This window comes from Pseudenhygromyxa sp. WMMC2535, assembly GCF_011083025.2.
In genome coordinates this window covers 2931126-2988112 of sequence record NZ_JABJWV010000001.1, presented here as the reverse complement: position 1 = coordinate 2988112, position 56987 = coordinate 2931126, and the positions used below count along the sequence as shown (strand labels likewise).

Genomic DNA, 56987 nt, shown 5'->3' with positions numbered 1-56987 from the left:
CACCGCGGATCCTCCATCCAGCGCGTCGCGGCGAGCGAGCGACACGGCCGAGCGCAGCAGCGACTCGTGGTGCCGACGAAATTGCTCGTCCACGGGCTCGTCGGCGACGTCCTGGTTCTCCCAGCTCTCGCGCAAGACAGCCACGCGCTGGGCCGAGCGCGCCTCCCAGCCCGCGCGCTTGGTCCGCTTCCCCCGGGTCGTACGCTCGCGCGACGCGGGCTTCTTCTCGTCCTTCTTGTCCGCGCGCGGGATCATCTCGCCCTTGGGGACGTCGAGGGCGAACTGAAAGCCCACGGCGCCCGCTCCGAGCACGATGGGGAGCAGCCACCCGAGGATGGCGCGGGCGCGACCGGCCTGGGGCGCGCCGGCTTGGGTCGCGCTCTGGGCAGCGCTCGACGACTCGGTGCGGGGCTGACTCATGGCTCGCGGCCCGCGAATGTACCAGCAGCCTCGGACACCCGCAGGGGCCCGCGGTGAAATTCCCGGCGGGCGAAGCAGGTGCGCGTCGAGCCGGCGCGGGTCAGAGCTGGGGGCTGGCGGCCTCGGGACCCGGGAGGGGCACGCGGACCTTCCAGCTGCCCTCGCGGACCTCGCCCTCCGCGGGCGCCGGGCTGGCCGCGTCGGCGGGCTCGAGCGGCTCCCAGACCAGCTCGACGCGGATGCTGCGGCCGTCGGTGGTCTCGAGCTCGACGTGGGCAAGGCGCTCGCTCTGATCGACGAGCTCGGCCGAGGCCACGGCGACGCTGCGGTCGACGGCGACGATCTGCAGCATCTCGGCGGGCTCGATGTTGCGGCGGCCGCCGACCTGATCGCTGGCTCGCTCCGCGGCCTGCTCGAGGCGCTCGACGGCGGGGCGCTCGAGCACCGCCATCATCGCCTCGACGTCGCCGCGCCGCGCCGACTCTGCGAAGGCCCGGGCCACGGCGACCGGCTCGGACTCCTTGCGCGCGCAGCCGCCGAGCGCGACCACGAAGGCGAGCGCGCAGAGCACCAAGCGAGGGTCGAAGCGCCGCATCGTCGACGAGTATAGCCCGCGGCTCGGGCCGCGCTCAGTCGTCGCTCTTCTTGCTGCTCTTGTGCATGCCAAGGCGCTTGAGCAGCTCGCGCAGGTAGTAGCGGGTGATCCCGGCCTCGGCCGACGCGCGGCTGAGGTTGTTGTCGGTCTTGGCCAGCAAGCGCGCGAAGTAGGCCCGCTCGAACTCGTCGACGACGTGCTGCTTGGCCTCCTTGAAGGGCATCGCGTAGAGCTCCTCGGACAGCCCGCCACCGCCGCCGCCCTCGCCCTCGCCGGACTCGCGCTTGGCCACCGGACGGCCCTCGCGCCGACCGAGGTGGAGATCCGCCGGCTCGATGATCGCGTTGCGCGAGAGGTGAGCGGCGCGCTCGATCGTGTTCTTGAGCTGGCGGACGTTGCCCGGCCAGGCCTCGTGGAGCAGGACCTGCTTGGCCTCCTCGTTGAGCTGCGGCGCCCGGCCGTGGATCCGCGCGAAGTCCTCGAGGAACTTGCTGGCCAGCAGCAAGATGTCCTCGCCGCGCTCGCGCAGCGGCGGGAGCTCGACGTTCATGACCGTGAGCCGGAAGTAGAGGTCCTCGCGGAACTGGCCGGCGCCGACCATCTGGCGCAGGTCTCGGTGGGTGGCCGCGACCACGCGCACGTCGACCTTGCGCACGTTGCTCTCGCCGATGCGCTGGACCTCGCGGCGGTCGAGCACGCGCAGCAGCTTGGGCTGGAGATCGATGGGCAGCTCGCCGACCTCGTCGAGGAACAAGGTGCCCCCGTCGGCCTCTTCGAAGGCGCCGGGGCGGTCGCTGATCGCCCCGGTGAACGAGCCCTTCTTGTGGCCGAGGATCGCCGCCTCGGCCAGCTCGCGGGGGAGCGAGCCGCAGTCGAGGACCACGAAGGGGCCCTCGGCGCGCTTGGACTCGTCGTGCAGGGCCCGCGCGACCAGCTCCTTGCCCGTGCCGGTCTCGCCCCCGATCATCACGCTCATGTCCGTGGGCGCGACCTTCTCGAGGATCGCGAACACCTCGCGCATGGTCGAGCTCGCGCCCCACAGCGCGCCAAAGTGATCGTGCCCCGAGAGCGGGATCTCGACCTCGTCGGCCGACAAGAACAACACGTCGGTCTTGCCGACGCTGATCGTGGTCCCCGGCTCGATATAGGCCTCGCGCACGCGCAGGCCACCGACGGTGGTGCCGTTTGTCGAGTCGAGGTCGCGCAAGAGCACGCCGCGCTTGTCACCCAAGGTGATCTGCAGGTGCGTGCCGCTGACCGAGGTGTCGGTCAGCACGAGGTCGTTGACGGCGCTGCGGCCCACGGTGATCTTGGGCCGCGAGACCTGGATCTGTGCGCCGCGATCGGGGCCGGCGGTGACCCGCAGCATCACCCGACGCAGCTGCGTGTGGCGGTGCGGCGACGAGAAGAAGGTCGTCGTCATCCCCGGATCGAGGTCGTCCTCGATCTGCGGGATCCCGGACCCGGGTGGCTCGTTTTCGGTGGGGTTGGACACGAGTCGCGCTAGTTGAGCATGTCGTCCGCCGTTCGGACGACGCGAAGGTGCGAGGCCCCGCGCACCTTGCTGCGCTCGACTTTGCCCGAACTCCCGCGCTTGCGCCAGGGCTGCACGAAGAGCACGGCGACCAGCGCAGCGAGCAGGGGGGGTATCGACACCGGCCAGGCCGCCGCGAGCGTGGCCCCGCTGACGAGGGCTGCGACCAGGGGGAAGGCCAGGACGACCAGCCCCGCGATCCCGGCGACGAGCCCAGGCGCGACCTCGCGCGAGCCCAGCTTCATGCGCTCGCGCGCAAAGACTACGGCAAAGGCGAGGATCGCCGCGGCGTCCATGGGGGTCGCCCCCGAGAAGGTCAGGCTGGCGAACGCAGGCAGCGCCAAGGCCAGGGCCGCCACGCCGCCGTAACCCACCAACCCCGCGACCAGGACCATCACCAGGTAGCGGGTCGTGCCCCAAAAGCCCTCGAGGCGGCTGCCGATCCACCACTGGACGATCAGCGTCCACAACAGGCCCAGCAGACCCAACCCCTCCGGGTAGCGAAACAGGGCGGTCAGGGGCGACCACCAGCGCTGCCCCTGGAGCAGGCTCGCCGGCTCGAGGCTCAAGGCGGCCGCGAAGCCGCGGTCGCCGAGCAACATGCTGACCACGAAGGTCGCGAGGAAGAGGGCGAAGGCGCCGCGGCGAAACCTAGGCACCGAGCAGCCCCCCTCGCCGGGTCGAGACTCCAGCCAGACTGGGCGTGCGACCAGCGAGGCGCACGAGGTGCCGCGTCGAGCTCATGTTGGGATCTTACTTCAACAGTCCGAGTCGCTAGTGGATGACAGTGGGGGCAGGCGCTGGCGCGGGCCGACCGTCGAGGTCGAGGGCGCGCAGCTCGTCGACGAGGCGATCCAGGCGGCCCTCCAGACGGTTGAGCTCGCCGTGGGCGGCCAGGACGACGCGCTCGCGCAGGCGCTTGGCGGCCTGCTCGGGCGGCAGGGGCGGCGTGTCTCCAGCACCCGAGCCGGCGGCCGCGCCCGCCTCGGCAGCCTCGCTCGCCGCCGCGCCCGCAGCAGCTTCGCGCTCGTCTACGCCCTCGCTCTCGCCCTCGCCCTCGCTCTCGCCGGATGACGAAGCGCGGACGCTGCGGTCGACCTCGGTGGCCTCGGCCTCGCTCGACTCGGTGACCTCGAGCGCCTCGGGCCCGTCGGGCTGCTCGGCCACGGCCGGGCGCGCGGCGCCTGGGATCCGCGCCTGGTGCTCGGCGAGGCGCTCCTCGGCCCGGCGCAAGCTGGCCAGGAGCTGCTCGGCGAGGGCCTGGTCGGCGAGGGTCAGGTGGTCGTCGAGGGCCTCTCCGTGACGCTCGACGGCCTGGGTGACGATGCGCCCGAGCTCGCCCACGGCCTCGTCGAGGGCGGGGGGAAGCACGACCTTGGCCTGGGCCCTGGCGTCGCGGACGGTCTTCTCGCGCAGGACGACCGTGGCCAGCGGCCCGGCGACGGTCATCACCATGCCGGTGACCGAATTGCCCAGGTACCACAGCACGGTGCCCACCACCCCCAAGGCGATCGTCCCGACCTCGACGAGGATCTTGGGCGGCTCGACGTAAAAGCCCGGGCCGCGGAAGCCCAGGGGCATGGTGGCCTCGAGCAGCCGGCGACGGGCGAGCTCGGAGCAGGTCGCAAAGAGCTCGCGGGTCTGGGCCTCGAGCTCCGTGCGCAGGCGCTCGGACTCCTGGCGCACGAACTCCATGAACGCGTCCTGGATCGCCCCGGGCACGGCCTGGGTCAGGGTCTTGATGTCGGCCTTTTGGATCTGCGCGAGGGCGGCCTCCTCGAGGTCGGCCCGAAACTTGGCCTGGCGCTCGCCGCTGGCCGCGATGATCTTGGCGCAGGCCTCGGGGATCCCCCGGCGGAGCTCGGCGAGGTCGCGCTCGTGGGCGGCCGCGGCCGCCTCGACCGCGCGGATCTCGGCCGTGAGGGCCTCGCGCTCGAGGTGCAGCGCCCGCGACTGCACGGCGGCGTTGTAGCCGAGGAGCTTGGCGTGGCGGAGCATGGCCGCGCGGGCGCGGGCCGGGAGGATCTCGCGGCCGCGGCCGGCGAGGCCGAACAGGCGCTCGCGCAGGGCGTTGACCGCCATGACCCCGGGGGCGTCGGACTCGGGCTCGCGCAGGGCGAGCTTGGCGTTGGTCAAGAAGGGCTCGAGCTCCCCGGGGAGGATCGTCGCCAGGCCCTCGCGGATGTGCTCGACGATGCGCGGGCGCTCCTCCTCGGGGACGAGGTCGATGCGGTTGATGACCAAAAACACGACCGCGCCGCTCTGCGCCGAGGCCCCGCCGACCGCCGCCAGGGCGTCGCGGATCAGCCCCAGCTCGCTGCGGCTGAGCACCTGCGTGGCGTCGAGGACGAGGACCAGGGCGTCGGCCCGGGGCAGCTCGCTGCGACTGAGCGCGGCCCGGAAGCGGGCGATGTCGTTGAACCCGGGGGTGTCGATGAGCTCCAGGGTCGCCGGCAGGCGCTCGGCGGCGACGAGCAGCTCCGGGGTCTCGCCGGCCGCGGGCTCCTGCTTGCCGCGGGCGAGGCGATCGAAGTGGTCGTCGTCGAGGGGCGCCCGCGAGCCGTCGGCGGCCAGGGAGAAGCGCCCGGTCTGGCCGTCGGGGCCGACGCGGATCGCGACGACCGCCCCGGTGGTCGGGGTCACGCCGACGGGCAGCAGGGCCTCGCCGAGCAGGGCGTTGATCAGCGAGCTCTTGCCGTGCTTGATCTCGCCGAGGATCACCGCGCGCACCCGCCCGTCGTCGAGGCGGCGGCGGGCGTCGTCGGCGATCGCCCCGGCGAGGTCGCGGTGGCCGAGGGCCTGGGCGATCTCGACGAGCGCCTCGGCGGCCTCGCGCAGGCGACCGACGCCGGCCGTGGCCCCCTGCGAGGTCGCGGTGGCCGTGTCTTGCGAGTCGGGGGTGTCGTTGGGCGTATCGTCAGGCATCGGGTTCACAGCAGGGCGAGGCGGCGGGTCAGCCGGCTGTCGACGCGCGCCAGGGTCCAGGCGTCGGCGGGGACGTGGATCGGCTCGGGCTCGCCGGGCTCGCCGGTCTCGGGCGGGCTGGCCGCGGCGGAGGTCAGCTGGCGCAGCAGCTCGGCCCGGCGCGCGCGCAGGGCGAGGACCCGGGCGAAGACGGCCGAGCGGGCGAATTCCCGCAGGGCTCGCTCGCGGGCGGCGGTGTCGGGGAAGCGCGGCAACCAGGCGGGGCTGGGGTCCGCGCTGTCCTCCCCCACGGGCACCGGGGGACTGAGGATCGTGTCGACGGCGGCCTCGAGGTCGCCGCAGCTCAGCAGCCCGGCGCGGTCCGCCGAGAAGATCATCACCTTGGTCCAGGGGGCCAGCAGCGCGCGCATGGCCCGGGCGCTGGCGCCATCGCCCGGCTCCCCCTCGCCGCCGCCGGCCAGGAGGTAGTGCGCCGTGAAGAACACGGCGTGGTCGCAGTGCAGGTGGCCCAGGCCGGCGCCCAGCAAGAACGCGCGCTTGGCCTCGGGCAGGGCCGCGAGGGCCTCGGCGTCGATGATCAGCCAGTGCGCCGTGCCCCGGGTGGCGCCCAGAGCCGTGACCAGCGGCCAGCGCCCGCGCTGGCCCGGCCGCAGCACCCGCAGCGTGGGCGTGGGCGCGCGCAGGGCCTCGACGTGCAGGCCGATCTCCCGCAGCAGGCCGACCGACGCCGCGTCACCCGGGAGCAGGGCCTCCTCGAGCAGGCGGCGCGAGAGCCCCGGCCAGGCACGGTCGACGGTGCGGACCATCGCGTTGCCGATGGTCGAGCTCGCCAACCAGTTCGAGCGTCGAAGGTCGACGCCATAGGCGTAGCCCTGCCGCGCCATGTGCTGCTCGTAGACCTCGAGCTGGCGGTGCTGGACGTAGTGGCTGAGGTCGGGGCGCTCGCTCACGGGGGAGAGGATAGGCAGTATGGCACGTGAAAGATACGGGGCTGACCACACAGACGCGCCGGGCTCAGCGCCCGCAGGCCCGCGCGACGGCCTCTTCCACGGGAGAGCGCTCCGCCGCCGGGCGGAAAGGTTTCAGGGGCTCGCGCAGATAGACCATGGGGTTGCTCATCCAGCGGATGCGCCCGCTCGCGTTGGGCGAGGACGAGTGCATCATCAGCGGGTGCATGAGCAGCAGGTCGCCGGTCTTGCCGACGACCTCGTGGAAGCGCTCGCACTTGCTGGTGATGAAGGCCCCGCGGTTGTTGCAAAAGTCGATGCCCTCGGGGTGCTCGGCCAGGGCCTGGGCGACCCGCGGCACCGAGTCCGGCGCGAGCCAGGTGTTGCCCGAGCGCGGGAGCAGGTCGTCGAACAAGGCGATACCCACGAGCCCGTTGCGGATCGTGTCCAGGCGCGTCACCGGGCTGGGGTCGTCGATGTGCCAGCTGTCCCAGTCCGGCGCCGGCCCGGCGACGTCGAGGTGGTCTTGGGCGCACAAGTTCAGGATCAGGTAGTCGTTCCAGGTCGTCGTGGCCACGCGCTCGGGGCCGCCGAGGAGATCGAGGATCGCCCCCCAGCCGACGGGGCTGAACTCGGCGATGCGCACGCTCTCCCCGCCCATCAACTCGATCCGCGGCCAGGTCCAGGTGCTGCGGTCGCCGGGGTCGAAGCCGCGCAAGCTCGCGCTCGCGTCCGCGGGGTCGTAGCCGCGAACCCAGCGCTCGGGGGCGTCGCGGATCCGCCGGATCGCGTCCTCGCGCCAGCGCCGGGCAAGGTCCGGGTCGAAGGCCCCCTCGAACACCAAAAAGCCGTCCTCGTAGAAGCGCTCGAGCTGCTCGCGGCTCAAGGTCCGCGGGGTCCACGGCTCGGATCGGGCGCCTCGCTGCCCTCGGGAGCCCGCGTCGGCGCCCTCGGGCTTGGGCGGGTTGACGCCCAAGGCACGGATCAGCGCGCCCTCGAGGGCCGCGAGGCGCTCGCGATCCTGGGCGTGAAACCGCTCGAAGAGGCTCTCGCCCGGCTCGGCGTGGACCAGGGCCGAGAAGCGCAGCGATCCCTCGGGGCTGGCGCGCCAGCAGGGCTGGCCGAGGGTGAAGTCCCCGCGCTCGAGCAGGGCCTGGGCCTGCTCGAGGATCCGCACCAGCGGGCCGCGCTCGCTGATCACCCCGCGGTCGGTCCACAGGTCCACACCAGCGACGCGCGCGGCGTCCGAGAGCAGCCCGGGCGCCCAGGCCTGCAGGCTCTCGAAGCGGCGCTCGAGGGCGTCGCCGGGGTCTTCGGGCCACAGGCGATGCCGGGCCAGGGCCAGGGCCACCGCGAGGTGGATCGAATGCGGCTGGCTCTGGCGCGCGCGCTCGAGCAGGTCCGCGGCCTCGGGCAGGACGCCGATCTCTTCGAGGGCCCAGGCGCGATGCAGGAGGCGGTCCGCGAGGCCCTCGTGGCGCGTCGTCCGGACGATCACCGCCTTGGCGTCACCGCGCGCGCGGGCCAGCAGCGCCCGCTCGCCGGCCAGGACCTCGAGCTGCGCGTCGACGTCGCTGCGCCGCTCGAGCGCGGCCAGGCGCGCGTCGGCCCGCTCGCGCGCGCCGAGGAGCAGGTCCACGTGCAGGCGCGCGGCGATCCACGCGGGACGCAGCGTCCACGCGACGTCGGCCCGCTCGAGCGCCGCGAGCAGCTCGTCGGCGACGGCCAGGCCGTGCTCGGGGATCACCGCCAGCAGCAGCTCGGCGCGCTCGGGCGGCTGCGCCAGGTGGCCCTCCGCCAGCTTCGCAACCAGCTCCGCGGTGTCCGGCCCAGGCCCCGGCCCGGCCCCCCGCTCTGCCCCCGGCTCTGCCATGGCCCGAGCGGCGTCGAACCAACCCAGGGCCGCCGCCCGCTCCCGCGCCAGCCCCCTCGCCTTGGCCGCCACCCCCGGCTTGCCCTTGGCCGCCGCCCGGGCCAGCGCCCCCAAGCCGACATCGTAGCGGCCACAGGCCAGCAGCCCGGCGCCGCAGACCAGCTCGATCAGCGCCGCGACCTTGGGCTGGGCCAGCGCCGCCTCGAAGTCCTCCGCCGCGCCGCGCCGCGCCATCCTCCGCGCCCGGGCCAGGCCGCGCAGCGCCAGCGCCGGCGCCCCCAGCTTGGCCACCGCCGCCTCGGCCTCCGGCGAGTCGAAGCGCGCGGCGTTGAGCTCACGAAAGAAGGCGTCGAAGAGCTGTGCCCGCACCTCGGCATCATGCCGCAGCGGGTCTGTGGCGACCACCAGCGGGGCCCCCGGGGTTCAAACTACATTCGTAGTTGACAGGGCGACAGGCGTAGTACTACACCTGTCGTTGTGATGGAGCAGCTCAGCGACGTTCAGCTCGCCTTCATGCGCGCGCTCTGGGCCCGACCAGGCTCGAGCGTGGGGCAGGTGCGAGAATTCTTGATCGACGAGGGTCGGGACCTCGCGCCGACCACCGTGTCCACGCAGCTCTCGCGCCTGGAGAAGAAGGGGCTGATCGCCCACGAGGTCGACGGCCGGCAATTTTTGTACCGCGCGCAGGTCTCCGAGGCGCAAGTTCAGCGCTCCGTCCTGGCGCGGGTCACCGAGGGGCTCTTTGGCGGCGACGTCACGGCCCTGGTCCATCAGCTCCTCGACGCCGACGAGGTCGGGGCCGACGAGCTCGCCGAGGTCAAGCGGCTGATCGAGGCGCGAGAGCGGGGGCAGCAGTGATGAACGCGCTCACGCAGCTCGCCCACAGCGACGCCGTGGCCACGGCCACGAGCTGGATGCTGACCTACGCCATCCACTCGACGATCCTGATCCTCGGCGTGTGGCTGCTGTGCCGGGGCATCGGCCCGATCGCCCGGCGCATGCGCCCGCAGGCCCAAAATCACGCCTGGAAGCTGGCCGTGGTCGGCGGCCTCGTCACGGCCACGGTGCAAGTTGGCGCCGGCGTGCGCCCGGCCGTTGGCGCCTTCGAACTCGGGGCCGCGCCCAGCTCGGCGACCGCCGCTGCGACGCCCGCAGCAGCGCCTGCGCCAGTCCAGCCCCAGACCCAGACCCAGACCCAGACCCAGCCGCAGCCCATCGTCCACCTGCGCCGCACCCCGGCCCGAAGTGGTGAGCGCGCGCTGATGATCTTCCACGGCAGCTCGGCCGCGCCCGTGGCCGCCCCGCTGATCTCCAGCCCGATCCTCGACCCCCTCGCCGCCCCCACGCCGACCAGGACCCTCGTCGCGGCGGCCGACGAGCCCGCGCCGATCTGGCCCGCGCTGCTCTTTGGCATGTGGGTCCTCGGCGGGAGCTGGGCGGCGCTGCGGCTGGTCCGCAGCGTCCGCGCCCTGCGGCGGCGGCTCGGCGACCGCGTCGAGGTCCTCGAAGATCCGGTGCTCGAGTCCTTCTTGACCCTGTGCCGCGACGCCGAGATCGAGCGCAAGATCCGGCTCACGCAGACCACCAAGCTCGCCGGGCCCATCGCCCTGTGGCGGCGGGAGATCGTGCTCCCGCGCCGGGCCGTGGACGAGCTCTCGCCAGCGGCGATGCGCGCGGTGCTGGCCCACGAGCTCGCCCACCTCGAGCGCCGCGACCCGCTGTGGCTGGCCGTCGCCGCCGTGATCGAGGCGCTGTGCTTCTTCCAGCCGCTCAACCGCCTGGCCCGCCGCGGCATGCAGGAGTCGGCGGAGCTGCTCAGCGACGACTGGGCCATCGCCCACACCGGCGACGGCGTGCAGTTCGCCAAGTCCCTGGCCGAGATCGCCAGCTGGAGCCGGGCCCGGCGCAACGCGGCCCTGGTCGCCGGGATGATCTCTCGGGACAAGCCGCTGCTGCGCCGGGTCGAGCGGGCGCTCGGCGGTGACCCGCGGCGCCTGGACGAGGACGGCCACCGACCTGGGCGCCTCGCCCTCGGCCTGGGCGCCCTCACGGCGCTGATCCTCCTCGCCCCGGGGGCCGTCGACGCCGGCGAGCCCGAGGCCCGCGACGCGGCCCGCGACCAAACCCCTGACCAAACCCCTGACCAGTCGAGCGAGGCCAGCGCGCCCGCGGACGCCCGCGCCGAGAGGCGTGAGCGCAAGCAGGCCGAGAAAGCCCGCAAGCAGGCCAAGAAAGCCCGCAAGAAGGCCGACAAGGCCCGCCGAAAGGCCGACGAGGCCCGCGCCAAAGCCGAGCAAGCTCGCGTCGAGGCCATGCAGGCCGAGCGCGAGGCTCGGGCCGCCATGCGCCAGGCCAGGCGCGAGGACCGGCCGGTGGGCGACACCCACATGGTCCTGCGCGACGGCGCCAACGTGCTGATCATCGACGACGAGGGCGTCCGCGCCCACGGAGAAAAGGGCGAGATGTTGATCATCGACCGCCGGGGCCTCCACGCCCAGAGCGAGGATGGTGAGCTGATGATCCTCGGCGGCGACCACCCGCGGCTGCGGCTCGAAGCCGACGGTCAGAACATCGACATCGAGCTCGATGACCTCGAAGACATCGAGGAGCTCGAAGCGCTCGGAGACCTCGGGGCGCTCACCGGTGGGCTGATCCAGGCGCTGGTCCTCGAAGAGCTGCGCAACGTGCCTGCGCCCCCCATGCCGCCCCAGGCCGTCGAGGGCGACGTCGGTCGGCCCCCGCGGGGGATCTCCGAGCGCGAGCGTGCGCGCAGCGAGCAGCGCCGCGAGCGGGACCAGCGAAAGCGCGAGGCCGACCAAGCCCGCCGCGAGGCCGACCAAGCCCGCCGCGAGGCCGACCAGGCCCGCCGCGAGCGCGACCACGAGGCAGGTCAGCGAGCCGGACGCGAGGTCGAAGCCGAGCTCGAGGCCGCCATGAAGTCTCTCGAGCGCAGCTTCGAGCGCGGAGAGATCAGCGCCGAGGTCTTCGAGCAGATCACCAGGGAGCTCGAGCGCGCGCTCGAGGGTGAGCGCTGATGCCCACGCACCTGATGCTCGCGGCGCTCTTGCTGTGCCTGCCCCTGCTGCTCGACGACTGAGTCTCTGAGCCGCAGCCCAAACGCGACACGCGCAGGCCGATCCGCTCCCCCGGATCGGCTTGCGCGTGTCGCGTTTGGGCTGATAGCTTCCCCAGGTGCGCAATAGATCGCGTTTGCTGATCAGCACGGGCGTCCTGGCCCTCGCCTGCTCCGGCGCCTCCGACGGCCCCGGCGCGCACGCTTCGGCGAGCGACCACTATCAGCGCTGCGTCGAGGATCCGGGCGCCGACAGCTCGCGCAGCCGTCCCCTCCTCGTCGAGTGGCCGTCGACCCAGCGGGCCGCCCTCGAGGCCGAGCTCAACCGCCGCGAGTCGCAGGTCGTGGTCCGCTACACCGGCTGCGAGCTCGAGGTCCTGCGTGGCTGCGAGCTCGCGGGCAGCTACGAGTGGACGCAGATCACTCCCAAGCACGACGCCCTGGAGATCCGCAACACCGGCGACGTCTGGGCCAAGATCCCCCTGGGCGCGGCCAAGCTGGTCTCGGCCGTCGAGCGCTACGGCGCGCTGCACCTCGACATGCAGATCGTCGGCCAGTACGCCGGCCCCGACCACGCCCCCGCCCGCGAGCAGCTCATCGGGCGGCGCTGCGAAGACGCGACCCACGTGATCTCCAGCTTGATGGTCGGCGCCTTCGAGATCCGCTCGGCCAAGGGCGGCTCGCTGCGCGGCGGCGTCGAGGTCTACGGCGCCGGCGCGGGGGCCAGCGGCGGCCGCCACGAGGGCTACACCAGCAGCGACGGGGATCTGCGGGCCTGTCAGCGCGGCCACGGCTACGCCCCACCCGAAGACTGCGAGTCTCTGCTCCAGATCGAGCTGCTGCCCGTGCCCCCGGCCGAGGTCGTCGCCGCCGGCACCTGCCCCGTCGACATGGCCTTCGTCGAGGTCGGCGAGGCGCGGGGCTTTTGCCTCGACACTCACGAGGTCACGGTCCGCGACTACGCCCGCTGCGCGGCGGACCACACCTGCTCCGAGGCCCCCGCGAGCGTCGACTGGCCGGGGATCAGCGAGGACGAGCACGCGCGCTACGACGAGCTTTGCAACACCGACCGCAGCAACCGGCGCAGCCACCCGGTCAACTGCGTGACCTGGGACCAGGCCGCCAGCTACTGCCGGGCCCAGGGCAAGCGCCTGCCCCAGGTCCGCGAGTGGAAGTGGGCGGCCCGCGGCGGCGAGCAAAACCGGACCTACCCCTGGGGCGAAGACCTCCCCGGGCCCAGCCACGTCAACGCCTGCGGCAAGGAATGCGCCAAGCAATTCGGCGCGCGCGAGCAGGCCTTCGAGGCGGCCGACGGCAACCGCGGCACGGCCCCGGTCGGCAGCTACCGCGACGGCGTGGGTCGCTGGGGGCTGCTCGACATGAGCGGCAACGTGCTCGAGTGGACCGACCACCCCATCCACAGCTCGGGCACGCTCCAGGTCATGGGCGGCTCGGCGCTCTCGGGCGCCCCCGAAGCCCTCGAGAGCGCGGCCAGCGAGTACGTCCAGCCCTCGACCCGGCGCTTCGACCTGGGCTTTCGCTGCGCGGCGGATCCCCGCGTCGACGAGGGCAAGGGGCGCAGGCGCAAGCGCTAGGAGTCCGCTCCAGGCCGCGAGAGGCCTCCCTGCGGCGCGGTGTGCGATGATCCCCGCGTGCGGGACACCAACGCAGCCGTGCAGCCGACGAGCCCTCGCTCGCAGCCGAGCCTCGCTCTCGCCCTTTGTGGTGTCGTCCTCTGCGCGACCGTCGAGCTGCGGCCGAGCCTCGCCCACGCGGGCTCGCCTACGCCTGACGCCGCGCTCGAGGACAGCGCCCTCGAAGCCAGCGAGGACGTCCCCGCCTCCACCGAGTCCAGCGAGGACGTCCCCACGCAGCCCGAGTCCAGCGAGGACGTCCCCGCCTCCACCGAGCCCAGCGCGTCCGAGCCCAGCGCGTCCGAACCCGCCGGCACCGAGCCCACCGCGAGCGCCCCCGCCGAGCCGCCGCCTCCCGGCATCGACGCCCCCATCGATCCCCCATCGGACGCGGCTGCTCCCCTCGGCGAGCTCTCCGAGCAGGGCAGCCGTCGCGGCGCCCTCGAGTTTGGCCTCGCCACGGTGATGACCGGCGCGGCGATCGGCCTGATCGCCTACGCCAGCGTCGAGCTCGTCCGCGCCGGGGATCGCAAAGACCAATGCAGCGAGGGCGGCGGCCTCTCGAGCCTGGACCCCTGCAACCTCGACCCGCCGGGCCTGGGTTACGCCGCCGCCGGCTTGGGCTACGCCTTCTCCGTGCCCCTCCTGGTCGGCGCCGGTCTGCTCTTCGCCCGCGGCGCCCGGGTGCTCACGGACGCCCGCCGCTGGGGCAGCCGCCTGGAAGGTCGCCAGCTCGGCGCCGCGCCCTGGTGGTCCGCCCACGGCGGCGGCCTGCGCCTGGGGCTGCGCTTTTGACATGGGCGACGACGGCCAGCCCGGGGGGGTCGCCGACCAGCTGATCGCCCAGCTCCCCGCCGAGGGCGAGGCCGTCGACGCGGGCCGCTTCAGCCTCGACCCCGCCAAGGCGCGGGACAAGCTGCGCCAGCAGGCCCAGCTCGAGCCGCGCCAGGCCTTCACGAGGCCCTACTTCGCCAACACCGAGCTCACCGCCAGCGGCGAGCGCTCGCTCGGCGCCGGCCCGATCCTCGCGCTGGTCGGCGTGGCCGCCGTGTTGTTCTTCATCTCGCCATTTTTCCTGGTCTTGCTGATCCCCCTGGGCGTGTTCCTCGTCGGCCGCAGGCACTCGGGCCAGGTCTGAGCCCACGACCTGTCTGAGCATCCCGCGCTGGGTGTACCCTCGCGACATGTCCCACGACCACCAAGGCGACGAGCAGCACTGCGGCGAGGCGCACCGCGCGAGCGAAGCGTCCGGCGGCGGCCCGAACACCGACTTCCTCGACCTCGAGATCAGCCAGGTGCTCTACGCCGAGGCCGAGGGCGTGACCCGCGAGGCCTTCCGCGAGCTGCTCAAGGAGGCCGCCAAGCGTCAGTGGCAGGCGCGCTGGGGCGAGCGCATCGAGGCCCTGGCCAAGCTCGCGGTCGACGAGCTGCTCGAGGACATGGCCGCCAACCTCGAGATCGAGGCCCGCATCGCCGCCCGCAACGCGGCCCGCGGCGCGGTCCAGGATCGCGCCTCGCAGCTGATCCAGGGGACCCCCGAGTCACCCGAGCCCGGCGAGGACACGAGCGGCGACGGGCAGGGCTGAGCGGCACTCAGGCGCTGCGCGGATCCGCTCGGGGCTCGGCGCTCACAGCTGGCGCTCACAGCCGGGCGCGGTCGATGTGCGGCGCCAGGGCCTCCCAGACCTTGTGGCGCAGCATCGCGTCCACGGCCCGGACGTTGTCGGCGACCTGCTCGGGCGACTTGGCCCCGACGATCGCCACGCTGACCCCCGGCTGGCGCAGGACCCAGGCGATGGCCAGGGCCGCCGGCGTCAGGTTCAGCTTGCCCGCGACCAGGCGCAGGGCGGCCAGCAGCGGCTGGACGCGCGAGAAGCCCGGCTCCTGAAAGCGCGCGTCCCGGTGGCGCAGGTCCGACTCGGGGAAGCGCGGCGGCGTGGCGCTGAACTTGCCTGTGAGCAGGCCGCGGCACAGGGTCTCGTAGGCGAGCACGCCCAGGCGCTGCTCCCCCGCAGGCGCGGCCACCTCGCGCAGGGCGTACTCGAACTCCCGGCGGACCATGGAGTAGGGCGTCTGGAGACAGGCCAGCTCGGGGGCATGCGCGAGGGCGCGCTCGAGCGGCTTGCTGCCATAGTTGCACAGCCCGAAGTGACGGATCTTGCCGCCCTCTTGCAGAGCCATGAGCGCCTCCAAGGTCGCCTCGAGGGGCGTGTCGCGCTCGCACGGCCAGTGGACCTGGAGCAGCGGGATGGTCTCGAGGCGAAGCCGACGCAGGCTCGCCTCGCAGTCGGCGACGATGTGGTCGGGGCTGAGATCGCTGTACGCGTGGCCCTCTCCCCCGCGAAAGCGGACCCCGACCTTGGTCGCGATCACCACCTCGTGGCGGCGCGCCCCCAGGGCCCGGACCAGGAGCTCGTCGGCGTGGCCGTGGCCGTAGAGCGGCGCGGTGTCGAACCAGTTGATGCCGTGATCGACGGCCGCCCCGATGGCCGCGATCGCGCGGCGATCGTCGACATCGTCCCCCCACCACTTGCCGCCGATGGCCCAGCAGCCCATGCCCACGGCAGACAGCTGAAGATCGGTCCCTGGGAGCGTACGGAACTTCACGCTAACCGTCCGAGGTGAAACCCAGCGCGAGCATCTCGCTGGGAGCATGAGGCGTGGTGCGAGGTTTTTGGGGCACGAAGAGCGCCCTTTTAGCACGGAGCGCGGGGAGCGATTATAGCCATTCCGCATACGCGCCTCGGCGCGGGCATGGCGCGCCAATTCACCGTGGGGTCATCGCGCTTGAATTCGATCACCGCTTCGCGGGACGATTCCGCAAACCATGATGCTTGCTTGCTCGCCCCGCCGGAACGCCCTCACCTCGCTGTCCTCCCTGGCAGCCCTCGCCCTCGCCCTCGCGGGCTGCTCCGACGACGGAACCGCGGCCAGCAGCGAGGACGGCATCTCTTCGGTCGACGCCGGCAACGACGTCGACGAGAGCCAGCCGACCGAGGACGGTGACAGCGCGACGGACGACGAGGGCGGCACCACGGTGGGGGGCACCACCACCACCAGCGGCGAAGAGGACGAAGGCGACACGCAGATCTCCGATCCCAAGTTCGACGTCGCGTCGATGCCCGACTCGCCGGACATCTGCCTGGTCCCGGATCACATCCCCTGCGACCACCTCGACTACGCCAACGAGGAGGCCGAGGCCTGGGGCGCGCTCGGCCTCAACTGCCCCGGCGAGTTCTCGGCCGACGTCGAGTACAACGGCCACTACCTCGCGCTCTACGTGCAAGAGGGGCAGATCGGCACGCACAGCCCCGCCACCTACCCGGTCCGCGAGGGCGAGAAGATGGTCGTGCTCTCGACCGGCGACGCCTTCGACGTGATCTCCCCCGGCAACGGCGACGGCGACACCACGCTGTCCGGCAACGACCCCGGCTACCTGCCCTCGCCGATGCAAGACGACGAGGTCTCGGACACCGAGACCTGCGAGGACAACCCCGACCTGGTCGGCACGGGCGACTGCTCGAACACGATCTTCGACCAGTTCTCGGGCACCAACGGCGCCTTCGACTACGCGGAGATGCGCTTCTCGATCACCGTGCCCACGGCCGTCAACGCCTTCGCCTACAACGTCGCGTTCTTGTCGTGGGAGTACCCGGACTTCTACGGCTGGGCCTACAACGACATCTACATCGCCTGGCTCGAGTCCGAGGACTGGACCGGCAACATCACCTTCGACCTCCAGGGTAACCCGCTGTCGCTCAACGCCGGCTTCCTCGACTACAAGGACGCCCCCAACGACATCGACTGCCCGCTGCCCTGCGACGCCCCCGAGCTCGAGGGCACCGGCCTCGAGGGCCACGGCGGGACCCAGTGGCTCGAGACCACCTGGCCGGTGACCTCCGGCGAAGAGATCACCGTGATCTTCGCGGTCATGGACATCCAGGACAACATCGTCGACTCGGCGGTGCTCCTCGACAACTTCCGCTGGACCTGCTTCGGCGGGACCAAGGGCACGGTCGTCGGCTAGGCTCCTAGCCACCCTCGAGATGGGCGAGGCTGCCCACCTGCGCGAGCCTCCACGTGTCTTTTTGGTGCCAAGTCGTCCACGCGATGCACTTGGCTCGAAATCGTGACGGCCAAACCCGCGCATGTACCTATCCTCGCCCCATGTGCAAATCGTTTGAGTCCATCACGGCCCGAGGGGCCCTGCTCCTGCTCGCCGCCCCGCTGACCCTCGCCCTCGGCTGCGCCCAGGATCCCGACGCGGCCAGCGCGGACATCGAGCTGCGCGGCATCGCTGCCAACGAGGGCTACGTCGTCGAGGGGCAGATCGCCGACGGCGGCTGGGAGGGCGTGTGCCTGCTCTACGTCATGCGTGAGGATCACAGCTGGGCGGCGCTGGCCGTCGAGCGCAACTTCGACGACGGCCCGCCCTACTGCGGCGCCGTCGAGCCCTACCTCGATCGCATCGACGTGATCGTCGGCTGGGACACGGCCGACATCAGCGCGGTCACCGACACGAACCTGCTCCAAAACTGGTCCGCCACCTACGACCAGCCGCGCAACCGCGAGGTCGATTACTACTGGCTAAACGGCCCGCTGAGCGCCGACTTCTGGGGCACGGTCTACGGGAACATCGAGCAGTCCTCGATCCTCGGGCTCGGCATCTGCGCCTACTACCTCGAGAACGACGACGGTGAGCCCTACGCCCTGCTCGAGTACGAGGACACCTATGGCGCCTGCCCGGTCCTCGACCAGATCCCCTCGGGGGCGACGATCCGCGTCCCCCTCGACGACATGCTCGAGGTCGATGACCCGATCATGGGCTCGATCCTGGATCAGACCTTCTTCTCGGGCGGCGCCGAGCACTACGTGTTCCTGGCCTCGGCCCCCTCGACGATCTGAGCGGGTCTGCGCCGACATGCGAGCCTGCGCGGCGTGGGCTCGCATGTCCACCGCGCCAATCCCCGCGGGCGCGGTTGACAGGCAAAGCGATGAGCTGCAATCGTCCCTCCGCTCCGGCCCAGGAGCGCCTCGGAGCCGGTTCAGCGCCCGCGTGATTGCCAAGCAACGCAAACGTCGAAAGACCCGCTCGGCCCGCAGCGGCCGTGGCTCGAGCCGCGACGCGCGCTCGCGGGCGCTCTCGGAGCAAGCGAGGGAAGACTCCCCTGGCCAGCCCGGGGTGATCGTCGCCCACCACGGCGTAGCCGTGGACGTCCGCCTCGACCCCGGGCCGACGTCAGCCCCCGAAGCCGGGCCAGCGCCCGAAACCGGCGTTGCGGCCGAGCTCGGCCCCAAAACCGACGCCGAAACCGGCACCGACTCGCCGAGCGCCGCCAGCCGCCCGGTCTCGGTCTCGGTCAAGGTCCGGCGCCGCTCCGGCCACGTCGTCGGCGACCGCGTCGAGGTGTTTGGCGAGCGCCTGCGCCGGCTCGAGCGTGACAACGAGCTGCGCCGCCGCGACGCCTTTGGCCGCGTCCATGTCGTCAGCGCCAACCTCGACGTGCTCGGGATCGTCGTCGCCCCGCGCCCGGCCTCGCCCGCCGGCTTCGTCGACCGCGCGCTGATCTCGGCGCTCAGCAGCGGCGTGCGCCCCTTCTTGGTGCTCAACAAGGCCGAGCTCCCCGAGGCCGAGGCGCTCGCGACGAGCCTGCGCGAGACCTACGTCGACGGCCCCGGCGGCATCGATCTGACGATCCTCGAGGTCTCGGCCAAGGCCGCCCTCGGCCTCGACGCCCTGCGCGAGTTCTTCGCCCGCGGCGAGCGTCGCGGCGCCTTCGTGGGCACCTCGGGCGTGGGCAAGAGCTCGCTGGTCAACGCCCTGCTCCCCGAGGTCGCGCTCGGCGTCGGCGAGATCAACGAGCACTCGGGCCTCGGGCGCCACACCACGACGACCGCGACCTTGCACCGCCTGCCTGGCGGCGGCGAGCTCATCGACACGCCGGGCTTTCGCGACTTTGGCCTGGTCGACCTCGACGTCCGCGAGCTCGCGCGCTTCTTCCCGGGCTTCTTCGAGATCCTCTCGCGGGAGACCTGCCGCTTCTCGGACTGCCGCCACCTGGTCGAGCCCGACTGCGCGATCCGGGCCGCGGTCGCCGACGGCCGCCTGGCCACGGCCCGCTGGCAGCGCTACCGCGATCTCGTCGCCGAGATCTCGAGCTAGCTCATCCGCCCAGCTTGGCGAGGACCTCGGACATCTCGATCAGGTCCTCGTCCTCCGGCGCGGCCTCGAGGGCCTCCGAGATCAGCGAGATCGCCGAGAGCACCGAGCCGTAGCCCTGGGTGGGCTGGCCGACCACGCCGCGATAGACCCGCAGCGCCTGGACATAGGCGATGGTGGCCGCGCCCTTGCGGGTGGCCGCGGACCCAAAGCCGAGCTCGCTCACCGGCAGCTCCCAGCCCAGCTCGAGGCCCTCGTCGAGGGCCGGCTCCGTCCACTCGAGCTCGACGGAGATCACGGCCTGCTCGTCGAGCTCGCCGCAGAGCTCGAGCTCGTGGTGAAAGACCAGGGCGCGGCTGGGGGTCAAGGTCGCCACGCCCGGCTCGCCCACGCCCTCGCCCCAGCCGGGGTCGCGCGAGCTGATGCCCAGGCCCGGCGGGAGGTGGAGGCGAACCTCGGCCTCCTGGCCGACGGCGATCAGGCTGGAGGTGAAGTCCTCGTCGAGGCGCTCCCACAGCTCCTCGGCGTCGCGGCTGTAGAAGCTCAGCCCGCGCCCGGCGCGACCGAGGGCGCGCAGGGCCGGCTCGGAGAAGCTCTGCGGATCCCCGAGCCCGACGCCGACGAGCAGGTGGCCGTGCTCGGCGTGATCTTCGACGAGGTCGACGAGCGCGTCGGAGTGGGAAAAATTGCCGTTGCTGACCAACACCACCCGGTGCTGGCCGTCATCCTCGTCCCAGGTCTGCTCGCCGATCTCGTAGGCCAGCTCGAGGGCCCCGGCGACGTCGGCGTAGCCCGGCGAGAGCGACTCCATCAGCCCGCCGTCGAGGTCGAGCTCGTTCGGGTTGAAGACCGCCTCGGCCTCGAGCAGGACCACCGGCGACTCGCCAGCGGCGATCAGCGAGACGCGGTCGCCCGGGCGCAGCGCGTCCTCGAGGGCCGCGAGGGCCTCGTCGGCGAGCGCGAGCGGCTCGCCGATCATGCTCGGCCCGAGGTCGACGACGATCGCCAGGTCGACGGGCGGGCGCTGCTCGGGGTGCATCTCCGGGACCTGGACCGCGAACTGGAGGCGATAGATCTGGGTCGCGGAGTTGGCCACGGAGGGCTTCCACAGCTCGCCGGAGATCGTCGGCGTGTCCTCGGGGGAGGGGCCGTAGCCAAATTCGAATTCGTTGAGGAAGGGCCGCGAGCTCAGGGGGATCTCGGGGACGTCGCCGCTGCCGGAGAGCACGGCCTCGCGGACCAGCGAGGCCACGACCTCGTCGTTGGCCGCGCCGAGGTCGAGGTCGATGGTCTGTCCCGCGCTCGAGTCACACAGCTCGAGGTTCAAGCTCGGGTCCTCGACCCCCGTGGTCTCGTCGCTGCCCTCTTCTTCGCCGCTCGACTCACCCTCGCCCGTGCTGCCCTCGTCTTCGCTCTCCTCCGGGCCGCCCTCTTCGCTGCCCCCGACGGTGTCGACCTCGCTCCCCTCGCCGAGCTCGTCTCCGTACTCGCGGTCGTCGATACCCGAGCACGCGCTCGCGCCGACGACGAGACATACGAGCCCCGCGGCAATGGCAGGGGACGAGACGAAGCGCGAGCGTCCACATTTGAAGGAAGTGGTCATGGCATCAAGGCAAGTAGATGCCAATTGCCTATCACGCGTTGCATACGCGGACAAAGGGCGAACGCGGGCTGTTTGACCACGACACCAATGTCGTGGCTCTCGAACTAGACATACGTACGGAACGCGCGCGCTTCGCTTTGACCCACGTGAGCCGTGAACGAAGCTGCCGAGCTGCGCGCGTCCGCTCGGCCTCGAAACTCCACGGTCCAGATCACGGTCCGTAGATCGCCGCGAGCGTCCGCCCCACCCAAGCCACGTGGTCGTAGCCCTGCGCGTCGCTGAGCGAGCGCGGCGCGACCACCCGCGCGACCACGTGCCCCCGAGGGTCATGTGGCTGTGCCGGGCGCTCGACCAGGTGGACCTCCGCGCTCCCCGAGCAGCCCTCGCAGGGGGGGAGCTCCAGGCTGCGAGCCGAGTAGGCGCCCTCGATGTCCGCACGATCGAGCTCGAGGATCCCCGGCACCTCGACGGCGAAGCCCGACTCGTCGACCTCGGCCTCGGCGACGAGCACCGCCGCGAGGCCGGCGAGCAGGTCGCTGGCGCGCTGGAGCTGGGCCGGGTCGGCGTCGAGGCCGTCGAGCTCGAGGTCGACCACGCCAAAGCGCCGCATCCCCCGGGTGGTCAGGCGAACCCCACCCTCGCGTTGGGGATCGGAAAAGGGCACGACCGCCAGCTGGTCGCCCACGTTGAGCTGCGCGGCCCGCAGCCGGCGCGCCGTGAAGGCCTCGGCGTCCATGGTCTCGAGGGTGTCGGGGTCGTGGATCAGCGCGCCCTCGTGCTCGGCGACGATGCGGACCAAAGTCTGATGTAGCCGCAGGCCGCGGACGGCGTGGCGGTTGCGGTAGTCGGCGCGCAGCAGCAGCGCCCAGCCCCGCCCGGGCAGCGAGGCCCGCTCTTCGTCGGTGAGCGAGCGGGTCAGCACGGGGTCCTCGTAGGCCGCGCTGGGGATCACCGCGTCCTGACCCAGGCCGAGGTGGACGACCTCGATGTGCAGGCCGAGCAGGTCGAAGCTCCGCTCGCGCTCGCGCTTGGCGATGGCCTCGTCGGGCGAGAGCGCCGCGGGAGTGTCCTGGTCCGGTCCGGGCCGGGCCTCGGCCTGCTCGCCCTGCGCCTGCTCGCCCTCGCCCTCGCCCTCGCCCTCGCCCTCGCCCTCGCCCCCCGGCACCCCCTCGAGCGCCTCGATCCCGAGCGTCGCAAAGTCGGTGGTGTGGGGCTCGGTGTCGATCAGCTGGAGCAGCAGGTCGATCTCGCCGTCGCGCCGGCGGTCGGGGAAGGACTGCTCGACGAGGCCCTTCAAGAACGCCCGGGTCGGCGCCTCGGGCCGCTCGCTGCCGGGGAGCAGCAGGAGGTAGCCCATGCTCGTGCGGTCGGAGAAGGGGATCGTGTGCGCGGCCTCGCCACTGAGCGGATCCGCGGCCTCGTCCTCGCCTTCGCCAGCGGCGGCTTGCTCGCCCCCGGCCTGCCCGTCCTCGGCTCGCCCGTCCCCCCCAGCAGCAGGCGCCTGCTTCGTCGCCTCGCCGGCCTCGGCTCGCGCGGGCCCGGACCCTGCGCCGCAGCCCGCCAGCGCCAAGCTCAGCGCCAGCGCCGCCCATCCCCAGTGACGAATCTCGACTCGGTCCTTCACGCCTGCGCGCTCCATTGCTCGATCAATTTTGCGACCAGCTTGGGGTCGACGTTGCCGCCGGTGAGGATCACCCCCACGCGCAGCGGTCGATCTTCCACGCCCACGGCCTCGCGCAGCGCCCGGGCCTGGCCCAGCGCGACCGCGACCCCGGCCGCCCCCGAGGGCTCGACCAGCACCTTGGCCCGCGCGAGCACCTGAACCAGCGCGCGGCCGAGGGCCTCGTCGTCGACGCGGAAGCTCCCGGCGAGGTCGCGCCGGGCGATCTCGAAATTCAAGGCGCCGACGCGCACCGGCTTGAGCCCGTCGGCGAGGGTCGGCCCCGGGGGGACGTCGACCCGCGCGCCCGCTTCGAGGCTGGCCGCGAGGGCGTCGCAGCCCGCGGGCTCGACCGAGAAGATCCGCGGCCGGCGATCCTCGGCGACGCCGCGCGCGGCCAGGCAAGCCCCCGCGATCACCCCACCGCCACCGACCGGGACCACGATCGCGTCGAGCGATCCCCCGGCCGCCGCGATCAGCTCGGCCGTGGCCGTGCCCTGACCGCAGACGATGTCGGGGTGGTCGAAGGGCTCGATGATCGTCCCGCCCGTCTGCGCCTGGAGCTCGAGGGCCGCGGCCTTGCGGTGGTCCGAGCTCGTCCCGGCGAGCACGACCTGCGCCCCGAGCTCGCGGACGACGGCGAGCTTGACCGCCGGCGCGTCGACGGGCATGGCGATCCGCGCCTGGACCCCGAACTCCCGCGCGGCGAGGGCCACGGCCTGGGCGTGGTTGCCGGAGCTGAAGGTGATGATCCCCCGAGCGCGCTGCTCGGGCTCGAGGCGGCCGACGGCGTGCATCGCTCCGCGGGCCTTGAACGCCCCGATCCGCTGCATGTTCTCGGCCTTGAGGAAGAGCTCGACCGGGGCCTCGGCGAGGGCGTCGAGGCGAGGGCAGCGAAGCGTGGGCGTGTGGACCACGCTCCTCGCGATGCGCTCGGCGGCAGCGGCGACATCCGCCGCGCCCAGGCGCGCGGCCCAGGCGGCGGCGTCCTCGGGGTCGTAGTCCTCGCGCATGTCGGCGCCAGTGTAGACTCGCGCGCGCTCATGACCCAGAGACTTCAGCGCCTCGGCGAAGCCCTCGCCCGCGTCGGCCCCTGGACCTGGGGGGTGCTCATCGCGCTCACGCTGCTCGTGATCTACTCGGCCTCGATCGGCGCCTGCGGGCCCTGGGACCCATGGGAGACCCACTACGGCGAGGTCGCCCGCAACATCGTCGCCCGTCACGACCCCATGGATCTGTGGTGGCGCCCGGGCTACGGCCCCCACGGCAAGCGCGAGGGCGTGTTCGCCTCGAAGCACGCCCTGCCCTTTTGGTGCATGGCGCTGAGCTTCGAGGTGTTCGGCGTGGGCACCGGGCCCGCGGACGAGATGGTCCGCAGCCCGCTCCCCGAGATCGCCCTGCGCCTGCCCAGCATGATCGCCGGCCTGGGCGCGGCCGCGCTGGTCGGCTGGTGCGTGGGTCGTCTGGTCCACTGGCGCGCCGGCATGCTCAGCGCCCTGGTCCTCGCGACCATGCCCCAGTACGCGATCCTCACCCGCCAGGCCGTCACGGACATGTTCTTCGTGGCCCCGGTCTGCCTGGCCATGGTCGCCTGGGCGATGGCCTGGCTCGAGCCCGAGCGCGCCCTGAAGACCCGCGGCCGCGGCTGGTACGAGATCCCCTGGGACCGCGCCTGGCTCGGCTTCTTCGCGCTCTTCGTGATCGCGGCCGTGGTCCCCCTGGCGGTCCTCCACCACCACGTCCTCGACCCCGAGACCATCGCCCGCGTGGCCCGCTGGCGGCGCAAGACCACGGCCACCGTCGACGACCTCTCGACCATCGCCCGCCACCTGATCGTCTACTGGGTGCTGATCGCCGCCGCCCTCGCGCGCAGCTTGCGATGGCGCCAGCGCAGCCAGGCCTGGATGGGCGTGGTCTACCTCGCCGGCGGGCTCTCGCTCATGGGCAAGGGGATGATCGGGCCGGGGATCATCGGGCTTTTGATCCTCGCGCACATGGTGATCAGCGGCCGCCTGCACCTGCTGTGGCGGCGGCGCTGCGAGCTCGCCGTGGGCATCGTGCTCTTCGTGGTCAGCTGCTTCCCCTGGCACCACGCCATGGCGATCTTCCGCGGCGAGCGCTGGGTCAACGAGCTGATCGTGATCAACAACCTGGCCCGCTTCGCCTCGGGCGAGCAGGACCAGGCCGTGGGCGGCTTCGCCTTCTACCTGCGCACCCTCGGCCTCGCCGCCCTGCCCTGGTCGGCCGTGGTCCCGCCGGCGCTGTGGGCCGCCCTCCAGGCCTACCGCCGCCACGCCAAGGGCGCCCTCGACCCGGAGCAGGCCGAGCTCGACGCCAGCGCCCGCCCCCTCGAGCCCGGCCCCGAGCTCACCCGCCTGGCCCTGCTGTGGTTCCTGGTCAGCTTCGCGCTGATCACCTACAGCGTGACCAAGTACTACCACTACCTGGTCCCCTGCCTCCCGCCCCTGGCCGTGGTCATCGGCCTGTGGCTCCACGGCCTGCTGCCCGAAGACTCGACGACCGAGCCCGAGCAGCCCGAGCCGCTCGCCCTCCCGGCCCCGCGCCTGCCCGCCGCCGCCGTGCTGGCCTGCGCCCTGGCTGGCTGCGCGATCCTCTATCTCGTCGTCCGCGCCAGCCTCGACGAGCCCGCGTGGATCGCCCACCTGACCACCTACCTCTACACGGGCATGTGGCGCCAGGGCGCCGCCCCGGTCGACCGCATGCTCTGGTGCGTGGCCCCCTTCGCCCTCGGCCTGCTGCTGTGGGTCGCTCGCCGCGGCCGCGGGGCCGTGGCGGCCATGGTGCTCTCGGCCCTGCTGACGACCACCTGGGTCCTCGACGACTACCTGCCCGCGACGAGCGAGAACTGGTCGCAGCGCTCGGCCCTGCGCTACTACTACGACCACGCCCAAGACGGCGACAAGCTGCTCAGCTGGTGGTTTTACTACCGGGGCGAGACCTACTTCTCCAAGCGGCGCATCTGGGTGTCCATGGAGCCCAAGCGCGAGGAGCTCCGCGACTTCATCGACGAGCACCGCGGCCAGGGCGTGACCTTTTGGATCGTGACCACGGTCCGTCACGCCGACCGGGCGAAGGGCCACTTCCCCGCCGATGTCCGCGAGAACATCTCGGTCGTCTACAAAAATTTCCACTACGCCCTGCTCGAGGTCCCGATCCCCTGACGCCAGCTGCCCAGCGGCCCGAGACCTTGCTACCCTCCTGCCCGTGCGCGGCGAGGACGAGCGCGGCGAAGACGAGCCCAGCCAGGGCCAGCGCAGCGGGGGCGAGCTCGACGAGCGCTGGTCGCTCGAGACCCTGGCCGACGAGCTCGAGGCCGAGGGTCTCGAGGTCAGCGAGCTGCGCGAGCTCACCGAGGAGCTCGCGCTCATCGAGCGCCCGCCTGGGCTGCTGCGCCGGGTGACCTCGCGCGCCCGGGAGATCGCCTCGCGCCAGTGGGATCACTTCGTCGGCGAGCTCCGCGAGAGCCGCGAGGCCGCCGCGCTGATCGCCACCCGCGTCCGGGGCGAGCGCGAGCTCACCGACGAAGAACAGGCCAAGGTCCGCGAGCAGCTCCTCGACCTCTTTCGCATGTTCCCCGCCGGCCTGATCGTCGCGGCCAACTCCATGCTCCCCGTGCCCGGGACCTCGGCCCTGACCCCGTGGATCCTGATCCGCCTCGGCCTGATGCCCTCGCGCTGGCGCGAGGCCCACCTCCTCGACCGCCTGCGCAAGCAGCGGGAGATCCTCGAGCGCACCGGCCACGCCGACAAGGCCGCGCGCATCGACGAGATCCTCCAGCAGCTCGAGCTCGAGGCCGACGAGCGCGAGCAGATCGCCCGCGACAGCGCCCTGCTCACCCACTGGGACGCCAACCAAAACGGCGTGTGGGACGAGGACGAGCGCGCCGCCTACCAGCGCGAGGTCGAGCACACCCGTGAGCTCGCCCGCCTCCACGCCGCCCGCAAGCGGTGGTTCTTCGAGCACGAGGGCGAGGTCTTCGGCGCGGCGCGGCTCACGGAGATCGAGGAGCTCGAGGACGCCATCCACAGCCTCCTGGTCTGCTTCGACGGCAAGACCGGCTGGGTGGCCGTCTCCGACATCGCCGACGCCCTCGCGTGAGCTAGCTCCGCGCTTTGGCGCAGCCCCTGCGGGCTTGCCAGGCCCGCGGCCCTGGCGTAGATCTGCCGCCCCTCGCCAAGCGCGAGGACTCCTTGCTCCGCGGATGGCCCGCGGGGCCAACAGTCCACGAGGAGACGAATATGTCATTCACACCCGTCGAATCTTACTCGGCGCAGCGCAACACCCAGCGCGAGTACGAGCTCACGATCATCCTCAAGCCCTCCACCAACAAGGAGGGCATCCAGGAGCTGCTCAAGCGTCTGCAGGCGATCTTCGATCGCAACGGCAGCCGCATGCAGAAGATCGACAACTGGGGCCTGCGGACCCTGGCCTACCCGATCCAGAGCAACCGCAAGGGCATCTACCTCTACATCCGCTTCCTTGGCGGCTCTGCCATGGTCAAGGAGCTCGAGCGTAACCTTCGCATCTACGACGAGGTCGTTCGCTTCCTCTCCGTCGTGATCGACGAAGACGTCAACCCCGAGGCCCGTCCCAGCGACGTCGACGACGAGACCCTCGACGCCGCCACCGAGTCGGCCCCCGATCCCCTCGACATCGCCGCCCAAAAGGAAGGCACCTTCGAGGACGGTGACGACGACGACGACAACGACAACCGCGACGACGACGACGACGATGACGAGGAGGAGTACTGATGGCTGATCACGACGAAGAACGCGAAGGCCGCCGCGGCCGGCGCAAGCGGGTCTCCCCGCTCGCCGACCCCAACGTGGTCATCGACTACAAGAACCCGCAGCTGCTCAAGCACTTCCTGACCGACCGCGGCAAGATCGTCCCCGCTCGGATCACCGGCATCACCGCCCGGCAGCAGCGCGCGATCACCAAGGCAATCAAGCGCGCGCGTCAGCTCGCGCTGCTTCCCTACACGGTGCAGTGACCATGCTCGAGGTGATTTTGACCCAAGACATCGACAAGCTCGGCCGCGCCGGCGAGCTCGTCAAGGTCAAGCCCGGCTACGGCCGCAACTACCTGCTGCCCCGCGGCATGGCGTTGCCCGCGACCAAGGCCAACATCCGCCAGCTCGAGCACCATCGCCGCGAGATCGCCGCCCGCCAGGCCAAGATCCGCGCCGATCACGAGACCGCCGCCGCCTCCCTCAAGGAAGCCGTCGTCTCGATCCCGCGCAAGGTCGGCAAGGAAGACAAGATGTACGGCTCGGTCTCGACCAAGGACATCTCCGAGGCCCTGTCCGCGCAGAACGTCGAGCTCGACCGCAAGCTCATCAAGCTGCCCGAGCCCATCAAGACCGTCGGCACCCACGAGGTCGAGGTCCGCTTCTCCGCGGACGTCTCGGTCAACCTCAAGGTCGAGGTCATCGGCGTCCCCGCCTGATCGACCCTTCGATCCTCGAAACGGCCGAAGTCCCCGGACTTCGGCCGTTTTCATTTAACCCAAGCAGAGGTCTCTCTTCCCTCCGAGCGAAGGTCTCTCTTCCCCAAGCAGAGGTCTCTCTTCCCCAAGCAGAGGCCTCTCTCCCTCCGAGCGAAGGTCTCTCTTCCCCAAGCAGAGTCTCTCTTCCCTCCGAGCGAAGGTCCCCCCTCTTCCCGCGAGCGGAGCGCTCTCCACCGCCCCGAAGCGGAGCCGCCCCCCGCCAAAGACGCGCACAAGAGGGACAGCAGGGGACCCGTCGGCCGAGTTTCGCGTACCAGCTCTACCTCTCGAAGCGGAGCTCTCCCAAGAGGAAGGCACCTGCCCGAGAGACGCCCCATGAAGTCAGCGAGCCTGTCTGAGGCCGACGGGTCCCCTGCTGGCCCGTGCGCGCGCACCGACGGCCAAGACGCTCCCCGCAAAAGATCGAGAAGCTCCCCGCAAAAGATCGAGAAGCTCCCCCCAAAAGCACCCCTCAAAAACGAGAACCAGTCACCACCAACAAAGGCTGCCACCGCTCCGTAGGATTCTCATACCGAACAACCCCCACCCGCTCCAACACCGCCCCCGCCATCAACGTCTGCCCCAACGCCAACGCCCCCTCCCCAAGAGTCATCTGCGCCCCCTCCAGCTCCACCCCAGCCCCAGGCGCAATCGACACCCGCCGCAGCTCCACCGCCTGCGTCTGGTGGATCAGCTCCACCACCCCAAACTCCGTGTCCTTGCGCAGCAGCCGAGCCCAGCTCGCCTGGCGCTCGATGGTCACCGAGGGCAGCGCCACCCCGGCCAGCGCCTCGGGCTTGCGCAGCTGCAGGCGCAGCCCGTCGATGGCCACCCGCTCCTCGCCGGGAGCCGGCGCCGCGAGCAGGTGCCTGGCGAGCACGTGGGCCGCCGTCTCGAGCAGACGAAAGCGGCCCTGGACCATCAAGAAGGTCAGCTGCGCGGCGACGAAGCCATAGTCCACCGTGGACGACAGGCGCTCGTCATGCGCCGCGCGCTGGGTGTCGACCTCGAGCTCGAGGTCGAGCACCACGGGCTGGGGGTTCTCCCGCTCGAGCGGGTAGACCCCGATGATGCAGTCGACGCGTAGGCCCTCGAGGGCGATGCGATCACGAGCCATGAAAGTGCAGCGCCCTCGATTGAGGTGGGCCAGCGCGGCCGCTCAGGCCGCGCCGACGACGGCGGTGATGATCGGCTCGGCGACCGCGTACTTCTCGAGGAAGGCCTTGCGCTCCGAGTTCATGCTCGCAACCCAGGCGCGGTACTCGTCCATGCGCCCAGCCTTCTCGAAGAAGCGCCGCGGCTGGAGGATCTCCGCCGGGACCTTCTCGAGCAGGGCGGCGTTCTTGGGGTCCTCGACGTCGACGACCTCGTAGCCAAAGTCGGGGTCCTTGGTCCACACGACCGAGCCCTCGAGCATCGCCTCGAGCATCGCCGAGGAGTGGCGGATCTTGACCTTGAGGGCCTCGCCGGCCTTCTCGGCCGCGCCGTCACCACCGATGTAGCCGGTGTTCATCAGCCACATGGTGGTCTTGTGGAAGGTCTCGGCCAGCTCCGAGAAGCGCTCGGCCTGGAGGCTGTGGGCGAGGGGGAAGAAGGGCTGGGTGAAGGGCGAGCGGGTCTTGCCGCGCTCCTTGCCCGCCGCCGAGGTCTTGCTGGTCTCGCCGAGCATCAGGTAGCCAGCGGCCTGCTCGGCGCTGGTGAAGCGGACCAGGCCCGGGGTCGCGGCGTCGGGGCCCTCGTCGCGGTTGAGGATGCCCAGGGAGTAGACGTCGGGCAGCTCGTCGAGGTTGGCGGCGTCCTCGATCGAGGACATGGGGATGATCGAGCGGCCGTTCTCCGTCCACATCACGAAGTCCCAGCCGTCCTTGGGGATCCCGTCCTCGACCACGGCCGAGCGCTCGACCTCGCCCGCGATGTAGCGGTCGACGTTGGCCTGAGGCGCGCCGGTGCCGATCAGCACGTCGCGCAGGCGCTCGACGTCCTCGGGGCTCAGCCCGCGCTTGAAGAAGTCGGGCTCGCCCTGCTCGTCGAGGTAGACGTTCTCGATCCACGCGTCGGCGGACACGGTCCCGCGGTAGATGACCGGCTCGTTCTCCTCGGCCAGGGCCCAGGTCTTGGCGAAGCAGCCGTTCTCGGTGACCGAGATCTCGCCGTGGGGCCACAGCGCGATCATGTCGTCCTGGACCGGCTTGGTCGACGCGCCCTGCTTGCTGAAGGTGGTGGTCGTCTTGCCCGTGCCCGAGAGCCCGAGGATGCCCATGGTCAGGTGGTGCCCCTCGGTGGTGATCTCCTTGGCGCCGGCGTGCATGACAAGCCCGCCCTGGCGGTACAAGAAGGTGGCCAGCATGCGCAGGGCGCCCTTCTTGCTCTCACCAAAGTAGTCCGGCCCCATGATGTAGGTGACGTAATTGTCGAGGTCGACGATGATCGCCTGACCGCCCTCCATGTCCTTCACCGCGTAGTCGGGGGTGTAGACCAGGCGGAAGGCCGGCTCGAAGGGCTCGGCGGCGGCCTCGGGCCCCTCCACGCGCTCGCGCGGGAAGGACAGGACCTGCTGCATCCCGGCGATGTTGGCGCCCTCGAGGGTGTAGCACCACTGCACGGGGACCGAGCGCGGGCCGAGGCCCACGTAGCCGTCGATCAGCAGCAGCTTGCCGCGCTCGGCGATGTAGGCCGCCTGGCCGTCGATCAGCTGCTGCGCGCGGGCGGGATCGATGGTCTTCGACGAGTAGGCTTCGGGCTCGCCGCGACGATCGATCACATAGGTAAACTGGGCCATCCGGGCCTTGTTGCGCGCGACCTTGTTGATGCTCCCGCGTGCAGTGCGCGTGCAAAAAGGCGTGTGTTCGAGAGCCAAACGCTGGAGCTCTTCTTGGCTGGGGTTCGCCAAGGTCTCGACGGCGTAGGGAAGAGGGGGCTGCTTGGGGAGCTCGAAGGGGCGCTGCATGACGACGTCCGGGGCCGGAATGCGCGAAGCGATAGCACTTTGGCCGCAGCCTTTCCAGGCCGCACCCCGGGCCCCTGCAGCTGCCCCCCTAGCGCGAAGAGAGTTGAAATTACCGAGCTTTTATCCAGACGTGGGCCCGCCTCGGGGCGAGCTGGAGCAGGGCGCGCGGCGGACTGCGCTGGATTACGGAAGTCCTCATCCGTGCTTGCTCTCACACTTTTATCAATGTCCATTGTCGAGAGCGGCTCCGAACTCGTCGATTAAATGACACCCCACAGGTCGCCGCGTAAGTTGAATTCGTGCCCACGGCCCGCGAGCTGTTCATGGCGCACGTGTTCGCTGACGTGAACGACGCGCGCACCGCCGAGGTCGGCGACGCGCGACGCTCGCTGACCCGGGCCAAGCTCGAGGCCCTCGATCAAGTCGAAGGCCTCGACGAAGGCGGGCTGCGCCTGGTCATGCCCGGGCTCTATCAGCACATCGTCGCCACCACGATCCAGATCGCGGCGCGCGTCGGCGTGGCCGTGGGCCTCGCCCTCGAGGCCGTCGACGAGCTCCAGAGCCAAGTTGCGATCGGCAGCTTCTCGCGCCCGGTGCGAGATCAGATGACCGAGACCGGCATCGCGATGAAGCGCCGCCACTCGAGCCGCATCGCCAAGCTGGTCGCAGAGATCGCGGCCCAGCGCCTGGCCTGGCGCCACAACCACGAGTTCATGTCGTGGCTGGCCTTTCGCCGCGACGACCCGCGCTACCCCGCCGCCGATCGCCGCGCGCGGCTCGAGGCCTTCAAGATCGTCGACCGCCTGCTCAAGGGTCGAGAGTCGGTCTCGGCCCTGCTCGGCCACCCCCTGGCCGTGGCCCTCGAGGGTCACGACCGCTTCATGTTGGTCAACCGCTGGCGCCTCGATCCCCGCGTGCCCGAGCACGCCGTCGAGACCTACACCTGGCCGCTGCTCAGCTATCAGAGCGCCGAGGTCGTCGAGCTCGAGCTCGCCCGCTACCACTACGACGCCATCGTGGCCGCGGGCGCCGACGCGGCCTCCCGCAAGCCCAAGCACGACGAGCTCGTCGAGCTCTTCGCGCGGCAGCTCGCCAGCGCCCTCGATCACCTCCCCACGGAGGACGTCGGCACCGGCGTGATCTGAGTCTTCTTCCGCTCGTCCCCGCCTGTCATGAAGCCGCCCCCTCGGGCGCGGCCAAGGCAGACCTGCGCCCTCTCGTCCCGCGCCTCGTCCCGCGCCTCGTCCCGCGCCTCGTCCCGCGCCTCGTCCCGCGCCTCGTCCCGCGCCTCGTCCCGCGCCTCGTCCCGCGCCTCGTCCCGCGCCTCGTCAAGGAGCCCCTCCCATGTCCCACTACCCCCACGTCGAACGCCTCTACCTGCCCCGCGTCGCGCCGACCCGCGCGCGTCTGCACGCCGGCGAGCGCGACCCCAGCCTCGAGCGCGTGCTCTTTGGCGAGCTCGACGAGCGCGAGCTGCTGGCCTTCCTGATCCAATTTTGTGCCCTGGGCGTCCGCATGCTCCGGCCCGTGGAGAGCTGGATGCGGCGCAGCGGCGAGGCCTGCGTGCGCGCGGGCTTCGACGAGCTCGGCGCGCAGCTGCTCGCGACCGCCCCCGGCGAGGCCCGCCGCCACCTGCTGCTGATCGACGACCTCGTCCAGCTCAGCGCGCTGTGGCGTGACCGCGTCGACCCCCGCGGCCTCGACCTGCGCACCCTCGTGCGCCGCGAGGCCCCCGAGTCGGCCAGGCGCCACGCGCTGATCCGCGAGCTGACCGGCGACCCCGAGCGCCCGTGGCTCTCCCTTGGCGTCGAGCTCGAGCTCAACGAGCTGGCCATGGCCCTGGGCCCCCGGCTGATCCGCCGCAGCGGGGATCGCCTCGGCCCCGAGGTCTTCGCCGGCATGCGCTTCTTGCAAGCCCGCACCGAGTACGCGGCCTTGAACCTCGAGCTCTGGCTCGACCAGCTCGAGCCCATGCTGCGCTGCATGCCCCACCTCGCCGGGCCCATGGCCGCGGTCGGCAGCGAGGCCCAAGCGGCGATGCTCGACTTCCTGATCAGCTGCGCCGACGCGCCCTGCCAGGCGCTGCGCGAGCACACCCGGGGCGGCGCCCTGGCCAAGCTGAGCAAGCGCGCCAAGCCGGCTCGGGCCTGAACCCGATCCCGCTCCCCGCTACATCAAGATCCCGCGCGCGTCGACCCTGGGCATCGCCGGCAGGTCGGCGTCGCCCAGGCGCTGGCGCAAGTTGATCTCGATGGTCTTCGACAGCGCCGACAGAGGCAGCGCCGGCCAGAACATGGTGAAGGGATCCTCGAGCACGCGCCCGGCCTCGGAGATCAGCGTGAAGCTCAGGCACACGAGCACGGTCATCGGGATGACCATCCAGGTGTTCCAGCCCTCGAGGCCGCCGACGAGGCCCAGGGGCAGGAGCACGCCGTAGATAGCGATCAGCCGGTCCGCGATGAAGCCGTAGCTGCGCGGAAAGGGCGTCTTCTTGATGCGCTCGCAGCCGCCTTGGATGTCGAGCAGGGCGCGGACGGTCTCGTCGAAGGACTGCAGGCGCAGGCTGTCGAGGCGGCCGCCGTCGTTCTCGGCGATCAGCGCCTCGAGCTGGCGCTGGAGCATGGCGTGGGTCGGGTTGGACTCGCCGAGCAAGACCTCGCGCTCGTCGGCGGCCACGAAGGCCCCAAAGTCGGCGTCCTCGCCCAGGCTGTGCCCACGCAAGATCACCCGCAGGGCGTGGACGTAGGCGATGTGCCGGTGGATCAGCGCGCGCTGGAGCGGGCTGGGGCCGGCCTCGCCCGCGGGCAGGTAGCCGAGGACCTGGGTGCAAAAGTGCCGCGAGCTGTTGATCAGCCGTCCCCACAGCTTGCGCCCCTCCCACCAGCGATCGTAGGCGGAGTTGGTCCGAAAGCTGACGAAGATCCCGATCGCCCCGCCGACCACGGCGACCGGCGTGACCGGGAGCAACAGGTGCGAGACGACGTCGGTGAAGAAGACGTCACCGATGACCACCAGGGTCGAGGCGACCACGAAGGTCAGCACGGCCTTCCACTGCCAGCCCAGCAAGTTGAAGATCGAGCCCCTGAACTCGACGAACATCAGCGCCGAGTATAGGGATCAGCAGCGCTCGGCGTCCATCAGGGTCTGCGCCGTCATCACGCACTTCGCGTAGTCGGCATAGACCAGCTTGCCGCGCAGCTGGATCTTGCGTTTGACCGACTCGACGCAGCTGATCTCGAGGCGCATGATCAGAGCGTCGGCGCCCTCGCTCTGCTCGGGCGAGGCGGTGTCGAGGACCAGCTGGACCTTGTGGGCGCACAGCTCCTGAGGGCTGGGGGCGCGCACCCAGCCCAGCCAAAACACGAAGATCGCCAGGGACAGGAGCCCGACGACGCCAGCCGTGATCATCCCCCCGCGGTTGCGGGCGCGTGCTTCCTCGATGGTGGTCATCGCCGCTCAGCTCCCGCCGTCGATGACCCGGAAGGCCGCCCGGCGGCGCAGGGCCTCTTGCTCGGACACGTCGGCGTCACCACCCCCGGCCGGCGACTCGCCCACGGCCTGGCTGGCGCGCTGCTCCGGCTGGCGACGCTCCCACCGGCCGCTGCGCGAGCGACCAAAGAGGTTGCTGAGGTCGCCGGTGGGCAGCGGTCCGGTGGTCGGCGGCCGGTTGCGGCGGACCGACTCCGGCATGTTCTGGTCGAGGACCATGCCGCGACCAGTGGCCCGGTCGGCGACGACGTAGATCGCCTTCCAGGGGAACACGCAGCGGGTCATGTAGCCGCCAAAGGACAGGTCGGCGCCGATGCCCTCCTCGGCGAAGGTCAGATCCAGGGGATAGCTGGCGTCGAGGTCGATGATCAGCTGCTCGCGCCACTGCTCGCGGATGAAGTCCGGGCAGACCACGCCCTCGCAGGTGGCGTCGACCAAGAGCCGCGGACAGCGGCCCGCAGCGTAGAGCGACTCGACCACGCTCTGGACTGGGTGGACCATGACCACCGCCAGGGTAGCATGTTCACCGCAGTCAATGCATCGCTCGCCCTGGTGCGCCCTGCCCGAACGCGCGAGGTGAGCAAGGAGCTTCACGGTCGATCAGCGAGCTCGGCGCCTGCGCTGGAGACCCGCGATGCCGAAGATCATCAGCATCGTCAGCACCCCCTCCGGCCGAAGGCCCACGGTCGCGCAATTCCAAGGCGAGGGTCCAGTGAGGCGGCTGTGATTCCAGCTGTCGAGGATGTCGTCGATGCCCGCGTCGTTGTCGACCTCGACCTGCGGGGGGCCCATGGTCGGGACTCGCTCGACGCGCCGCGCCGCAGGCATGTCTTCGAAGCTCGGCCAGCCACCGAGCGCGTCGAGGGCCATGTCGGGGTGCTCGTCGAGCTCGAACCAGTCGCTGGAGTCGTCGCAGGCGAACACCCGCGTGGCGGTGATCGAGCTGGAGACCTCGGGTAGATCCGCGACCTCGTGGAAGACCGGATCCTCGAGCATCTCGTGGGGAGAGATCAGCGAGAACAGCCGGGTCAGGTAGCTGGCGTCGTCGAGCATCTCGAGGGCGTGGTCGGCGGGGATCGTGATCCGCTCGGCGAACTCGGCCGCGAAGCCAGGTTGCTGGCCCCAGGACACCGGGTCGATCAGGCCCTCGTAGCAGCTCAGGCAGTCCCAGAAGGTCTCGGTCTCGACGCCCTCGGGCGCCGGCAGATACTTGTCCAAGAGCGGCTCGACCAGGGGGTGGGTGAAGGCGCAGCTCTCCTCGCCGAGCCAGTCCTCGCTGCACACGTAAAAGCCCTGCGCGCGCAGCTCGTCCACGACCCCGACCGCCTCGATCTCGGCGAAGGCCGCCGCGCTCCAGCCCTCGCCGCGGATCCCCGCGCTCGACACGATCTCGTCGCTGCCGGCGTACTCGGTGACGAAGGCCCGGCCCCCGGCCTCATCGATGGCCAGCGAGACCTGCTCCAGGTAGGAGCCCGCCGGGTCGCCGACCCAGTCGATGCCCAGGAGGTTGAGCACGACGTGCGGCCAGTTTTGCGGGGCGACCCGGGACTCGCCCAGGAAGAACGCCCGGATCGCCATGTCCTCGGTCGCGGCGATCCGGGTCAGGCGGATCGGGATGCACGGCTCGACCCCGGGGTAGCGCAGGGCCAGCGGGTGGATCTCGTCGCTGCCGGCGTCGCTGCGCAGCTTGATGGCCACGAACACGTGGCCCTCGGCCAGGTACTCCGCGAGGATCGGCGGCGCGTCGTCGTCCTGGGCGTAGCCGGCCGCGTCGAGCCAGTCGACGATCTCGTCGACGCTGTCCCCGGTCAGGATCACGTACTCGAAGGCGCCCGCGAAGCCGCGCTCGAGGATCTCCGGGCCCTCCCCGAGCTCGTCGCCGAAGCCCTCGGTCCCGCCCAAGTCGTCGTCCGAGGCCGCGAACTCGGAGGCGTCCACGCTCATCCCACACGCGAGCGCGCTGACTCCCGACCCGCAGTCGCCGTCGAAGCGGGTGTTGATCGTGAAGGTGGGGACCGTGGCCGCGAGCAGGTTGTCGAAGAGCGCCTGCGAGCCGACGAGGACCTCGGGGACCTCGACCACGGGGATCAGCCAGGCGAAGCGCTCGGGGTCGCCCTCGTACTGGATCTGGATGTGCGCCTCGGTGTGCGCCTCGCCCCCGGCCTGGTCGATCCAAAACAAGATGCTCTCGCCGCTCTGGTCGACCGGCATGACCTGCGGGCCGGCGTCACAAAAGGTTCCCCCGCAGGCATGGGCGACACCAGGCGAGAGCCCGGCGAGTCCGACGAAGGCCGCGAGGGTCAGCGGAGCGAGAGCAGCGAGTCCAAGTCGAGTCATGGCGAAGGTTGGGTATCCCGAGGGGGATGATCAGATCACCTCGGACCAGCACTTTGGCCCGCGCATTAACGAAAACGCGCGACCAAGGTGGTCGCGCGTCCGTCCGTGTGTCCGTGCCCAACCCGGACCAAGCCGGGCCGGCCCGCTCAGAAGGTGAGCAGGAAGTTGAAGTAGCCCTGAACGTTGAACACGTCGTCCACGGCGTAGCGGCGGCCCACGGAGTCGACGATGTCGCGGCGCACGGGGTTGACGTCGGCGGTGTCGGCGTCGACCACGTCGGGGTCACCGGCGTTGTCACCGTCGCCGCGGCTGGCGACGGTCACGTAGTGGCGGGTGTCCGTGGTCATGTCCACGCCGAAGTTCAGCCGCGCGTAGGGGCCCATGTAGAAGTTGAGCCCGGCGTTGAGGCCGAAGGTGCCATAGTCCTGGATCGTGGTGATGCCGTTGTAGGAGGCGCAGTCACCACCGGCCGCGTCGACGTAGCCCGAGGGATCCGAGGGGTTGGCGGCCGCGAAGGCCAAGGCCGCGCTGCTGCTGCAGGTGTCGCCCTGGCCGGGGCTGTAGTCGCCGACCAGCGCGGGGCTGTCGGCGAGCAGCTCCCAGACCTCGGAGTAGCCGCGACCGTTGTAGTGCAGCACCGCCGAGCCCTGGAGGATGATCGACACCTTCTTGCCCTGAGCCTCGTTCTCCCAGGGGACGATCTCCGCGCCGAAGTAGGCGCCGGTCTCCGACTGGGGCTGAACCTTGCCCTGGGTGTCACCGTAGTTTTCGAACTGGGTGTTGCCCCCGGCCCGGAAGGCGTAGCGCCAGTGCGCGCCAAAGAAGGGGTCCAAGAAGCGGTAGCGCCGGCTGAGGGTCGTCCACGCGCCGAGCTCGTGCATGCCCCGACCCACGCGGTGGTTGCCGGCCGGGTCCGAGTCCTGGATCGCCCGGCTCATGGTCATCGCCTTACCCACGGCGAAGCGGCCCTCGAGGCCGATCACCCAGTTGGGCAAGTGCGACTTGCGAGCCTGGCTGAGGATCCCGAACTTCATCCCGACGTTGAGCTGGTCGAGACCGCGCCGCGTGGGGGCGTTGAAGATCCGCGTGGAGTCGAGGTCCGTGAACTGACCGTAGGGGTCGCCGTCCTCGAAGGCGTCGAAGCCGTCGCGGGGGACGATGCCGTCACGGATGCTCGTCGAGTTGGTCTTGTTGACACAGGTCGCCGAGCCAGCCTCGTAGCTGGTCGTGCCCGGGTTGTCGGGGAACACGCAGTCCCCGCCCTCATCCTGGTCGAACTCGTAGTTGCGGTTGTCCGAGACGACCACCGGCAACCCGACATAGACCGAGATGTCGTGCCACAGACCGATCTCCAGGGTCGGCGTGACCGTGTGTCGGAACTGGCGATAAATCAGGTCGCGAGCGAGGCGGTTCTTACCACCAGAGCCCCACTCACGAAGGATGGCTGCCTTCTTGAAGTCGAAGTCGTAGGAGACGCCGAAGTGCAGATCAAAAGCGTTGCCGTTGAACTCCTGGTCAAAGGAGGAGGCAACCCGAGTGACCTCGGCGGCGTTGGCGACCTGACTGAGCCCCATGACCAGGGCGAAGGCAGGCAAGAAACCGAGAAGCTTCCGCATGGGGATCCGCAGGGCGAGGACGCGCTCGCGAGAGGACGAGAGACATGGCACGCTACCAGCGCACGTGGCCTAGCGTCAAGAATCCCGAGGAGCTTCGCACACTTGGATCTCGCGCCTGGGCCCCCGAGGGGCGTGCGCGAGTCGGCCAATCGGCCAGAGAGCGGCCCAGGTCGGGCGATCGGCGAAAGATCGGCCATCCTGGAGAGAGGCCGCGGCGATCGCACGAGGAGCCGAGCTCGGCGCCCTCCCGGCGGAGCGCGCGGTCGGCTACCCTCCGCCGTCACCCCGGGCCCCACCGTGAGCAAGAATTTTCAGCGCCTGCGCATCGACCCCGAGCGCCCCGATCCGCGCAAAATGCAGCCGGCCGTCGACGCCCTGCGCCGCGGCTGCGTGATCCTCTATCCCACCGACACCGGCTACGCCCTCGGCTGCGCGCTGTCGAGCGCCAAGGGCATCTCCGAGCTGCGCCGACTCAAGGGCATCCACGCCAAGCACGCCAAGCCGCTGACCATGCTCGTCGAGACCCTCAACGACATGGGTCGCTACGGCGTCATGGGCAACACCGCGTTTCGTGTGGTCCGTCGCCTGCTCCCCGGGCCCTACACCATGGTGCTCAAGGCCACCTCCGACGTGCCCAGGGCCATGAAGAACCGGGCCAACGAGGTCGGCATGCGCCTGCCGGACCACAAGATCTGCAACATGCTCGTCGACTTTCTGGGCGAGCCGCTGCTGACCGGCTCGGTGACCCCCGGCGAGTCCGAGCCCGAGCTCGAGGACCCCGCCGAGCTCGAGTCCCGCTACAACCGCGAGATCGACCTGATGATCGACAGCGGGCACCTGTGGCCCGAGCCCTCGACGGTGCTGCGCTTCGACGAGCTCGGTGACATCGAGATCCTCCGCGCCGGCCAGGGTGCGCTGCCGTAGGAGCCGCACGGGAGCAGCCTCGCGGGTCTTCGAGCTCGGGACGCTCGGCCCTTCGCGCGAAGGGCGGTGCGCAGAGTTGTTATGATCCTCGGGTGAGCGAGCTGCTCGACGCCATCGAGATCGGACCCGAGGGCAACCAGGCCGCGGCCGCAGTGATCTGGCTCCATGGCCTGGGCGCCGACGGCCACGACTTCGAGCCGATCCCCCCCCTCCTCGACCTGCCCGAGGTCCGCTTCGTGCTCCCCCACGCCGGCTACCGCCCGGTGACCATCAACGGCGGGTTCGTGATGCGGGCCTGGTACGACATCCTGGGCCTCGACTTCACCGGCGTGCGCGAGTCCGAGCCCGACATCCTCGCCTCGGCGGCCCAGGTCGGCGCGCTGATCCAGCGCGAGCGCGAGCGCGGGGTGCCCAGCGAGCGCATCGCCCTGGTCGGCTTCTCCCAGGGCGGCGCCATGGCCCTGCACGTCGGCCTGCGCTGGCCCGAGCGCCTCGCCGGCGTCGCGGTGCTCAGCGCCTACCTGCTGCTCGGCGAGCGCGTGGCCAAGGAGCGCAGCTCGGCCAACGCGCTCACGCCGATGCTCTTTTGCCACGGCCGCGAGGACCCCACCGTCCCCGTCTGGCTCGGCAAGGCCGCCCACGATCAGGTCGCCGCCCTCGACCCTCAGCGCCCGATCGCCTGGCACGACTACGCCATGCCCCACGCGGTCTGCCCCGAGGAGATCGCCGAGATCCGCACCTGGCTGCATCGCGTCTTGGCGAGCTGAAACAGTATTGCGATAGAAGCGCGACAAAGCGAGATCGCCACATTCGCGATCACAATCAATCCGAGCGCGGCCGAGTGTCATATTCCAAAGTGTCGACACGAGCTCCTTCTCTCGTCGATATTTTGGAATTTCAGCCGGCCCCTTCGACCGGCCCACGAGCCCGCGCGCTTCCCGCTTGCAACATAAATGGCCATGTTATAGGGTGGCCACGCGATCGCCTCTCGCGTATCCAATCGTCTCTACAATGGGGAAATATGCCACACATATGGCACCCCTTCGTCGACGCGCAACCTGAAAGGTAGCAGGCAGTGAAACTCTCCACGATGGTCATCATCGCCGCGCTCTCGACATCGGCCCTCGGCTGCCTCGCCGAAGCCCCCGAGCTCGAGCCCGACGTCGACCTCTACCAGCCCCTGACCGAGCCGATCTTCGTCGGGGATCTGATGATTCGCCCCGCGCAGGACGACGACGACCTGCCCGCGCTGGCCTCGTCCGCGCCCAGCGACATGGACGAGCTCGACGCGGCCTCCGCGGGCCAGGGCTACTGCCTCGTCACCCTCAACTATTGTTCCATCCCGGGCTCGGACGACGGCTCGTGCACGGCCACGGGCTGCGAGGTCTACCAGGCCCTGGAGGAGTGCATCGCGCTCTACTGCGAGAGCTGCTTCGATCTGTGCTGAGCGAGCGCTCGGCGTGCAAGCTGCCAGAGGACCCGTCTCGATCCCGCCTCGTTCTGCGCGCCTCGGACCTGGGAGGTCAAGGCCATCGCTGGGTTGGGATACTGCAAGGTTTCGGGCTCTCGAGCCGGGCCGCGCGGGGAGAGGTTGGATCGCGCCGGGTCCTTTGGCGATTTGCACATGTCGACTATTGCTGCGAGGTCGAGAACTGCTGGATTCCATATTGCGACACTTGCGGCTGCTGAGCCGTCAGCACATTTAAAAAAGCGGAACCTCGGGCGCGAGCGCTCGAGGTTCCGCTTTGTCCGTGGATGTGCGATGCAGCGCCGCGAGCCGCGAGCCTCAGTCCTCGCCCTCGGAGGAGGGCGAGACCCCGCCTTGCTTGGCGATCTCCTCGCGCAGGCCGAGCTCCTTCATCTTCGACTGGAGCGAGCGCCGCGAGATCCCGAGCTTGCGGGCCGAGCGGGTCACGTTGGCCTCGGTCTGGGCCAGGGCCTCGCGGATCAGCGCCTCTTCGATGCGCCGCGAGCCGGCCTTGACGGCCTCCTTGAGGTCGAGGCCGAGGCTGTCGAGGGGCAGGCGGATCGCCCGCAGGGAGCTGGCCTCGTCGCCCTCGCCATCGCCATCGCCATCGCCGGGCTCGTCGCTGGTGAAGGCGTCGGGGAGCTCGTCGACGCCGATGCGCTCGCCGCTGGCGAAGAGCACCATGCGCTCGACGAGGTTCTCGAGCTCGCGGATGTTGCCCTGCCAGGTGTAGCTGCGCAGGGCCTCGAGGGCCTCGGCCGTGAAGCCCGCGACGGACTTGCCAAGCCGCTCGTTGGAGCGCTGCAAGAAGTGCTCGAGCAGCGGCTCGACGTCCTCGGGGCGCTCGCGCAGGGGCGGGAGGTGGATCGGCACGACGTTGAGGCGGTAGTAGAGGTCCTCGCGGAAGCGCTTGGCCTTGATCTCGTCCTCGAGGTCGCGGTTGGTCGCGGCGATCAGGCGCACGTCGACGCGCAGGGTCTTGACCCCACCGACGCGCTCGAACTCCGACTCCTGGATCGCGCGCAGCAGCTTGACCTGGATCTCGAGCGGGATCTCGCTGACCTCGTCGAGGAACAAGGTCCCGCCGTCGGCGAGTTCGAAGCGACCCTGGCGGCTGGACACGGCCCCGGTGAAGGCGCCGCGCTCGTGGCCGAAGAGCTCCGACTCGACGAGGCCTGCGGGGATCGCCGCGCAGTTGACCCGGATGAAGGGCAGGTGGCGGCGCTCCGAGCCCATGTGCAGGGCGCGGGCGACCAGCTCCTTGCCGGTCCCGCTCTCACCGGTGATCAGCACCGTCGAGGGGCTCGCGGCCACGGTGTGGATCATCTCCTTGACCGTGACCATGGCCTCGCTGCGCCCGACCATGCCGAAGTCCTTGGCCTTGGCGACCTCGCCGTCGCTGCCCTCGCCCGCCGGCAACATCGCCTCGCGGCGCGGCTCGGTGCGCGGGCCCGAGCGCCGCCGGGTGGCCACGGCCTTGTCGAGGACCTTGCCGATCTGCTCGCGCTCGAAGGGCTTCTCGAGGAAGTCGAAGGCGCCGCTCTTGACGGCCTCGACGGCGGTGTCGACGGAGCCGTGGGCGGTCAGGAGGATCACCGGCAGGCCGGGGTCCTCGTCGAGCAGGGCCTCGAGCAGCTGCATGCCGTCCATGCCGGGCATGCGCAAGTCGGTGATGACCACGTCGAAGGTGCCCCGGGGCAGGGCGCGGACCTGGGCGAGGGCCGACTCTCCGTCGGCCTCTGTGACGACCTCGTGACCGGCCTGCTGAAGCAGGGCGCCGAGGACCTTGCGGAGGTTGGGTTCGTCGTCGACGACGAGGACTCGTGGCTTGGGCTCGTTCACTGACTCGTGCTCGTGATTCCGAGATCGACCGGTAGCAACACGGTGAAGTTCGCCCCGCCGTCGGGGTTGTTGCTGACCTCGATCATGCCGTTGTGATTTTCGACGATGCGCTGGCTAATGGGCAAGCCCAGGCCGGTGCCGCCGCTCTTGGTCGTGTGGAAGGGCACGAAGAGGTTGTCCCGCGTGGCCGGCGAGAGGCCCGGGCCGTTGTCCCGCACGCTCAGCGCGACCGCGTCACAGTCTGGCAGGCCGCGCACGCGGTGCTCGAGCTCGATCCAGATCCGGCCGGGTGGCGTTTCGTCGCTGATCGCCTCTAGGGCGTTGCGAACCAGGTTTAGCAGGACCTGGCGCAAGGCCTCGGGATCGCCGCGGACGGCCGGGCTGTGCGGCTCGAGGCTCAGGCCGACGCTCGAGGCGTTGGCCAGGACCTCCCCGCCGGCCCGCTCTCCGCGCTCGGGGACGAACACGCCGAGGTCGACCTGCACGCGCTCGAGCTGCTCGGGGGTCAACAGGCGCAAGGTGGTCTTGATCACCTCGGTCAGGTCGACGCGCACGGTCTCGCCCCGGTAGGGCCGCGAGTAGCTCAAGAACTGCACGACCACGCGGTTGAGGCGGTCGACCTCCTCGACGATCACGCCCAGGAACTCCTTGGTCATGGCGTCGGCGTCGACCAGCCCGGGCTCGACGACCTGGACCGCGCCCTTGATCGCCCCGAGGGGGTTGCGGATCTCGTGGGCCAGGCCGGCGGCCATCTCACCGAGGGCGGCGAGGCGCTCGCGCTCCTTGCGTTGCTCGTAGACCGCCGAATTCTGCAAGGTGATCGCCGCTTGCGAGGCCAGGCTCTCGAACAGCTCGACCTCCTCGCGGGAGAAGGGCTCGAGCAGGCGCTCGTCGTTGACGAAGAGCGCCCCGACCAGCTCCCGCGGGGCCTCGGGCTCGTCCTCGGGGATCGAGATGATCGGGACCGCGAGCGCGGCGCGCAGCTCGGCGAGGGTCTCGAGGCAGCCCTGGAGCTCCGCCTGGGCGTCGCGTCCGGCGCGCTCGCGCTCGCGCTCGAGTACGTCACGCAGCTGCGCGCCCTGGGTCCGCATGCGCTCGAGCAGCGGCCGGCGCTTGGCCACGTCCAGGCGCGGCAGGGCCAGCGGGGTCTCGCCGATCTCCCGCGACAAGGTCAGCGAGGTCCCGCGCGCGTCGAGCAAGAACACGCTCGCCGTGGTCACGCGGTTGGACTCGCGCAGGGCGTCGAGGACGACGCTGACCATGTCGTCCGGGTCGATGACGTTGAGCAGCTTGAAGCGCAGCTGGACCAGCAGCGCGCGCAGCTCGGCGCGGTCGCGGAACAGCCACGACTCGACCCGCGACTCGAACTCCTGGCGGACCGGGTCCAGGAGCACGATCACCGCGAAGGCCGCGACCGCGCTGTTGAACAAGAAGAGCATGACCGCGCCCTCGGTCTTGCGGGGGACCCACAGCAAGAGCATCGCCAGCAGCGCCGTGACGCCCATGACCAGCAGGCCCAGGGTCAAGATCCGCGCGGCGAGCTCGGGCAGCTCGAGCAGGCGCTCGCGCTGGAGGGTCTGGGCCACGAAGTAGAGGTAGACCGCCGTGACCACCGGGCCGATCGCCGTGATCGCCGGCGAGCCGAACACGATCGCGAACAAGCTGGCGAAGAACAGGTAGCGCAGACGCGGGGCCGTGGCCGTGCCCTCGGCCCGCCCGGCCGAGCGCCACACCCGGCGCACGACCAGCAGCAGACCCACGACCACGTAGAGGTTGAGGCCCTGGGAGATGAAGTCCCAGGGCGTCCAGCCCGAGAAGTTCCAGAAGTCCTCGCGGCTGGCCAGCTGCAGGCCATCTTCGGGGGCGCGGCCGAGGAGCACGAAGAGCGTGGTCGCGTGGGCCCCGAGCAGGACCACGAGCATCCCGGTCTGTAGCCAGCTGCGCCGGCGCGGGCGCTCGTCGACGGGGATCAGCGTGGAGAAGCAGCGGTCCGCCGTCCACGGCAGCACCAAGGAGATCGACTGCGCCGCCCAACCAAACAGCTCGATGTTGGAGAAGCCGCGGAAGAAGCTCGCCAGGTGGAAGAGCCCGAGGTTGAAGCAGAACACCGCGAAGAGCACGAAGTCGTCGCGGGAGCGATCGCGCAGCGCGACCGAGGTGCCGATCGCAAAGGCCACGGTCGCTGCGAGCAGCGAAGGCAGGCTGCCGGAGAGAGTGTTCACCTGGGGCTCGATGATGCTACCCGCGGCTCAAAACAGCCACAGCATCAGCCGCGACAGCCACATCTCGGGGTCGCGCGCACCCACGTGCACACCAGCGAGGAAGAGCGCCAGGAGGATCGACCCGGGGATCACCACCCAGCCGAGCAACCAGCGCAGCTTGCCCTCGCGGGCCTTGCCCTCGGCCGCTTCCTGCTGCTTCTTCACGCGCTCTGGCAACGCCATGTCAGTCCTCCTCCTGTGCGGCCTGGCCCTTGCTCTTGCCCTTGCCCTTTGACGCCGGCGCCTCGTCTTGGGCGTCGTCTTCGGCCCCGTCTTCGGGGGAGGCTTGCTCGCCCGGCGTCGGCGCGGGGCTGGCGAAGGGCCGCTGCTTGTTGGCCACGACCACCTCGCGGTTTTGCGGGTCGATCCACGGCGACCTCTGCTCGTCGCTGACCGGGGCCCCCGCCATGATGCTGCCGCGCAGCCAGGCCGGGGCGCTGCGATCGCGGACCGGCTGCGCGCCGAAGAGCTGGGCGAGGCCGCTGAGCATGGCCCGGTAGTAGCGCTCCTCGAGCTCGAGGTCGGCGAAGATCAGCGCGTGGTCGCCGTTGACCGTGCCGGTGTAGCTCGCCGGCGTGTAGCCGTTGGGCACCGGGCGCGCGACCAGGCCGAGGATCAGGTCCGCGCCGTTGCGCTGGCGGCCGCTGAGGTCGGCCAGCAGCGTGTCCGCGTCGGCCCCGACCAGGCTCGGGTCCCACAGGGCGAGGCCGTGCAGGCGCAGGCGCAGGCCAAACATGGCGTCGAAGCTCGCGCTGACGGCCGCGGTCAGCTCTTGGATGTAGTCGATCCAGTCCTCGCGGGCGACGACCAGCGCCGGGTCGACCATGATCTCGACGCTGAGCGTGCGCCGGGTGTCGTAGGCCGCGGCCAGCGGGCCGTCGAGGGCCTCGATGTCGGCGATCGGCAAGCCGGGCTCGAGCTCGGTGGGGCCAGGCTCGTCCACCACCTGCTCGGGGCCGGGCTCCGTGCCCGAGGTGCTCGAGCTCGGCTCGCCACCCGTCCCCGCCTTCTGCGCTGGCGCGTTGGCGTCTGCCCCGCCCGCTTCGCTCCCCGCCTCGCCGCCCTCACTGGCCGCGGTCGCGCCGGCGTCTTCGCCCTCGCCGGCGTCTTCGCCCTCGCCGGCGTCTTCGCCCTCGCCGGCGTCTTCGCCCTCGCCGGCGTCTTCGCCCTCGCTGGCGTCTTCGGCCTCGAACTCGAAGCCCGCGGGCGGCTCGATGCCCAGCCAGCGCTGCTCGAAGGAGACGACCTTTTGCGAGCGCTTGGCCCCGAGGTAGACGCCGCCCGCGAAGATCGCAAAGAGCAGCAGCAGGGGCGTGCCGAGGAGCAAGACCAGGCGCAGCACGGCCTTGAGCCGCTTGCCTCCGCCCTTGCCGGGGCTTTCAGGGCTGGCGGGGCTTTGCGCGTCCTCGTGCTTGCTCATGGGCCCGCGGAGTATAGCGCCTCGACGAAAATTGCCACGCGCCCCCCGCAGGCCTGCCCAGCGACTGCTCGGCGACTGCCCGGCGACTGGTCGGCTACTGGGGGATGCACTCCACGGGGCCAAAGGGCGCGGCGAGGTTGTCGCAGGCGCCACCGAGGCTCGTGGGGCCGACCAGCGTGACCGCGCCGCTGTCGGTGTCGATGGCGAAGAGCGAGGTCGTCTGCCCCGCGATGCCGCAGGCGTAGAGCGTGCCCAGGCCGGGGTGGAGCTCCATGCCCACGGAGGAGAAATTGCCGTCCATCTGGATCGAGGTGATCTCCGAGGCGTCGTCGCCGTCGAAAGTATGCAGCCGGTCCGTGCTCGCGTTGATCCCGTACAAAACGTTGTCCTGCGGCTGCGACCAGGTCAGCCCGGTGCTCCCCCAGTTCGAGCCGAGGGGCTGGAGCACCTCCGAGACCGCCGTCTGCGGATCGATGTCGAGGATCACGTCCTCGGTCACCGCGATCCCGAACATCAGCTGGGCCTCGTTGGAGGTGATCCCATTGACCCGGCTGTAGCCGTACTTGCCGACCACCGTGGCCTCGCAGGCGCAGGGGTTGATGACCATCAAGGTGTCACCGGTCTGGTCCTCGGCGGCCGAGGCGTAGAGCGTGGTGTCGTTGAAGGTCAGCGAGGTGAAGTTGGTGTTGGCGGGGAAACCCTCGGGCAGGGCGATGTCGTCGCAGATCACCGTGGTCTCGCCCTCTTCGCCCTCGGCCACGCTGATGCGCACGAGCACGTCGGTGGTCGAGTCGGGCTCGTCGATGCTGAGGATCCACTCCGGGAGGTCCAGGCCCTCGGTGTCGGACTCGCTCCCGGACTCACCCTCGGTGTCGGACTCGCTGCCCGACTCGCCCTCGCTGCCCGACTCGCCCTCGCTGCCCGACTCGCCCTCGCTATCGGACTCGCCCTCGCTATCGGACTCGCTCCCGGACTCGGCGTCCGTCTCGCTGCCCACGCTCGTCTCGGCGTCCGTCTCGCTGCCCGAGCCAGAGCTCGACTCGCCCTCGCCCTCGCCAGTTTGGGTGTCGCTCGACTCGGTCTCGGCGGTCTCGCTGTCCCCCACTTCTTCTTCGCTGGCGCTCCCGTCGTCGCTGCACGCAGCGAGGCTCACGGCCAGGATCGAGGTCAAGGGCAGGTAGGTGAGGACGATGCGTAGGTTCATGGGGGGTCTGTCTAGCAGAGTCCGGCCCCTTCGACCCTGTGCGAGTTCGCGCGGCCGAATCGGGCAAGGATCCGGGCCGGGAACCAGACACAGCGCCAGCTCAGCCGCCAACGGACCTCAACCCAGGCGAGCTTCGAGGTGACCGCAGTGGTCGATGCCCGCTCCCCATCCACGGGCCTGTGCAGCGCATCTCCATGTCTCTCGAGGCCAACACGCAGCCCACACTTGAATACCCACCCAGTTCTCGATAGATCACGTTTCGATGGCCAAAAATTCGCTCCTCGACCTGCTCCACGATCACGCTCAAAACCGCGGCCAGGAGACTGCTTGCCTGGTCAAGTCCGACGGAAAATACGGACCCGTGTCCTGGGCGAAGCTGTGGGACGAGGCCAAGAAGGTCGGCAAGGGGCTGATCGCCGCGGGCATCCAGCCTGGAGATCGGGTCAACGTCATCGGCCACACGTGCTTGCAGTGGATCGTCAACGATCTCGGCATCCTCGCCGCCGGGGCGGTGACCGTCCCCATCTACCCGTCCAACCTGCCCGACGAGTGCCAGTTCGTCAGCGATCACAGCGGGGCCCGGCTCGTGTTCGCCGAGAGCGCGGATCAGGTCGAAAAATTCCTCGAGCAGCGCGACAACCTGGGCGAGGTCATCAAGGTCGTGCAGTGGACAGGTGACAAGCGCGTCGAGGACGAGTGGGTCCAGACCTACGCCGAGTTCGTGGCCGCCGGCGAGGCGGTCAGCGACGAGCAGCTCGACGAGCGCGGGGCCTCGCTCGAGCCCGAGTCGGTGCTGACGATCATCTACACCTCGGGGACCACCGGCCGGCCCAAGGGCGTGGTCTTGACCCACGCCAACATGCTCTACGAGGCCGAGGCGATCGCCGACACCGGGCTGATCCACCAAGACGACATCCAGCTGCTCTTCCTGCCCATGGCCCACGTGTTCGCCAAGGTCCTCGAGGCCGGCTGGCTGTCCACGGGCCACGTGCTCGCCTTCGCCGAGAGCATGAACACGATCCGCGACAACCTCGGCGAGGTCCGGCCCACGCTGATGGCCGGCGTGCCCCGGGTGTTCGAGAAGTTCTACGCCGCCGTGGTCGACAAGGGCATGGCCAACGAGGGCATCGCCCGCAAGCTCTTCGCCGAGTCCATGAAGCTCTCGCAGCAAAACGGCGAGCTCGAGGAGCAGGGCAAGAAGCTCGGCCTGGCCCGCAGCGCGGAGTTCGGCCTGCTCAAGAAGACCGCCTTCGCCAAGGTCGGCGCCGGGGTCATGGCGATCCTCGGCGGGCGCATGCGCGTGATGATCTCCGGCGGCGCGCCCCTGTCCAAGAAGATCGCGTGGTTCTTCCGCGACGCGGGCATCGTGATCCTCGAGGGCTACGGCATGACAGAGAGCTCGGCCGCGTCCACGGTCAACTTCCCGGGCAACAACCAGATCGGCACCGTCGGCCCGGCCCTGCCCGGCACCCAGGTCAAGATCGCCGCCGACGGCGAGATCCTCATCAAGGGCCCCGGGGTCATGCGCGAGTACTGGCGCAACGAAGAGGCGACCAAGGAGACCCTCGACGAGGACGGCTGGCTGCACACCGGCGACATCGGCGAGCTCGACCCCAAGACCAAGGCCGTGCGCATCACCGACCGCAAGAAGGACCTGATCATCACCGCCGGCGGCAAGAACATCGCCCCGCAGCGGATCGAGAACGCGGTCAAGATCCACAAGCTGATCTCCCAGTGCGTCGTGCATGGCGACCGCCGCAAGTTCATCTCGGCGCTGATCACCCTCGACGAGCAGCACCTCGAGTCCTTCGTCCACGACAAGGGCCTGGGGGGCGACTACGCCGTGTGGACCAAGGCCCCGGCCGTGCGCGCCGAGGTCGAGAAGCTGATCGCCGAGTCCAACCAGGAGCTCGCCAGCTACGAGACCATCAAGAAGTTCGAGATCCTCGACCGCGACTTCTCGATCGAGACCGGCGAGCTCACCGCCAAGCTCTCGGTCAAGCGCAAGGTCGTCAACAGCAAGTACGGGCACCTCTTCGACGCCTTCTACGAGGAGTCGTTCAAGGCCTGAGCGAGCCCCCTCGGGCTCTCGCCCTTTGGCTGACGGCCGGGCATTCGTCACCAGCGTGGCGCTGCCCGGCCGCTTCGTATCTGCCGCCTCAGCTCAAGCCGGCGACGCGCAGCACGTCCTTGCGCAGCTTGCCCAGGGCCGAGCGGCTCTGGACATAGACCTCCTCCATGGCCGCGAGCATGTCCTCGTCCTCGCGCCACGCGTCCTCGAGGACTTGGGGGCGCAGCTCCCGGCGCAGCATTCGAAACACGTGACCGGCGAGGTAGAGGTCGTCGAGCAGCCCGTAGGGGCCGAGGTCGGCCTCGGGCAGGACGTCGTCGGGGAGCACGAAGTAGGCCAAGACCGCGGCGACCAGCGAGCGGGCGTTGCCGCGGACGCGCTCGTCGGTCATCAGCCGGGCGTAGAAGTCGAAGACCTCGGCGGCGCGCAAGATGGCGCCCTGGTGCGCGCCGGCGTAGCCATGGACGAAGCGGCGCAGGTCGGCGCGGTAGTCCGGGGCCTGGAATTCGACGCTCACCCGGGCAGCATATCGCGTTTCGCGCGCACCCTGCGGCGTTCACTCACCACGCGCGACGCCCCGCCGAGAGGCTGTAGTCGCATGCCCCCAGCCGAGGGCCGTCATGCGATGACACCAAGGTGCATGGGGCGCATGCTCGCGGCCTGGCTTCACTCGCGCAGGATCTCGACGGTCTCGATGCGCGGCTCCTCACCAGCGAGCACCCGCGCCTCGAGCTCGCGGACCACGAGCAGGTCTTCGCAGCGCCCGATGATCGTGTAGGCGCCGTCGAATTGTCGGGCGGTCTCGGTGGTGATGAAAAATTGTGCCGCGCTGCCGTTGGCCTGGCCGTCGTTGCCCAGCGCGAGGATCCCCGGCTTGTCGAAGGCGGTGCCGATCGAGCGCTCGTCTTGCAGATGAAAGCCCACGAAGGGGTCGGCGCGCAGGCGCCCGCCCTGGACGAAGAGCCGCTCCTCGGCCCGATGAAAACGCAGGCCGTCGTAGTAGGGCCGGGTCTCCCAGGTCTGAGTCTGGACGTCGTAGAAGGGCCGCAGGCCCCGGGCCAGGCCGACGAAGTTGGCGACCGCGAGGGGCGAGACATCGGCGAGCAGGCGGCAGCGGACCGCGCCGAGCTCGGTGACGATCGTCGCGCGCAGCTGGCCGCTCTCGGGCAGGCCGGCGACGGCCTCGGCGAAGGGGAAGCGCCCGCGGTAGGGATCTCCCGCGGCCTCGTTTTGCGCCGCGAGGTCTGGCTCCTCGGGCGGGAAGCTGCCCGGCGCCGACGGATCACAGCCAGCGAGCGACAGCCACGAAAGTGAGCACCAGGCGACGACGACAGCTCGCGAAGACCGCACGGCGGCGATGGTATCAGCGCGCGCCCAGGCGCGACCTGCCCCCACGCGCGCGCTGAACGAAAGAGCGGTGGCGGAATTCCGGCGAGCTGCTACGAACCTCACTGTGGAGCTCGAGGCTGGCGTAGAGATCCGCTACGCGAGCGGTCAGGAGATCGTGGCCGTCCACGGCCCCGTGGTGATCCGCATCGTCGACGGCCTCGAGGTCACGGTCGAGCACTACGAGCGCCTCAAGAAGGTGTTCGAAGATCTGCTCGGGCTGCTCCCCGCCGCCGGGCTGCTCATGGTCATTCACCACGACACGCCCAGCCCTCCGCTGACCGTGCGCCGCTACGCCGCGCAGCAGATCGACCTGCTCGGGCGCCAGGTCTCGGTGGTCGTGGTCCTCGAGGGCATGGGCTTTTGGTCGACGAGCCGACGCCTCGCCGCCCACGGCGTCGCGAGCTTGCTCAACCAGGCGAGCTTCGCCCTCGAGCGCAGCGTCGAGGCGGGGATCCAGGCCATGGCCCTGGACCTGGTCGGGGTCGATCCAGACCAGCTCCAGCGCATCTACACCCAGCTGTGGATGCACATGCTGACTCTGCGCGGGGGCGCCGGCGGCCAGCACGAGCCCGACAGCCTCGGCCCGAGCTAGCTCGGGCGAACGCTTCAGGCCTGGGGCGGATCCCCCGAGAGCGTCGTGAACTGGCCGCCCTGCTGGACGCGCTCGTCCTCGCCCTTGGGGAGGGGCCCCGGCCAGACCATCAAGTTGGCCGTGGCGACGTAGCAATTGCGCGGGTGCACCCAGGTGTCGCGCTCGGCGACCCAGGCGAGTACGGCCTCGCGCACGACCGCGGGGATCTCTCGCGGGTCGGCGGGGTCGCCCAGCGCCATCCCGGTCTCGCGGTCCCAGGCGATGTGCATCGGCCGGTTGGGGTCCGCCGTCGACAGCGCCTCGGCGCGCTCCTCCATGGCCTTGCGCGCCCGCTCCTGCTCGCGCTGGAGAGCCTGCTGCACCGCGGCCTGGGCCGCCGCGTCCTGGCTCGCGACCAGCTCGCGCTCGTCCTCGTCCAGGGGCCGCATGGCCCGACGCAGGCGCATGTCCTGGTCCTCGCCGAGGGTGCTCACCGAGCCGAGCACGTCGACGAACTTGGGGCGCTCGCGCAGCCAGGTCTCGGCGTCGGCGAAGCTCGTGAATTCGGCGATCATGGTCTCGCCAGTTTTGAGCCGGCGGATCTTGAGCTGCACGGTCATCGTGGGCGCGACTATAGCAACCTCGAGCGCGCCTGGGTCAGGCCGCTTCTGGACCCCTCCCCGCGCCAGCGTCTGCTCACCCGGCCGGCTCGGTGAGCAGCGAGCCCCAGCCGCCGAGGTACGCGAAGCCGTCGCCCGCACGCCAGCCAGCGACGATCACCGTGGCGGGCGAGCCCGAGCGCACGCGATAGATCCCCGGCCCGACCCAGACCCGCGCGAGCTCCCGGCTCCCCAACCCCTCGGCCACGACCGTGGTCGGGACGCCGACGTCGACGGGGTCGGGGTTCGGCTCGCCGCCGAGGGCGTCGAGGGTGTCGACCTGCTCGACGACGAGCGAGGCCGCGCTGCTGCTGGTGATCAGCAGCTGGGAGCTGTAGCCCGCGGGCACCCACACCCAGTGCTCGCCGATCCACTCTTCGACCGGCGCGAGCTGGACCATGGACGCCGAGCCCAGGCCGGTCAGCGTGCCGTTGGTCATGTAGGCCGAGACCAGGATCGGCTTGTCGGCGATCACCGCGAGGTCGTGGCTCGACTGCGAGACGGCGTAGGGCTCGTCGGGGTCGATGATCACCGACTCGAGCTCGACGTCGTCGTCACGAATGAAGCGGATCTCGGTGTCGTCCTCGGCGGCGACGACCTGGACCATCGTGTTCTCGAAGATCACCCCGACGTCGGGGTCGATGACCGAGACCATGCGCGGGGCCACGAAGCGCCGGCCGAGGAAGCGCGAGACGAGCTGCTCTTGCATGTGCCCGCAGCTGTCGTCCCAGTCGGGGATCGACGCGCAGGTGTGGGCCGAGAACACGGCCAGGGGGTGCTCTTGGCCCGACTCGACCGTGGTCCCGCTGATCCCGTGGTCGATCTCGGCGTCGATCGCCAGGGCGTCGAGGCGCGCGAGCTCCCCGGGGTCGAGGGAGAGCTGGACCGACGACTCGTCCTCGGCCCACACCCAGTCGGAGTCGCCGAGGCCCTCGACGCCAAAGGACAGGCCCAAGGTCAGGGGGGTGCCGAGGTTGCGGCCGATCACGCTCAAGAAGGAGCGCTCGCCCACGCCCTCGTGGGTGCGCCAACCTGCGACCAGGGCGTGCTGCGTCCACGCCGAGGCCGGCTGGAGCATGGTCGCGCTGCTCGAGTGGCCCTCGCCCACGGCGGGGCTGGCCTGGATCGCTACCACGGGCTGGTCGCTGGAGATGCGAAAGACCGCCGCGGGGAAGGTGCCCGTGCCGTAGACCTGGTTGTCTTGGGGCATGAACACGTGCTCGTCCTCGCCGGGGATGGAGATGACCGCGATCGGGACCCAGCCGAGCCCGCTGTGACGCGAGAGCTCGACCTCGACGGGCTCCTCGAGCGGGTTGATGACCACGAAGCCGTAGGGGTCGTAGTCGAACAGCCCGGGCTGATCGAGGTCGACGCCATAGAACTCGCAGCCGAGGTGGCTGGGGAACTGGGCGGCGAACTGACACGACGAGATCTGCGGGAGCGAGCCGCCGACGTCGAAGAGCGGGACGCTCGGACCCTCGTCGTCCGTGTCGCCCTCGTCTCGGCCCTCGCCCTGACCGCGCTCGTCGGAGCCCTCGCCCAGGTCATCACCGAGCGCTTCGGCGTCGAGGCTCTCGCCGTCGAGCGAGGCCTGGGCGCCGGCGAGGGAGTCGACGACCTCGACGCTACAGCCCGACGCCAGCGAGAGCTGTAGCGACGCCAGCGCGAGCATGTCGAGGTGAAGGCGAGTCATCCGAGCCATCCGCGGCGCCTCGAAGTGATCGCAAGCATAGGACGAGCGGCCCGCGGGTCCAATGGCCCCACCCCTGGCGCTGCAAATCCTTCGGCCGGCGGGGCATGTCTCGACGCGGCGCAACACGGCGCGACGCTGCGATCAGAGCGGCGAGCTCTCCGAGGGTGCGTCCTCGGCTGCGTCTGCGCGGTGATCGTCGGGATAGCGCACCGCGAAGTCCCGCGCGGCGGCGCTGGCCTCTTCGTCGCGCTCGAGGGCCTCGAGGGCCTTGATCCGCCCGAGGGCCGCCTCCGGCGCCAAGGCCCCTGCCCAACCTGGGCCGCCCTCGTCGAGATAGCGGTCATAGGCCTCGAGCGCGCCTTGGTAGTCCCCCGTGCCCATGAGCAGGTCGCCGAGGCGGACCGGGACGTTGCGAGCTTCGGAGCTGTCTGGGTGGCGATCGAGCAGCTCGCGATAGAGCCGGGCGGTCTCTTCGTAGTTGCGAGCCATGCGGTGGCGCTGGGCCTCGGCCGCCAATTCTGCGGCGCTCGGCGCGGGAGCGGGCGCCCGCGCCTCGCTCGGCTCGAGCTGGAGCGCGATGGAAACACCCTCCTCGAAGTCGAGGGTATGCGCCTCTTCGCCCGCGAGCAGCACGTGGCGACCCGCCGCGACCCGCAGCGCGAGGGGGCTCATCCCCAGGCGGCGACCGTCGAGCTCGACCGCCTGGCCAGAGCCAGAGACCTCCAGGCTCGCGCCTCCCAGCGCGTCGCCGCGGCGCCACGGCTCGGCCAGGGTTGCGAGCTCGCCCACCCGCGCGCTCAGCCGCGCGAGCGCCTCGACCTCGACGTCTTCCTCGTGGACCTCGGCGTGCAGCGAGCTCGCTCGCCCGGCCCGCAGCCGGCGTGGCGCGCCGCTGTCGCGCAGCTCGACCTCGCCCTCGAGCACCAAGGCCCGCGCCCGCCCCTCGTCGAGCTCGACCGCGAAGACCGTGCCCACGGCGCTGACGCTCCCGAGCACGGTCTCGACGGTGAAGCGCTGGCCAGGGCCCAGGGGGTCCAAGGCCGCGACGACCAGCCCACCGTCGAGACGCAGGCGACGCTCGCCGGGGTCCTGCCCGGGGACGAGCGCCACCTGGGCCCCCTCGGCGCAGATCACCGCTGTCGGCTCGGTCCACACCAGGCAGCCGCGGCCGCCCGCGAGATCGAGCGCCGCCCCCGGGCTCAGGCCTGCGCCCAGACCTGCACCCTGGTCAGGCTCGCGCTCGAGGCCCGCGAGCAGAGCGACCCGAGCCTCGGTGTCGATCGTCGTCGGCACCGGCTGCGCCCGCGTGTCCCCGCTGGAGGGCGCGGGACGAGGCTGCGGCGAGGTATCCGTGACCGTTCGCCCACCTGCGTCTCCGCCCGCGAGCGCATCGTCCTCGCCAGCGACACCGCTGGGGCTGGCCACGATCCACCACAGCGCGGCCGCAGCTGCGGCGCTCACGAGCGCGGCGGCGACCCACCGCCCGCTCGAGCCAGACGCCTCCTCGCTGGATGCGGACGCGGATGCGGACGCGGGCGCCTCGGCAGCCCCGCCGGTCGGCGCTCCCTCTTCAACACGGTCTTCACCCCGGTCTTCACCCCGATCTTCACCCCGGTGGGCCGCGAGGATCTGCGCCCCGAGGCCCGCGAGGTGCTCCTCCGAGGTCGGCTCGAGCGCCCCGAGGTGCTCGACGGCGCGCTCCCACAGCGCGCGCTCGGCCACGAGCTCGGGGTGCGCCTCCTCGTAGCGGGCGATGAACTCGCAGTCCTCGAGTGACAGCGCCTCACCGACCACCTCGCGGTCGATCAACGCCTGCCAGCGCGCTTCGTCACTCACGCTCGTTCTCCTTCTTTGGTCTGTGTCCGCGCGCGGGCGAGCTCGCCGAGCACCTCGCGCTGACGGATCGCCCGACGCACCTGCTTGCGTGCCATGCGGAGCCGATCCTTGATGGTGTTGGGCGACGCCCCGGTGTGCTCGGCGATCTCGTCGATGGCGTGGCCCTTGGCCCACAGGCACAGGGCCTCGTAGCGATCGGCGGACAGCTCCGCGAGGTAGTCCTGGAGCTCCCCCGGCACCGCCTCGCGCAGCGGAATCTCGCGCCCGCGCGCGGGCAGCTGCTCGAGGTCGCAGGCGCTGTCGAGCAGCACGAGCTTGCGAAGCTCGCGACGTTGGCGGCGCAAGGTGGTGCGCACGGTGATCCGGTCGCACCAGCCCTGCAGCGAGCCGCGCCCCGAGAAGCTCCGGGCCGAGCGCAGGATCTCGAGCAGGGCCTCCTGGGCGGCGTCGTCTGCGTCCGCGGGCGCGCGACACAGGCCCCGCGCCCGGCCGAGGACCGACGGGAGGATCCGGGCGATCAGCGCGGCCTGGGCCGCCTTGTCGCCGCTCGCGACGGCCTGCATCAGCGCGAGGTCGGGGTCTGGCACCTCGCTCTCCCCCCTCTCTTTGGGGGTCCCCTCCCCGGCCTCGCCTCCGATCCCGTCTTTGGCCGCGGCCTCGGGCTCGGTCTCGGTTTCGGGCTCGGCCTCGGTCTCGGGGCTCGCGCTGGGCCCGGACGCGGCACGCGACGACCCACGCCAGCGCCCTCGGGCGTCGGTCTCGGCTTCGAGCGAGCGGTCTTCCGCGGACGAGAACACGTCGTGCATGGTCCAGTGGCTGCGCGCGAGGGGAACGGGCGGAAGAAATCTACCGCACCAAGTATGATTCGGTCATGCGACTTCACTGGCTTCCCAAGACCTGCGTGTTTTTGTCCTTGAGCGCCCTGCCCCTCGCGGCCTGCGGTGACGATGTTTCCGAGGCCGACTCCTCCTCCGGAGACAGCGGGACCGCCGAAGACGACTCCTCCTCCTCGGAGGACGCGGACGGCAGCGACGAGATCGGCGAGACCGCCGACACGACCACGACCACGACCGCGGACGAGACCGCCGACGGCGAGAGCGACTCGACCGACGCCGGGACCGCCGAGGACGAGAGCGCCGAGACCGAGAGCAGCGACACCGCGGACACGGACACCGAGTCCGACTCGGGCTCAGGCTCCGAGTCCGACACGGACACCGACTCGGACACCGACTCGGACACCACCGGCGACATGGAGATCTGCGACTGCGCCGAGAACACGGACCTGATCTACGTGCTCTCCGATGACGCGGAGCTGTGGAGCTTCAACC

General features: G+C 70.8%; 51 protein-coding genes (2 of these 51 cut by a window edge). 22 read left to right on the top strand and 29 right to left on the bottom strand.

Going from position 1 to position 56987, the window contains the following annotated elements; translation table 11 throughout:
* The 7 genes from G6O69_RS11565 to G6O69_RS11535 all read right to left on the bottom strand — a co-directional run.
* Positions 1–420, bottom strand: partial view of a hypothetical protein gene (locus tag G6O69_RS11565; RefSeq protein ID WP_172303572.1) — the 5' portion only. The gene continues 414 nt to the left of window position 1, outside the view; the window shows 420 of its 834 coding nt (coding positions 1–420); it begins with the start codon at positions 418–420; its stop codon lies off the left edge, out of view.
* A 100-nt stretch (positions 421–520) separates the two neighbouring features.
* Complete coding sequence (locus G6O69_RS11560) at positions 521–1015, bottom strand: hypothetical protein (protein WP_172303571.1); 495 nt, start codon at positions 1013–1015, stop codon at positions 521–523.
* 34 nt (positions 1016–1049) lie between these two features.
* A complete protein-coding gene (locus G6O69_RS11555; RefSeq protein WP_172303570.1) occupies positions 1050–2510 on the bottom strand; it encodes a sigma 54-interacting transcriptional regulator in 1461 nt (486 codons plus the stop codon).
* An 8-nt stretch (positions 2511–2518) separates the two neighbouring features.
* Positions 2519–3208, bottom strand: a complete 690-nt coding sequence (locus tag G6O69_RS11550; protein ID WP_172303569.1) for a rhomboid family intramembrane serine protease — start codon at positions 3206–3208, stop codon at positions 2519–2521.
* A gap of 115 nt (positions 3209–3323) precedes the next feature.
* Positions 3324–5474 carry a dynamin family protein gene (locus G6O69_RS11545; RefSeq protein ID WP_172303568.1) on the bottom strand — a complete coding sequence of 717 codons (2151 nt, stop codon included), beginning with the start codon at positions 5472–5474 and terminating at the stop codon, positions 3324–3326.
* A 5-nt stretch (positions 5475–5479) separates the two neighbouring features.
* Complete coding sequence (locus G6O69_RS11540; RefSeq protein WP_172303567.1) at positions 5480–6424, bottom strand: hypothetical protein; 945 nt, start codon at positions 6422–6424, stop codon at positions 5480–5482.
* 64 nt (positions 6425–6488) lie between these two features.
* Positions 6489–8663 carry a phytanoyl-CoA dioxygenase family protein gene (locus G6O69_RS11535; RefSeq protein ID WP_172303566.1) on the bottom strand — a complete coding sequence of 725 codons (2175 nt, stop codon included), beginning with the start codon at positions 8661–8663 and terminating at the stop codon, positions 6489–6491.
* A gap of 111 nt (positions 8664–8774) precedes the next feature.
* Here G6O69_RS11535 and G6O69_RS11530 point away from each other — a divergent pair, with 111 nt between their 5' ends.
* From G6O69_RS11530 to G6O69_RS11505, 6 genes are all read left to right on the top strand, one after another.
* On the top strand, positions 8775–9152 hold the full coding sequence (locus G6O69_RS11530; RefSeq protein WP_172303565.1) for a BlaI/MecI/CopY family transcriptional regulator: 378 nt from the start codon (positions 8775–8777) through the stop codon (positions 9150–9152).
* A complete protein-coding gene (locus G6O69_RS11525; RefSeq protein WP_172303564.1) occupies positions 9152–11329 on the top strand; it encodes a M56 family metallopeptidase in 2178 nt (725 codons plus the stop codon). Before G6O69_RS11530 ends, G6O69_RS11525 begins: the two co-directional genes overlap by 1 nt.
* A 157-nt stretch (positions 11330–11486) precedes the next feature.
* A complete protein-coding gene (locus G6O69_RS42070; RefSeq protein WP_346017032.1) occupies positions 11487–12962 on the top strand; it encodes an SUMF1/EgtB/PvdO family nonheme iron enzyme in 1476 nt (491 codons plus the stop codon).
* A gap of 57 nt (positions 12963–13019) precedes the next feature.
* Positions 13020–13796, top strand: a complete 777-nt coding sequence (locus G6O69_RS11515; RefSeq protein WP_176396773.1) for a hypothetical protein — start codon at positions 13020–13022, stop codon at positions 13794–13796.
* 1 nt (position 13797) lies between these two features.
* A complete protein-coding gene (locus G6O69_RS11510; RefSeq protein ID WP_172303562.1) occupies positions 13798–14139 on the top strand; it encodes a hypothetical protein in 342 nt (113 codons plus the stop codon).
* A gap of 46 nt (positions 14140–14185) precedes the next feature.
* The gene (locus G6O69_RS11505) at positions 14186–14587 is read left to right on the top strand and encodes a hypothetical protein (RefSeq protein WP_172303561.1); all 402 of its coding nucleotides are present in this window, start codon (positions 14186–14188) and stop codon (positions 14585–14587) included.
* 55 nt (positions 14588–14642) lie between these two features.
* Here G6O69_RS11505 and G6O69_RS11500 read toward each other — a convergent pair whose 3' ends face one another.
* Positions 14643–15608 carry an aldo/keto reductase gene (locus G6O69_RS11500; protein WP_172303560.1) on the bottom strand — a complete coding sequence of 322 codons (966 nt, stop codon included), beginning with the start codon at positions 15606–15608 and terminating at the stop codon, positions 14643–14645.
* 220 nt (positions 15609–15828) lie between these two features.
* Here G6O69_RS11500 and G6O69_RS11495 point away from each other — a divergent pair, with 220 nt between their 5' ends.
* The 3 genes from G6O69_RS11495 to rsgA all read left to right on the top strand — a co-directional run bounded on the left by G6O69_RS11495 (position 15829) and on the right by rsgA (position 19164).
* Positions 15829–17028, top strand: coding sequence for a choice-of-anchor L domain-containing protein (locus tag G6O69_RS11495; RefSeq protein WP_172303559.1), 1200 nt, complete (start codon positions 15829–15831; stop codon positions 17026–17028).
* A 140-nt stretch (positions 17029–17168) separates the two neighbouring features.
* Entirely contained in the window at positions 17169–17906 is a 738-nt protein-coding gene (locus tag G6O69_RS11490) for a hypothetical protein (RefSeq protein WP_172303558.1), read from the top strand.
* Between the two features lie 151 nt (positions 17907–18057).
* Complete coding sequence (gene rsgA, locus G6O69_RS40095; protein ID WP_346017031.1) at positions 18058–19164, top strand: ribosome small subunit-dependent GTPase A; 1107 nt, start codon at positions 18058–18060, stop codon at positions 19162–19164.
* A 1-nt stretch (position 19165) separates the two neighbouring features.
* On the opposite strand, the gene G6O69_RS11480 is transcribed toward rsgA, so the two are convergent.
* From G6O69_RS11480 to G6O69_RS11470, 3 genes are all read right to left on the bottom strand, one after another.
* The gene (locus tag G6O69_RS11480) at positions 19166–20764 is read right to left on the bottom strand and encodes a hypothetical protein (RefSeq protein ID WP_172303557.1); all 1599 of its coding nucleotides are present in this window, start codon (positions 20762–20764) and stop codon (positions 19166–19168) included.
* Positions 20765–20975: 211 nt separating this feature from the next.
* Complete coding sequence (locus G6O69_RS11475) at positions 20976–22388, bottom strand: hypothetical protein (protein ID WP_172303556.1); 1413 nt, start codon at positions 22386–22388, stop codon at positions 20976–20978.
* Positions 22385–23437, bottom strand: coding sequence for a threonine/serine dehydratase (locus G6O69_RS11470; protein WP_172303555.1), 1053 nt, complete (start codon positions 23435–23437; stop codon positions 22385–22387). Before G6O69_RS11470 ends, G6O69_RS11475 begins: the two co-directional genes overlap by 4 nt.
* Before the next feature lie 30 nt (positions 23438–23467).
* Here G6O69_RS11470 and G6O69_RS11465 point away from each other — a divergent pair, with 30 nt between their 5' ends.
* Genes G6O69_RS11465 through rplI form a run of 5 tightly spaced genes read left to right on the top strand, consistent with a single transcriptional unit; the run spans position 23468 to position 27893 of the window.
* The gene (locus tag G6O69_RS11465) at positions 23468–25606 is read left to right on the top strand and encodes a glycosyltransferase family 39 protein (RefSeq protein ID WP_172303554.1); all 2139 of its coding nucleotides are present in this window, start codon (positions 23468–23470) and stop codon (positions 25604–25606) included.
* Positions 25607–25649: 43 nt separating this feature from the next.
* Entirely contained in the window at positions 25650–26543 is an 894-nt protein-coding gene (locus tag G6O69_RS11460; protein WP_172303553.1) for a hypothetical protein, read from the top strand.
* Between the two features lie 14 nt (positions 26544–26557).
* Positions 26558–27196, top strand: coding sequence for a 30S ribosomal protein S6 (gene rpsF / locus G6O69_RS11455; protein ID WP_176396772.1), 639 nt, complete (start codon positions 26558–26560; stop codon positions 27194–27196).
* Positions 27196–27438, top strand: a complete 243-nt coding sequence (gene rpsR / locus G6O69_RS11450) for a 30S ribosomal protein S18 (RefSeq protein WP_172303551.1) — start codon at positions 27196–27198, stop codon at positions 27436–27438. Before rpsF ends, rpsR begins: the two co-directional genes overlap by 1 nt.
* 2 nt (positions 27439–27440) lie before the next feature.
* Entirely contained in the window at positions 27441–27893 is a 453-nt protein-coding gene (gene rplI / locus G6O69_RS11445) for a 50S ribosomal protein L9 (protein ID WP_217909806.1), read from the top strand.
* A gap of 511 nt (positions 27894–28404) precedes the next feature.
* Here the strand turns inward: rplI and G6O69_RS11440 are convergent.
* A complete protein-coding gene (locus G6O69_RS11440; RefSeq protein WP_172303549.1) occupies positions 28405–29049 on the bottom strand; it encodes a dihydroneopterin aldolase in 645 nt (214 codons plus the stop codon).
* A 42-nt stretch (positions 29050–29091) separates the two neighbouring features.
* Positions 29092–30879, bottom strand: a complete 1788-nt coding sequence (locus G6O69_RS11435; RefSeq protein ID WP_172303548.1) for a phosphoenolpyruvate carboxykinase (ATP) — start codon at positions 30877–30879, stop codon at positions 29092–29094.
* A 299-nt stretch (positions 30880–31178) separates the two neighbouring features.
* Here G6O69_RS11435 and G6O69_RS11430 point away from each other — a divergent pair, with 299 nt between their 5' ends.
* Both G6O69_RS11430 and G6O69_RS11425 read left to right on the top strand, forming a co-directional pair.
* On the top strand, positions 31179–32024 hold the full coding sequence (locus G6O69_RS11430) for a hypothetical protein (protein WP_172303547.1): 846 nt from the start codon (positions 31179–31181) through the stop codon (positions 32022–32024).
* Between the two features lie 199 nt (positions 32025–32223).
* Complete coding sequence (locus tag G6O69_RS11425; protein ID WP_172303546.1) at positions 32224–33030, top strand: hypothetical protein; 807 nt, start codon at positions 32224–32226, stop codon at positions 33028–33030.
* 18 nt (positions 33031–33048) lie between these two features.
* Here G6O69_RS11425 and G6O69_RS11420 read toward each other — a convergent pair whose 3' ends face one another.
* The 5 genes from G6O69_RS11420 to G6O69_RS11400 form a co-directional block, all read right to left on the bottom strand.
* Entirely contained in the window at positions 33049–33978 is a 930-nt protein-coding gene (locus tag G6O69_RS11420; protein ID WP_172303545.1) for a bestrophin family ion channel, read from the bottom strand.
* Positions 33979–33996: 18 nt separating this feature from the next.
* Entirely contained in the window at positions 33997–34329 is a 333-nt protein-coding gene (locus G6O69_RS11415; RefSeq protein ID WP_172303544.1) for a hypothetical protein, read from the bottom strand.
* 6 nt (positions 34330–34335) lie between these two features.
* Complete coding sequence (locus G6O69_RS11410) at positions 34336–34962, bottom strand: ClpXP protease specificity-enhancing factor SspB (RefSeq protein WP_176396771.1); 627 nt, start codon at positions 34960–34962, stop codon at positions 34336–34338.
* A gap of 6 nt (positions 34963–34968) precedes the next feature.
* Complete coding sequence (locus G6O69_RS11405) at positions 34969–36705, bottom strand: DUF2330 domain-containing protein (RefSeq protein WP_172303542.1); 1737 nt, start codon at positions 36703–36705, stop codon at positions 34969–34971.
* A 146-nt stretch (positions 36706–36851) separates the two neighbouring features.
* Positions 36852–38321: a hypothetical protein gene (locus G6O69_RS11400; protein ID WP_172303541.1), complete on the bottom strand. Its 1470-nt coding sequence runs from the start codon at positions 38319–38321 to the stop codon at positions 36852–36854.
* Between the two features lie 297 nt (positions 38322–38618).
* On the opposite strand from G6O69_RS11400, the gene G6O69_RS11395 reads away from it, so the two are divergent.
* The 3 genes from G6O69_RS11395 to G6O69_RS11385 all read left to right on the top strand — a co-directional run bounded on the left by G6O69_RS11395 (position 38619) and on the right by G6O69_RS11385 (position 40692).
* A complete protein-coding gene (locus tag G6O69_RS11395) occupies positions 38619–39245 on the top strand; it encodes an L-threonylcarbamoyladenylate synthase (RefSeq protein ID WP_172303540.1) in 627 nt (208 codons plus the stop codon).
* 92 nt (positions 39246–39337) lie between these two features.
* Positions 39338–40012 (top strand): alpha/beta fold hydrolase, encoded by a 675-nt coding sequence (locus tag G6O69_RS11390; RefSeq protein WP_172303539.1) that lies wholly within the window; start codon positions 39338–39340, stop codon positions 40010–40012.
* Positions 40013–40320: 308 nt separating this feature from the next.
* Positions 40321–40692 carry a hypothetical protein gene (locus G6O69_RS11385; RefSeq protein ID WP_172303538.1) on the top strand — a complete coding sequence of 124 codons (372 nt, stop codon included), beginning with the start codon at positions 40321–40323 and terminating at the stop codon, positions 40690–40692.
* Positions 40693–41031: 339 nt separating this feature from the next.
* Here G6O69_RS11385 and G6O69_RS11380 read toward each other — a convergent pair whose 3' ends face one another.
* From G6O69_RS11380 to G6O69_RS11360, 5 genes are all read right to left on the bottom strand, one after another.
* Positions 41032–42555: a sigma-54 dependent transcriptional regulator gene (locus G6O69_RS11380; protein WP_172303537.1), complete on the bottom strand. Its 1524-nt coding sequence runs from the start codon at positions 42553–42555 to the stop codon at positions 41032–41034.
* Complete coding sequence (locus G6O69_RS42065; RefSeq protein WP_172303536.1) at positions 42552–44777, bottom strand: sensor histidine kinase; 2226 nt, start codon at positions 44775–44777, stop codon at positions 42552–42554. Before G6O69_RS42065 ends, G6O69_RS11380 begins: the two co-directional genes overlap by 4 nt.
* A 27-nt stretch (positions 44778–44804) precedes the next feature.
* Complete coding sequence (locus tag G6O69_RS11370; RefSeq protein WP_172303535.1) at positions 44805–44999, bottom strand: hypothetical protein; 195 nt, start codon at positions 44997–44999, stop codon at positions 44805–44807.
* Position 45000: 1 nt separating this feature from the next.
* Positions 45001–46236 carry a hypothetical protein gene (locus G6O69_RS11365; protein WP_172303534.1) on the bottom strand — a complete coding sequence of 412 codons (1236 nt, stop codon included), beginning with the start codon at positions 46234–46236 and terminating at the stop codon, positions 45001–45003.
* Positions 46237–46330: 94 nt separating this feature from the next.
* A complete protein-coding gene (locus G6O69_RS11360) occupies positions 46331–47440 on the bottom strand; it encodes a hypothetical protein (RefSeq protein WP_172303533.1) in 1110 nt (369 codons plus the stop codon).
* 262 nt (positions 47441–47702) lie between these two features.
* On the opposite strand from G6O69_RS11360, the gene G6O69_RS11355 reads away from it, so the two are divergent.
* Positions 47703–49511: an AMP-dependent synthetase/ligase gene (locus tag G6O69_RS11355; protein ID WP_172303532.1), complete on the top strand. Its 1809-nt coding sequence runs from the start codon at positions 47703–47705 to the stop codon at positions 49509–49511.
* Between the two features lie 88 nt (positions 49512–49599).
* Here the strand turns inward: G6O69_RS11355 and G6O69_RS11350 are convergent, their stop codons facing one another.
* On the bottom strand, positions 49600–50028 hold the full coding sequence (locus tag G6O69_RS11350; RefSeq protein WP_172303531.1) for a DUF1232 domain-containing protein: 429 nt from the start codon (positions 50026–50028) through the stop codon (positions 49600–49602).
* Between the two features lie 149 nt (positions 50029–50177).
* Positions 50178–50861 (bottom strand): peptidylprolyl isomerase, encoded by a 684-nt coding sequence (locus tag G6O69_RS11345; protein ID WP_172303530.1) that lies wholly within the window; start codon positions 50859–50861, stop codon positions 50178–50180.
* A 103-nt stretch (positions 50862–50964) separates the two neighbouring features.
* Between G6O69_RS11345 and G6O69_RS11340 the strand changes: the two genes are divergently transcribed.
* The gene (locus tag G6O69_RS11340) at positions 50965–51492 is read left to right on the top strand and encodes a hypothetical protein (RefSeq protein WP_172303529.1); all 528 of its coding nucleotides are present in this window, start codon (positions 50965–50967) and stop codon (positions 51490–51492) included.
* Positions 51493–51506: 14 nt separating this feature from the next.
* Here the strand turns inward: G6O69_RS11340 and G6O69_RS11335 are convergent, their stop codons facing one another.
* The 4 genes from G6O69_RS11335 to G6O69_RS11320 form a co-directional block, all read right to left on the bottom strand.
* Entirely contained in the window at positions 51507–52091 is a 585-nt protein-coding gene (locus G6O69_RS11335; protein WP_172303528.1) for a hypothetical protein, read from the bottom strand.
* Positions 52092–52167: 76 nt separating this feature from the next.
* Positions 52168–53823 (bottom strand): IgGFc-binding protein, encoded by a 1656-nt coding sequence (locus G6O69_RS11330; protein ID WP_172303527.1) that lies wholly within the window; start codon positions 53821–53823, stop codon positions 52168–52170.
* Between the two features lie 141 nt (positions 53824–53964).
* Positions 53965–55659 (bottom strand): tetratricopeptide repeat protein, encoded by a 1695-nt coding sequence (locus G6O69_RS11325; RefSeq protein ID WP_172303526.1) that lies wholly within the window; start codon positions 55657–55659, stop codon positions 53965–53967.
* On the bottom strand, positions 55656–56456 hold the full coding sequence (locus tag G6O69_RS11320; RefSeq protein WP_172303525.1) for an RNA polymerase sigma factor: 801 nt from the start codon (positions 56454–56456) through the stop codon (positions 55656–55658). Before G6O69_RS11320 ends, G6O69_RS11325 begins: the two co-directional genes overlap by 4 nt.
* A gap of 74 nt (positions 56457–56530) precedes the next feature.
* Between G6O69_RS11320 and G6O69_RS11315 the strand changes: the two genes are divergently transcribed.
* A protein-coding gene (locus G6O69_RS11315; RefSeq protein WP_172303524.1) for a hypothetical protein crosses the window boundary here: on the top strand, positions 56531–56987 show its 5' end (the start). 680 nt of this gene lie beyond the right edge of the window; 457 of the gene's 1137 nt are visible here — the first part of the coding sequence; the start codon lies at positions 56531–56533; the stop codon falls past the right edge of the window.

What these genes read in the sequence shown, in the direction of transcription:
- G6O69_RS11505 (WP_172303561.1), top strand. Translation starts at nt 14,186, where the DNA reads ATGTCCCACGACCACCAAGGCGACGAGCAGCACTGCGGCGAGGCGCAC.
- G6O69_RS11435 (WP_172303548.1), bottom strand. Translation starts at nt 30,879, where the DNA reads ATGCAGCGCCCCTTCGAGCTCCCCAAGCAGCCCCCTCTTCCCTACGCC.
- G6O69_RS11545 (WP_172303568.1), bottom strand. Translation starts at nt 5,474, where the DNA reads ATGCCTGACGATACGCCCAACGACACCCCCGACTCGCAAGACACGGCC.
- G6O69_RS11400 (WP_172303541.1), bottom strand. Translation starts at nt 38,321, where the DNA reads ATGCGGAAGCTTCTCGGTTTCTTGCCTGCCTTCGCCCTGGTCATGGGG.
- G6O69_RS11335 (WP_172303528.1), bottom strand. Translation starts at nt 52,091, where the DNA reads ATGACCGTGCAGCTCAAGATCCGCCGGCTCAAAACTGGCGAGACCATG.
- G6O69_RS11425 (WP_172303546.1), top strand. Translation starts at nt 32,224, where the DNA reads ATGTCCCACTACCCCCACGTCGAACGCCTCTACCTGCCCCGCGTCGCG.
- G6O69_RS11490 (WP_172303558.1), top strand. Translation starts at nt 17,169, where the DNA reads ATGTGCAAATCGTTTGAGTCCATCACGGCCCGAGGGGCCCTGCTCCTG.
- G6O69_RS11440 (WP_172303549.1), bottom strand. Translation starts at nt 29,049, where the DNA reads ATGGCTCGTGATCGCATCGCCCTCGAGGGCCTACGCGTCGACTGCATC.
- G6O69_RS11510 (WP_172303562.1), top strand. Translation starts at nt 13,798, where the DNA reads ATGGGCGACGACGGCCAGCCCGGGGGGGTCGCCGACCAGCTGATCGCC.
- rplI (WP_217909806.1), top strand. Translation starts at nt 27,441, where the DNA reads ATGCTCGAGGTGATTTTGACCCAAGACATCGACAAGCTCGGCCGCGCC.
- G6O69_RS11470 (WP_172303555.1), bottom strand. Translation starts at nt 23,437, where the DNA reads ATGCGCGAGGACTACGACCCCGAGGACGCCGCCGCCTGGGCCGCGCGC.
- G6O69_RS11480 (WP_172303557.1), bottom strand. Translation starts at nt 20,764, where the DNA reads ATGACCACTTCCTTCAAATGTGGACGCTCGCGCTTCGTCTCGTCCCCT.
- G6O69_RS11355 (WP_172303532.1), top strand. Translation starts at nt 47,703, where the DNA reads ATGGCCAAAAATTCGCTCCTCGACCTGCTCCACGATCACGCTCAAAAC.
- G6O69_RS11560 (WP_172303571.1), bottom strand. Translation starts at nt 1,015, where the DNA reads ATGCGGCGCTTCGACCCTCGCTTGGTGCTCTGCGCGCTCGCCTTCGTG.
- G6O69_RS11360 (WP_172303533.1), bottom strand. Translation starts at nt 47,440, where the DNA reads ATGAACCTACGCATCGTCCTCACCTACCTGCCCTTGACCTCGATCCTG.
- G6O69_RS11415 (WP_172303544.1), bottom strand. Translation starts at nt 34,329, where the DNA reads ATGACCACCATCGAGGAAGCACGCGCCCGCAACCGCGGGGGGATGATC.
- G6O69_RS11530 (WP_172303565.1), top strand. Translation starts at nt 8,775, where the DNA reads ATGGAGCAGCTCAGCGACGTTCAGCTCGCCTTCATGCGCGCGCTCTGG.
- G6O69_RS11365 (WP_172303534.1), bottom strand. Translation starts at nt 46,236, where the DNA reads ATGAGCAAGCACGAGGACGCGCAAAGCCCCGCCAGCCCTGAAAGCCCC.
- G6O69_RS11495 (WP_172303559.1), top strand. Translation starts at nt 15,829, where the DNA reads ATGATGCTTGCTTGCTCGCCCCGCCGGAACGCCCTCACCTCGCTGTCC.
- G6O69_RS11405 (WP_172303542.1), bottom strand. Translation starts at nt 36,705, where the DNA reads ATGACTCGACTTGGACTCGCTGCTCTCGCTCCGCTGACCCTCGCGGCC.
- G6O69_RS11330 (WP_172303527.1), bottom strand. Translation starts at nt 53,823, where the DNA reads ATGACTCGCCTTCACCTCGACATGCTCGCGCTGGCGTCGCTACAGCTC.
- G6O69_RS11465 (WP_172303554.1), top strand. Translation starts at nt 23,468, where the DNA reads ATGACCCAGAGACTTCAGCGCCTCGGCGAAGCCCTCGCCCGCGTCGGC.
- G6O69_RS11420 (WP_172303545.1), bottom strand. Translation starts at nt 33,978, where the DNA reads ATGTTCGTCGAGTTCAGGGGCTCGATCTTCAACTTGCTGGGCTGGCAG.
- G6O69_RS11370 (WP_172303535.1), bottom strand. Translation starts at nt 44,999, where the DNA reads ATGGCGTTGCCAGAGCGCGTGAAGAAGCAGCAGGAAGCGGCCGAGGGC.
- rpsR (WP_172303551.1), top strand. Translation starts at nt 27,196, where the DNA reads ATGGCTGATCACGACGAAGAACGCGAAGGCCGCCGCGGCCGGCGCAAG.
- G6O69_RS11525 (WP_172303564.1), top strand. Translation starts at nt 9,152, where the DNA reads ATGAACGCGCTCACGCAGCTCGCCCACAGCGACGCCGTGGCCACGGCC.